We start from the raw sequence: 57,671 nt of genomic DNA, 5'->3' as shown, positions 1-57,671 counted from the left end.
TCTGATAGCATGATTTCATCGATTATCTTGTTAGCCGCCTGCATCGAGTACCCGACATCCTTTTGTTGTTGAGCCATCTTTTTTCCTCAAGTCTTCATGACTGGCTTGATTAACTGGGATCCCGTTTATTACCTCTCTTTTGTGAAGGGTATAGGGACAAAAAACGCCCCATACATATGTCTGGTGGCGCTTGGCAAATTAACTTCGCCATAAAAAATTTAAATTCTTAGTAGTTTGTATCGTCATACGTTTTTCCCTTGTGTTTTTCATAACAATCAACCGGCCCCAAAAGGGCTAAGCTGAATTTCAGGTATAAAAAAACCCCGGTGTTTCAAGCCGAGGTTTCTGTCTATCGACTTGATGATTAACTAATGCCTAATCACCAAATCTATTTAGAGTGTGATTAGACGGTCATTGCCATAAGGTTGTCGAAGTTGTTATTAACATCATAATTTCCAATTGTAGTTAAACCACATTCTCATATTTCAAAATGCCTCACTTGAGGCGATTGATGCGAACTATACGCCTGAAAAATCAAAGACGCAATAACCAAGAAAAATATATCGTTTATTAACAGTACGTTATGAAGCTAGTGGCTTCATAATAAATTTTTTGCAAAGCGTGAAGTCGAAATATAGACAACACTTGAATAGATAAGGTAAATTCTATGATTTAACTTAGTTTTCAAAGGATGAAGACATGCTATTGCTTACAAGGAAGGTAGGACAAAAAATCGTTATATCAGACAAGATTGTAATTAAAATCTTAAATGTAAATTCTGCTGGGCATGTTTCGATTGGTGTTGATGCGCCTAAAGAGATTGCTGTTCATCGAGAGGAGATTTATAAGAAGATGAGTAGATAATTTTTGCCAATAGCTCTCATCGTCATAAAGAGTCTTTTTCGGGTACTCACAGGTTCAGTGATGCCAAATACAGTAAACCATAAGCAAGCAAATAGTATAGCCAAGGTTACAATGCATAAATACACAACTCCGCCCAAGCTACTATAGACTTAGTACCCGATCACTAGTGTATGAGCCAATATTGAAAAAAAATACTAAAGTTGCCGCACAAATACACCCAACAATGTACTCGACAGGCGATCATAACTTACTCTTGCTGTTTTTCATGATCAGGTCTGTTTATGCGGTTCCGCAAAAGAAATACAAATTTACTGTGGCACAGAATACGCCATTTTTTGAAAGATCCAAGCGAAGTTAAGATCTTTTCTGTCCAAGTCGCTAGTTACTATCAAAAGAAATATGTTTAGGCTTTTAATTACTTAAACAGGCTCTCTTATAGATCAGCATGTCATTCTGATAATTGATCAAGTTGCATTGCTGACAATGCATCAATTATTGAGCTCAAGTCTGGCTGACCATTAGCTTCTGCTTTCTCGTACCAATATAATGCGAGCTTAAGTCTCTCTACTTCATCTAGATTTAGATATTCCTGTTCCATGTCTACTGACTTCAGATAATACTGAGCTAAATTAAATTGTGCTGTCACATCTCCCTGTTCAGCCGCAAGCTTAGTAAAAATTTCAAAGTTTTTTCTAGCAAGAACCAGCATGTTTTGATCACTTCGTGAGCTATATTCATTCTTTTGAATAAATGCAAGCGACATCTGTGACAAAAACTTTTGACAGTCAAAATTACCTTGACGAGCAAGTTCTCTAATTTTGCTTAGATTCTCCTTATCTTGCTTGATAATTGCGTCAAATGATGCAGTATCAAATCGTGTATTTGTGTCTGCAGTATCTAGCAGTGTCATAGTTGTTTTTTTAAATCTTGAAAAAATGCTCATTCCATTCCCTTTGTGAATAATGATTAAGTCATATATTAAGCTTTCAAGGATGATGTGTCCTTAGTAGTGTTCTAGACTTTTTCAGTGTGTCGACATTGGTCATCCTTAATGGCATAACCACTACATCCCCAAAACTGTCCATACTTTCCATCCCTTAACTTCATAGGTCTTCCACACAAAGAGCAGATTTTGATCTCATGCTGGCAGTTAGGGTTATTACAAACTGATCGTCCTCGTTGATCTACAGATGGTGCTTCACACTTCTCACAGATCCTTGGCTTTGCTTGGCATGATACCCCCGATGAACAACTATAAAATTTCCCAAACTCTGAATCCATTAACCTGTAATAGCCTGTCGTACAATGTGGACACTTAAATATCTTTCGATACTGCTCTTTAAATGTCTTAGAACCTATGTGGAGCTGAAACTTCGGACTCAAAAGCTCAATAATGAACTCTGAAGGGGCTGTTGGATCACCCAAGATATAACACTTCTTGCGTGCACGGGTCATAGCGACATATAGCAACCTTCGCTCTTCAGAATGATCAAAGGTATCCAATGCTGGAAGCAATGCCTCAACAACTGACTCTTCCTTATTCTGATTTGGGAACCCGCTTTTCCCTTGAAAAAATCCTATCAACACACAGTAATCAGCCTCTAGACCTTTGGAGCTGTGGAATGTCCAATATTTTATTTCACCCTCTACATGGCTATCGCTAATATGCTGTCTCACATTTTTTAATAAGTAGTTGTACCTTGCTAAAACCGCTATTTTTGCGTCAGGCTCATTCTGAAGAATTTTCTCAATAATTTGGTGAGTTCTGAGCTCAAGTTGATTGGTATTATCAATTTTCGAGTCCAGCAGATATACCTGTGGTGTATCAGAAATAACGGAGGTTACAACGTTCTTTTTGTACTGTTCGGGATTTTCCATAATAAAAGTACCCGCAGTGTGCGCAATGCTACTGTTATATCGAAACGTTTTTTCTAATCTTGTGAGTGAGTGAGAGCCAACCAACTCCTCAAAGCGGGTTGTCAGCTCAAGTTTGCCCCCAGAAAACCTATATATTGACTGCCAATCATCGCCAACAACCGTCAGAATTGGCTCTGGTCCATTATTTACCAGTTGTTGGAGTAATTGCATTCGAGCCATAGATATATCTTGAAACTCATCTACCAAGATATAGCGCCAGGGTGGTTTGAACTCATGTTTATCAACCTGTTCCGTGGCACGGATTATCATATCGTCAAAATCAATTTCTGATTTTGCTAATAACTCTTCTCGATATGCATCGTGTAAATCAGATAACAATTCTTGATATTTACTTGCACCTGGGATGGAGCTAGCTTCAAGTCTGCTCAAAATACTGTCTTGATCCAAACTCTCAACTCTTATTGCACTGAGGCATTTTATATAACGATCCACCACTCCCTCGAAGACCTTTTTTTCTTGCAATTTCTCAAAAATCTTTTCAAGGTCTTTTTCACTAGTCTCGATAGAGCTCTCATGCATCAATTCTGTGAGCCTTGCTTCGAGATTTCCTTCAGTCCAGTCGTGGTGATATGTCTCAAGAAGCAATGTACCATTCTCAAGATGCAGTGAACGTTTGAGCTCTATTTTGTGGTTGTAATCAACTCTGTTAATGAAAGGAGCAGTGCTTCCATCACGAGCGATGCCAAAGTGCTCGATATAAATATCCGTTCCACTTATGTGGAAATCTGGCCTGTAGTCAAACTCGACTTCAATCCTTCTCTTTGTCACATATTGCGCTTCATAACTGTATGGAACACTGTTGAGAAAAAGCCAATTAGCAATCAGTAGTTCCTGATACCCCTTAACTAACTCACCTTGAAGGGTTCTGTATTCGTTATCACTTATATAGCTGTCGTATTCTTCTTTTGTATTGAAATCGAAAACGTTGACAGGAATGTACATCAACCCAATAAAATTTTTCATGAACTCAGGGTCAGAAGTCATTTTTTCTGAAAACCACTCTGAAACCCACAATTTCAGCTCCAACGGATCTTCTGTGAACTTCGATATTGAGGGCTTGATCCCCGAATCAACAAGAACCTTGCGACCAAGGGCATGAAAAGTGAACACATCAGGCAATGATGTTGCATCCATTCCTGCTAAACCTGCACGTTTACACAGCCTTTCTTTGAGTTCTACTGTGGCAGCCTTGTTATAGGCCAGTATTAGTATTTCATTAGGATCTAATTGGCCGGAATCAACCAGATCAAGGGCCTTTGCAACCATGACTGAAGTTTTACCAGTGCCCGCAGCAGCAAGAACAAGATTTCTGTCATTATCACGAATCACAGCCAATCGTTGCTGTTCTGTCAATGGATTAGATTCAATAGAATCAAAGAACATTTTCCTTTTATGGGCTCTGAGTTGCTCGAACCTACTTCGGAGATCCTCTGCCTTTATCTCTATTGGATATGCTTCACATAAGTCAGCAAAATTTTTAGCTGCGGAAGCTGAGAGCCTATCTTTAACTGGTGTGTATAATCTGATTAGAGATGAAATCGCATTACTCAGTGGTATTATATGAGAGTCACGTAAAAAATTATTGATTGCACTCCCGTAAAAAAAGTCATGAATCTCAGAAATATGTTCATCTGATTGACTCAGAATCCTAGCCAATATCGATTCAAATACTCTTCTAGCATCTCGTGATTTTAAAAATCGATACTTAATTCTTCTGTCATTATGAGTTAGGGTAAGACTGCTGCCGAATATGCCTGTGTTAAAGATTGGAGTTTCATTTAAACCTTTGAAAGAAAAGTTCTCAGAAACACTCCGGTCACTAACGCTAATGCCATCATCTGTAACGTCTAATCTGATTACTTTACCAATCAACCTACCACAAAGGCTTACCGAACAGGAGCTGAGGCTACTCACCACCTATACTCACAGGATAATTCGCAAGGCATAGGGACAGACAAAAAGCGCAGCGTTTTGCCTGTCCCAGCGACCAGCGTGAGCAATTGCTGTGGCTTGTTACGTGTTTTTACCGACAACTGTTTGATTGACAATTCTCCAGTTTATTTTTTGCTTCCACACAAGCTGCTTATGTGAGAGTTTACCTTGCGACGAGTTTGCATTAAGAACTTATATTCTTTTTCATAGATGTAGCCAAGTTGGTAAGCATGGAGGATTAAGTCCTCATTTGCGTTAGCGGAGTTGTCCTTGGCAATTTGTTTTAGGCCATCGAAAAGGTTGCCTGTAGAGATGCCAATGAACTGGTTATTACATACATTACCAACAAAGGTCTTGTTGCCATTGAGTTGATTTTGGATATAGCAAAGCTCTTTGATTGCTTGACCACAAGGGCAATGATCCCTGTCTTCCTGAATTTCAATACCAACAAGTTTCCACTCATTTTTAGCTGCGAAGAAATCTTGAGAATTAGAGAGCGGCAATATATGTTCTTTTAGCCTCTCAAAATTATGATCCATAGTTGCTCCTTAGCACGAGTACTCATAACGCTTTGCTAAGGGGACACCGATGCGCAGTGTTGGTTGTCCTGTAGAGGCTGCGCTTTCTGCGGCCATAGTGTGCTTGGGCAAATTGTTATGCATTTTTATGAATGTATGCTTTAGCTTCCGCATCACTAAGCACGACATAGGGCATGTTGTAATGGGAATACAGAAAGGGGGTACCTCCCTCCCGATCTGTGAGCTTGGCTTCAATTAAGAACCTCGTTCCTACTGGGTGGGACTTTCTCATACCTGATGAGCACTCGACATTCATTGAGCTATCGTAGCCTTGTCCTGGCACTGGACGCGCTCGGATACTTTTAGATGAGCCACCCTGTGTATTTCTATAGGTTTCAATAACTACCTTTTTGTAATTACTCATGAGTAGTTTCCTTTCGGTTAAGATGCATAACGCCCACTTAACCGGCGCGACGACAGGAGCGTCCGGCGACCGGAGGGAGCGAAGTTGAAGTGGCTGTTAGGGCTTTTCTTCATAAGCTGATTCCGCTATAAACTCGTGGCACCCTGTCTCATCTAAAAATATTCTGAAATGATGAAGCTCTTTATATGTTTTTACGGATGAAGTGTCTCCAGCTAGGAAACTGGAATGTTTATCTGAGTTTTGTAGTTCACTAAGCATGAAATATGAATTTTCTATCATTTCTGCACTGCAATTCGGAAGCGCAGTAAATTGATGCCACCGAACCTTATTGAAACGAATTGAAAAGCTCGGGTTCTCCGCGATATTCACCTTTAACAATGCTCTACCATTAAGCATTTGCAATTCACATCCCTCATAAAGCCCTGTGTCAAATTCAGGCAGATTAATCATGGTTTACCTTGAGCCCTAACGCCCGACTCACCGAGCAGATTTTTGATGGCGGATTTTGTGCATGTTTTTGCACAAAAGGTGACAACGGAAATTTGTCCGGTGAAGCCTCTTGTTATGCTTAACCTCGCATAGTCTTATAGCCTTCTTCAACCTTATTTAAAGCAGAACGAAGCCACTTTTCAAAAACATCTACTTCAATGTTTGAACCAAACACGATAAAAACCACATTATCTGAAAAGCGAACAATTTGCGGCTTTAGTTCACACTCATATTTTGAGTTTACTCTTTGAAGCCAATCATCGCCCATAACGCAGCGCATTGAAAAATTATTATCATCTCTATCGTAGGATAAGTCAGCCACTTCAAAACTTCGTTCACTACCTTGGTCTTCAAGTGCTGACACTAATACTTTTAACATATTTCCACCAAAGCTAATTTTCTGTAGGAGCATAACACTATGTTGAAGAGACCCTTCGGTCCGTTAAACATTTTTTAAATGTGATTACCGCCATAAAGGCACACCTCTTTTAGAGAACCTGACATAAGATCGCTAATGTCTTTTGCAAACTGTGCTATGTGATGATTTCTAGCCTTTAGTTCACCGGATACTTTTAAAATCCCTTCAGGCCTGCAATCTGAGCCAGGAGGTTCGGCTAATGTAATATGAACGCCAACAGTTCCATTAAGTTTACTTCGGTCTAATGGGTAAACTCGAATGCAAAAACGCTCTAAATATTCCGTACCATCACTTTTACTTTGGATTCCTAATAGTTCGGCGGTACCTTCCATAGATTCGCTCAGCGATAGCAAATCTGAACAGAAATCACTTACTTCACTGTTATTATGCCAGCATTCTCCAAAACCAGAAAAACCATCAATATATAAGTTGCCTCTAAGAGCAACTGTATAGTCTTCTCTATCTGCAGTTATGACTAATTTACTTTCCATACTCATAGTACATTTAACGCTGCCAACAGTGGCCGAGCGTAGCGAGGTCCAGCGCACTCAGTGCGCCATGCTGCTTGGCCTTGTTATGTGTTTTTAAGAATGCCAAATTTTGCATCTGTATCTGGTTTAAATGAAGTAAAGCTACCATCTTTATTTTCAATGTAAATTCTTGCGCACTCGTAGCATTGATAAATAAGACGCTGGAACTTTACTGATGCATCCCAAGGCGACATTCCATTCTCAACTTTCTCGCACATATCTTCCCAACTTTCATCGGGTACGAAATGGGCTTTGTTTTCTTGGTAGTCTGTATTGTCATGAATTACAGCCCCGCACTCACATCGTAACTTCACTGGCCATCCTTAGTCGATTACACATAACAGTATGTTGAACAGACCCTTCGGTCCGTTAAACATTTTTTAGCTCGATGGGGATAAATTGATTTTTCACAAAGATCATAGTGTTGGCCCACTCCTTTGGTCACTAGAAATAACAAAACAGGAATTAGTATCTGTTTATCATCCTTTTTCGATTATTTATAATTACAACTTTTTCACTTTTAATCAATTCTTTAAATAACTGAAAAGGGTATTTTTATGGGGTGATATATGGACTAATAGAAAAAATCCAAATCATCCTCAACATCTGCTGGCAGAGTAAAAATGGCAAAGTCAATGGATTCATCAAAAGTTTGTCTTTCAACCTTTAAAGGTTCAACTGGACTCATGGTGATTGTGAGTTAAGTTACTCAAACCAATTATCATGGAATAATCACCGAATCACTAATCCTCAAAAAGTAAGAGTAAAATAATTACGTATTTATGATCGTATTAGTAGGTTTAATACATTATATTCATTTATTTATGCAATATTATGGTCGTATTTTCATTACAATCCACTGTTATTAAATGGTTATATATTCGTTTTATGGATTGCCCTACAATTTAGCCTTACTTCGCTATACCTCATTTTATTTTCTATCTGGCGGTCATCCATCATCAATTGAACGAGCAACATTATTTTATCGACTTACTGTAAAGCAATTAAATACAGTGGCTGCAATTAGAACTCTGTGTTTATCAGGATTAGATGGAAATGCGCGTTATCAATTGAGGTTATTGCATGAAAATTCGCTTTTGTGGGTTCGTCTACTATACGACAATCAAGCTTTAAGTGAGTATCAAGCAGCAATATCACCTGAGCTCTCGAATGCATTTTGGCATCAGTACATATCAAAAGGCAAAAATGAAAAGTGGCTGAAAAAAGAATTAAACGACAAGAACATTTTCTGGTTGGGTGGATATGAGACAGCAATCAATGAAATGAAACTTAAAATTTCTACCACTGCTCATCCATCTTTCTTTCAATCTTGTCTGGAATCAATTGAAGATATTCAAAGTTTTGAAACTGGGGCTGATAGCTTTATTATGAGTCCGCCCACAAAGGCATCGCATCTGACACTATCAATGACTATATTAAATGCAGCTATCCCTTTTTCAGTTCAACCTTCACCGTCTTATGAACTAAATACAAGCGATTTAAGGACAGGAGTAAATTTATATCCTCCATATAAGGACGTCATAGACTGGGACGCATACAATCAGAAAATGCGTGAAATGTTTTCAAGATTATTTCTTGCATCGATCCTTTTCATAGAAAAGTTGCGATAACAATCAAGTCCATAGGTTAGCCCGTAGGTTGGGTTGAAGCATGAAACCCAACAAACACGCCTCAAATATCTAAACACCTCTCAAAACAAGACAATGTTGGGTTTCGTTATCACTCAACCCAACCTACAATAATGGTTACTTTTTGTTTCACATGGATGGTGAACAATGCAATATCGACGAGCCTTTGTGCCCGGTGGCACATTTTTCTTTACGGTCAATCTATTGGAACGACGTAAAACGTTATTAACGGATAATATCGATCTGTTAAAACAATCTTTCCAACACGTTAAACAAGCTCATCCATTTAATATCGATGCGATTGTTATCTTGCCCGAACATTTGCATACCATCTGGACCTTACCTGAAACTGATACCGGTTTTGCAATGCGGTGGCGATTAATAAAATCGACATTTTCGAGGGGCTTACCCAAGGATGAACATATCAACAAAACTCGTCACTCGAAAAATGAACGCGGTATCTGGCAACGTCGATATTGGGAACACTTAATTCGCGATGAAAAAGATTATATGAACCATGTGGATTATATTCACTACAATCCGGTCAAACATGGTTATGTCGATAAAGCCATTGATTGGCCTTATTCCAGCATTCATAAATTTATTCATAACGGCATGATTGATAAACACTGGGGATATGATGAGAAGATTGGTATGAAAGCTTTTGGTGAGAGAACTTGAGTTTTTATCCCGTCCTAGACATGTTGGGTTTCGCTACCGCTCTACCCAACCTACTAATAAACATTCATATCCTTCGTAGGTTGGGTTGAAGCATGAAACCCAACAAAACACCGCTTAAAACTTCAAAAAGTTGGGTTTCGCTATCGCTCAACCCAACCTATGGAACTCATTGTCTGATTTCTACAGGCACACCTTTGTAGGCTGGCGTCAGAGAATTTTTTTCGTGATAGGACAATGGAACCAGAGGATTGAGTTCAGGATAATAGCCGGCTACTGTGCCATCAGGTAGATCATAGGCCGTAACTTTCAGTCCATCGACCTGACGCAGATTGCCATCTTCTATCTGAGTATACAGGCTGACTATTTGCCCTTCCTGCAAGCCAAGGCGTGCCATTTCTTCGCGATTGATCAATACGATTTCGCGACTACCTTCCAAACCACGCAGCCGATCAGAAAAGCCGTAAATGGTGGTGTTGAACTGATCGTTGGAACGCAATGTAATTAGGGTAAAGCCATTCTCACCGCTGGGATGCTGCCCCAGTGAGGTAAGTGTTGTTGGTGGGGTAAATTGTGCTTTGCCACTTTCGGTTTTCCATTTTCTTTCACGGGCCGGATTGCCACGATAGAAGCCACCAGGCTGCATCATTCTGTTGTTGAAGTCACTAAAATCATCAGGGAAGGTCTCAGCAATCAGATCACGGATCAGATCGTAGTTGGCAACCCAGTCATCCCAGCGGAGTTTGGGGTTGGAAGGTAATGTCGCCTTCGCGATACCTGCCACAATCGCTGTCTCGGAGCGGACTTGATCACTGGGTGGCTCTGCCGCGCCAATCGAGGCATAAATATGACTGAACGTGTCTTCCATAGAAACAGCTTGTGGCCCACTTTGCTGCTGATCAATATCGGTACGCCCCAGACAAGGCAGAATATAACTGACTTTACCCGGTATAAGATGTGATCGATTAGGCTTGGTGGTGATATGTACTGTCAGATCCAGATTTGACCAGCCGTTTTCCAAACGCTCACGATCAGGCAAAGCCCGTAACAGATTTCCCCCCAATGAGACCATAGCCTTGATGCTGCCATCCAACACGCCTTCACTGGCTTCAACAATATTCTTTCCATTTTCCGTCGGTGCATCTATACCGAATAACTCATGTAATTTGTCAGCTGGCATATGTGCAGATTTTTCGCCTATACCGACGGTCCGCTGTCCTTGCACATTGGAATGCCCACGTACAGGCGAAATACCAGCACCGAGGCGACCTATATTGCCCCGCATCAGTAGCAGATTGCAGAACATCCCCAGATTGAGCCAGCCATCAACATGCTGCGTCAGTCCCATACCATAGATACCGATAACCTTTTTTGCCTGACAATATATCTCGGCTGCTTCTTCAATCATGGTACGAGTTAAACCAGATTGTGCTTCGATATCTGACCAATCAAATGCGTTGACCTTTTCTACGGTTTCGTCAAAACCTGTTGTCTCAGCAGCAATAAAATCCTGATCCAGGATGGTGCCAGGGGCAGCTTCTTCACGTGCCAGCATATATTTCATCATGCCTGCGATAACGGCAATGTCACCGCCAGGTTTCACTTGATAGTATTTGTTGGAGATCTCGGTGGGGTTATTGGTGAGCATCTGCACGATATTCTGTGGCTCAACGAATTCAATCAGCCCCCGTTCACGTACAGGGTTGAAGGTAACAATTTTGCAGCCGCGTTCAACAGCATCTTTGAGGATATGCATAAAGCGTGGAGAGTTGGTGCCGGTATTCTGTCCAAAAAAGAAAATGGCATCACAATGTTCGAAGTCTTCCAGTGTACAGGTGCCAACGGGTGTACCGACAAAGCTCTTGAGGTTCACACTGGTCGTTTCGTGACACATATTGGATGACTGTGGCAGATTCTGATGCCCCATTGCCCGCGCAAAAAGGGCATAGAGATAGGACGCTTCCAAGCCGGCATGACCACTAGCATAAAAAACGGCTTGCTTCGGGTTCATCGCAGCAAGCTTTTTACCAATATCCTGTATTGCCTCATCCCAACTGACCGACACATAGCGGTCGCGTTTCGTATCATAGCGAAGCGGTTCAGTTAACCTGCCCGCTTTTTCCAGCTCATGGTCGTGCCAGGTTTTTAATTCAGTAACGCTATATTGCTCAAAGAAGTTTGAATCTGCCTTTTTCTCATCCAACTCCCGTAAGGTTGCTTTGGCACCATTTTCACAAAACTCGAATGTTGACGGATTCGCAGGTTTAGCCCAAGCACATGAACTGCACATCACCCCACCGGGCTTATTAAGCCTGGAAAGAATTTTCGCTGCAACGGTAGAACCATGGACCTCGCCGAAGATTCGAGATACACCACGCAGCGATCCCCACCCACCTGCTGGGCCTTTGTTATAGCTTGTATTGGGGTCCTGTTCTGTAGGGGAATGATCGTTTTTAGTGCTCGAGTTTGTCATGCTTTCTCCTAAGCTGTTTCGCCATCAGAATAATATTGAGCAAGCAGGAAACCGATTTCGAGTGCAGAAAGCCTAATCATCAGACTCCAGAAAATCGTGCTTCCATTATCGGATAATTAGTTTGGTTATTTTGTGAGTTAATAGTTCCAATGGATGTAAAGGCGTCTAGCTCAGGCTGTTGCCCAAAGTTTATTTAAACTTAAAGCCCTTATTCTCAAGAAACGCTTTCATGTGGGGACGCATTGGTTTACTCATCATCGTGGCTATCTGGTGTGTCCAAGTCTCATCACGGGCACCGCTGGAACGATTTTGATAGTAGGCTTTGCACGTCTCGTTGTACTGTTCCAGTTCTGACTTATCTTGCTGGTATGATTCTTCTTTCAAAATGACATCGACAGGTAACCTTGGCTTTTGCTCGGGCGATGCTGACGGATAACCAAGACACATTCCGAACACAGGATAAACTTGCTCAGGAAGTTTAAGTAGCTCAGATACTTGTTCCGGATTATTACGTATACCACCGATAAAAACACCGCCAAGACCGAACGATTCTGCTGCAATCATCGCATTTTGTGCGGCCAAACTGACATCCACAGTGGCGATAATGAATTGTTCAGTATATCCAGACACCATTTCCTGACTTTCATAATCACAAGCCGCCTGACTACGTTTGAGATCGGCACAAAAAACTAAAAATACCGGACTGGTTTCCACCCAACTTTGCGAACCGGCGAGCTCTGCAATTTGCTGACGTGTTTGTTTATTTCTGACACGAATAACGGTGTATGCCTGGATGAAGTTAGATGTGGCGGACCAGCCTGCTGCCTCAATAATCTCACGCACCACATCATCACTTACTGGCTCCGGCGTGAATTCTCGAATTGAACGATGATTTTTCAGCAATGCGATAGTGTCGTTCATATATAAAGGTTTCCCCTAAAGCGTTTTATCAATTGATCAGCGATGGCATGAAGCTCTTAGTTGAGAGAAATGGCGTTTTATTCCATACAACTCGTCTTGAGTTTTGCTCCCTACCGTAAGCAATCTATATGTCAGTCTGATTGAGGCATTTCTTTTTGAATGACTCAGCCCAATTTTTCTTCTTGGTGATAGCGTATTATTCGCTCCACCTCATTTTTAGATCCCAAAATAACAGGCACACGTTGATGTAGATCTGTTGGTTTGATGTCCATAATTCGCTGATAGCCTGTAGTGCTCAGCCCACCGGCTTGCTCAACAATAAAACTCATCGGGTTGGCTTCATACATCAGGCGTAGTTTGCCACTTGAGTTCGCCGATTTAGTATCGAGCGGATATAGAAAAACACCACCACGAATTAAAATTCGATAAACATCTGACACCATGGACGCAACCCAACGCATATTGAAGTTCTTTTCTCTGTCACCATCAACACCTTGAATACATTCATCAATATAGCGTTGAACAGAGCTTTCCCAGAACCGTTGATTAGAAATATTCACCGCAAATTCAGCGGCATCCTCTGGAATAGTCATATCAGGATGAGTCAAAACAAACTCATCAATCTCACTATCCAGGGTAAAACCGTTTACACCATTACCCGTAGTGAGAATCATCATGGTTGTGGGTCCATACACACAAAAACCTGCACAGATTTGTTCTGTACCAGCTTGCAAAAAGTCATCTGACCTTACCTCGCGGCTGGCATCCGTACAGCGTAATATTGAAAAGATAGTCCCTACAGAGATATTAATATCAATATTGGATGAACCATCCAGTGGATCAAAAGCAATAAGATATTTCCCCTTGGGAAGATGTTCGGGAATCTGAATAATATCTTCGATTTCCTCAGATATCATCGCTGCCAGGTGTCCATGATGATTAAGCTGTTCAACCATCACATCATTGGTGATGATGTCGAGTTTTTTCTGGACTTCGCCTTGTACATTTTCAGACGCGCTCGCACCACCTATTCCAGTGATCGCACTGCGATTTACCAGATGAGCAATCTTTTTACAGGCACTGGCTATATCAGCAATAAGACCTGATAAGTCGTCGCTGTTTGAATCAGTCTTATTCTGCTGCTCATTAATAAATTGATTTATCGATTTTCCAATAGATGACATAAATGTCTCCTGTCAATTCGGCTTATATTGATGACGCTACCGCTTCCGACTTGAACCTCTAATCACACACTCACCTGATAGCATAAGGCGACGTAGAGGCGCATTCGGTGATTCAATACGTTGAATAACCGCTGAAACAGCTTCTTTTCCCATCATTTCAACGGGTTGACGAATAACGGTAATCCCCGGATCCACTAATGATGACCACGGCTCATCATCAAAACCGGCAATGGCGATATCATCGGGAATTTGTAATCCTGTCGCTCTTGCAGCCATCAAGGCTGAACGGGTAAAAAGACTGTTACTGAGGATAATGGCATCTGGCCTGTCAGGGGATGCAAACCATGCTTCAAGCTCTTTTTGAGCAACAATAGCGGTGGATGGCAGACTTTTGACTTCAGGCTTGAGACCGAGAGAATGGATAGCGTCTATATATCCCTCTTTTCGTTGCTCACCAGTAATACTTGTAGCGCCAAATAAACCGCCAATACGCTGATATCCTTGGCTGTGCAGATGAGTAACAAGCTCTTTAGCCGCGGTTTGGTTATCCATGACAATCACATCGAATTTTTCTTTATCTCTAGCCCGATCAATCAGCACTAAAGGGAAGTCAAAACTCCATTTGCTCAGCGACTTCAATCCTTGAGCTGTGGGGGCGACAATCAATCCGGAAACGCGTTCTTCTTGCATAAATCTGAGATACATTTCTTCACGTTCAGGATCTTCACCGGTGTTACAAAACATGACTCGCATGCCAGCCTTATAGGCGGCAGATTCTACAGCTTGAGTGATGGCTGTAAAAAAAGGATTGACCAGATCGGCTACGATCAAGCCAATAGTCTCAGTACGGTTTGAACGTAAGCGTCTTGCTGCCATATTAGGACGATATCCTGTGGCCTTGACAGCGTTTAGTACTTTTTCTCGTACTTTATCGCTAACCGAACCTCCTCCTAATACCCTAGAAACTGAAGCTGGTGACACACCAGCTATTTTCGCTACATCTTTAATTCCGACAGCCATATAAGAAAACGTTTCCAATTTAGTTGAAACAACAAAACCAATATATATCAGTACTTGATTAAGACATTACCATATATTAAAAAGCTATTCCATCAAATAATTTGACATTTATTATGAAAACGTTTTCAATGCAACAAAACAGAAATATATGTTCACGTAAACATAAAAAGCGTGGCGTAAATAGAGAGGAGAAAAACGATGCTTGTAACGAAGCAAACGAATGGCGAGCTAGATCTTGTTCAAATAGTCCAGCTCAACGTCAGCGCTACCGACAAAGAAACCGTTATCGAACAAGCAACACAGCTACTGGTGGAGAATAACTGTGTTGATCCCGCTTTCGCACAAAGTATGAAACAACGTGAAACACGCGCTAATACCTTCCTTGGCAGAGGTATCGCCATTCCACATGGTATCGCTGAAGATCGGCATCTGATAAAACAAGATGCCGTCGCGATACTTCAAATTCCTCAGGGTGTGGAATGGAACCCAGGTCAGACAGCTTATATGGTGGTGGCTATTGCCGCTCAAACTGATGGGCATATTACATTACTGCAAACCTTAACCGGCCTGCTACAAAACGACGAACAACTTCAACAATTGTTTAAAACGGATGATGAACAGCTAATCGTCACCTCACTGAATAACTCCAGTGAAGAAACTGAAGAGAACGAAGTCTTGCCGGACTTTGCAAAAAAAATCGAATGGACGCTGGATTACCCTAATGGATTACACGCTCGCCCAGCCACAAAATGGATTGAAACCGCTCGACAATTCCATTCGTCAATTCGCATTCGTCATGCTGATAAAACGGCTGATGCAAAAAATTTAATTGCACTACTTCGCTTGGGAGTGCGGCAAGGTGCCTCACTTATTGTCTCTGCTGAGGGAGCTGATGCTGATAAAGCATTGTCAGTAATGCATACGCTGATGAAAAGCCTCTCCGCTCAAGAAAAAGCGGATGCAGAACTGGCATTAAAACGACAAAAATCAAGTCCCTCCTGGCAAGCAAGAGAAGATTTAGCGGCCATCATTGGTGCCTCGGCAGCCCCTGGCATGGTGGTTGGGCAAGTTTACCGAAAAATAACACACACTCTCGAGGTCCCTGATGAAACAGGATCACTCTCTGATAATGCATCAAGACTTCATAGAGCTCTGAAAGAAACAAAAGCACAGCTACAAATTCTCTCGCAAGAGACTGAGCAACAACTCGGAAAACAAGAAGCTAAAATATTCTTGGCACATATCGAGTTATTAAACGATACCGATCTCATTACGCTTGTCTGTCAGATAATGGCAGATGGTCATGGTGTTGCCTGGGCGTGGAATACCGGTGTTGAGCGTATGGCAAACCGCCTGTCTGCACTTGGTAACCCTGTTTTAGCTGCTAGAGCCACTGATCTCAAAGATGTTGGCAACAGAGTCTTATTTCACATCGCCCCTGAACTATCAAACACCACCGAGACAGCTTGTCCCGATCATCCATACATACTCATTAGTGATGATCTCACCCCCTCAGATACAGCCGCTCTGGACATCACTAAAGTGATTGGTTTAGCGACATCAGAGGGTGGCCCCACCTCTCATACCGCTATCCTGGCAAGAACATTAGGCTTACCTGCTTTGGTTGGTGGTGGTCATGGCTTACTGGATATTGCTAATGGCTCGCAGGTTATTCTTGATGGTACAGCAGGACGTATTTATATCGATCCGAATGATGATGATATAAATTCAGCACAGGAGTGGATAACAAAACTTCAAGCTCAACAGGCAAAAGATGCTGAAACCCGCCAACTGCCTGCGAAAACCACAGATGGTACTCACATTCTCATCGGTGCCAATATCAATCTACCCGATCAAGTAGCAGAAGCGATATCTGAAGGAGCAGAAGGTGTTGGCTTGATGCGTACTGAGTTTTTATATCTTGAACGAAATGATGAGCCCTCTGAAGACGAGCAGTACGAAACTTACCTTGCCATGAGCAAGAATTTAGAAGGCCGGGAGCTGATTGTTCGTACACTTGATATTGGCGGTGATAAACAAGCACCACAACTCGCCTTACCTCAAGAAGATAATCCGTTTTTAGGTGTGCGAGGTTCTCGACTACTGCTTCGACGTGCTGATTTGCTCCAGCCACAACTCCGTGCACTTTACCGTGCACTGAAAGACGGAGCCAAATTATCAATCATGTTTCCAATGGTCACCTCAGTGACTGAGTTTTTAAAGCTACGGGCGATCTGTGAAGATGTACGGGAATCAATGGCTGCGCCAAGCTGCCCGATAGGCGTCATGATTGAAGTACCGGCAGCAGCACTTGAAGCTAAGACATTGGCCAAAAATGCCGACTTCTTCTCTATCGGTACCAATGATTTAACTCAATATTGTCTCGCAATGGATCGACAGAATCCGACATTGGCTGCTGAAGCGGATAGCCTGCACCCTGCCGTTCTCAAACTTATCAAGCTAACGGTTGATGGCGCTAAGGATCACAATTGCTGGGTTGGTGCCTGTGGTGGTATTGCCGGGGATCCGCACGGTGCAGCCATTCTGTCCGGACTGGGTGTGACCGAATTATCCATGTCACCACTTGATATTCCCGCTGTCAAAGCCCGCCTTCGCCAAAGTTCAATGGATGAACTTAAAGCATTAGCACAAAAAGCTCTCGAAGCCGAAACCTCAGAAGCGGTTCGTCAGCTTAAGGGGGGTGAATAATGATACATCCGGTAACGACTGTGACTCTTAATCCTGCTATCGATCAAACCCTGGAAGTCGATCACTTGACAGTTGATCAGGTTAACCGTGTAGATAGCGCTTGTTCGAATGCAGGTGGTAAAGGTATCAATGTTGCCTCATGCCTGGCGGATTGGGGTATTTACGTTTGTGCCTCCGGCCTGCTTGGTAATGATAATTCAGAACTTTTTACCAGGCTTTTTAAACAGAAAAAAATTCGCGATAACTTTGTTCGTTTTGACGGAGAAACCAGAACAAACATCAAGATCGTCAATAAAACGAGCGGTGGAACGACAGATCTGAATATGTCTGGTCAGAACATATCCCAAGTCTATCTGGACAGGCTTTTGCAAAGACTGAGTGCAATCGAAAATGGATCTATCCTGGTGTTATCAGGAAGCCTGCCTCCGGGCTGTCCCGAAGATTTTTACACTCATTTAATGCAGGAACTGGCCCCAAAAAATTTACGTATTATTGTCGATACCAGTGGCCCGGCTCTGTCTTCGATTCTGACAAGTCACGCCCCTGCTCCTTTTATGATTAAACCTAACTTACACGAACTTGAAACCTATGTAGGTAGGGACTTAAAAGAAACCAGTGACATCATTCATGCCGCTCAAGAACTCACTAATCGTGGTATAGAAAAGGTCATTGTCTCCTTAGGTTCTGAGGGATCATTCTTTTTCTCTAATAAAGAAGCGCTTCATGCTCTCCCTCCCAAAATAAGCAGTGCAAGTTCTGTAGGCGCGGGTGATGCAATGGTCGCCGGCCTGGTTGCTGCCGCTCTGGATGATCTTAATGTAGAAGAAATGGCAAAACTAGCAACGGCTTTCGCTGTAGGCAAATTAGAGCTGCACGGCCCCAACCTACCGTCGAAAGAGCGCATTAACGCTTTGGCAAAATCCGTTACAACAAGCCATATAAATAATTAAATCAGAGCCTTACACCAAAAAAGGTTACAGGAGAGATTAAAATGTCAAAACTACTCATCATCGTCGATGATAAACATAAAGAAACACACGCGCTTCTTGCCGCTGAAGTATTAAGAAAAGCGGCTTCAGAACTCAAGCATTCATTTTGTATTGAAGTGCGAACCCCTCAAGGCGTAATCACCGACATAACGCCAGCCATGCTCAATGATGCGGAATCTCTGCTTCTGGTAGGTGATGTTGAAATAGATGACCCAACTCTTGCTAATCTACCAACAATCACAGTGAGTATTAATGAGGTACTGGATACCCCATCTAAGGTACTGGAGCGATTATCAAAAAGCACTGATAGCTCGCCCCAAACAGGGAAAAAAATCGTTGCCATCACCTCTTGTCCAACGGGTATCGCTCATACATTTATGGCTGCTGAGGGCTTACAGCTGGGCGCGAAGAATCTGGGTTATGAGATAAAGGTCGAAACACAAGGTTCTGTAGGTGCCAGAAATGAATTGACTGCTGAAGAAATCGACTCGGCTGACTTAGTTATTATCGCTGCAGATACGACAGTAGACACATCGAGATTTCAAGGCAAACCCCTCTTCAAATCCGGTACAAAACCTGCTATCGCTGATGGTGCCAAGCTGATAGAAAAAGCCTTTAACGAAGCTTCTGCCAGAAGCACAGCAGAAGTCAGTAAAAATGAAACGACGGCAAAGCAAGATAATAAAAAAGGGTTTGCAGGTGCATACAAGCACTTGATGACAGGTGTGTCTTTCATGCTTCCTTTTGTCGTGGCAGGCGGAATACTCATCGCTATCTCGTTTGCCCTAGGCGGTATCTATGCTTATCAAGAGGATAATGCCGGGACCCTCTCCTATGCGCTATACCAAATTGGCGCAAAAGGCGCTTTTGTACTTATGGTGCCAGCGATTGCTGGTTACATATCATTTTCAATTGCAGACCGACCAGGACTCACTCCCGGTATGGTGGGTGGTTTACTGGCCGCTAATCTTGGTGCCGGTTTTCTCGGTGGTATTGTCGCCGGTTATATGGCTGGCTATATCACTGTCGCCCTTAATAAAGGAATCCAACTTCCTAAAAGCCTTGATGGCCTCAAGCCGGTACTCATACTTCCAGTGCTTACAACCATGATCACAGGGCTTTTGATGTATTTCGTTATTGCCGCGCCGGTAGCTGAAATCATGTCTGGTTTGAAAGATTGGCTTCAGGGAATGCAAGCTGGTAGTGCCGTATTTTTAGGATTGCTATTGGGTGGCATGATGGCATTTGATATGGGCGGTCCTGTCAACAAAGCTGCTTATGCCTTCGCCACAGGCCTTGTCACCAGCGATGTATTTGCACCTATGGCTGCCGTGATGGCAGGAGGAATGACACCACCTCTTGGTTTGGCATTAGCAACAAAGTTATTTCCTAAGAAATTTAATAAAGAGGAATATGAGGCTGGCAACGCAGCAGCTGTGCTCGGTGTAGCGTTCGTCACTGAAGGTGCGATTCCCTATGCTGCTCGCGATCCTTTCCGTGTTATTCCTGCTTTGATCCTCGGTTCTGCAACTGCAGGGGCAATATCTATGGCTGTAGGTGTAGAACTTAAAGTGCCTCATGGTGGCATTTTTGTATTAGGTATTCCGAATGCAGTCACCCATGTAGGGATGTATGCATTAGCAATAGCTGTCGGGAGCGTTATTACGACGCTTTGCCTATTTCTTACGAAAAAAAATATCTGAATGATGTAAACCATAGGAAGGCTCATCTCATGCGTATTTATACAGCCTTTATTTCACTCATCTATTTCTGTCTTGTTAGTCCAGTAATGGCAGAATCATTCGATACTAATTTAGTAAAATGGAGCTCATCCTATACTGGCGAAGCTGCCAGCAATATCGATGGCGGTAAAAAAGAAAAAAGCGCTTACGCTGGCCAACTTTATCTGGGTGCTGATATTAACCTTGATAAGGCGTTTGGCTGGACAGACACCACGCTGCATTTAGCAGCAACTAACCGACATGGTAATAATCTTGCCGAAAAAGCCCTTGGTAACAGTACCTCTGTTCAGGAAATTTATGGAGGTCAGGGATCTCGTCTGGTTTTATTCTCTCTGGAAAAACATTTCTTCGATGGCAAACTTGAACTTGAAGCTGGCCGGATGGTGGCCAATATTAACTTCTTAGGATCTGAGCTTTGTCAGTACTTTCAAAATAATGCTGCTTGTGGCAATCCAACATTTGTTTTTCGTACCAGCAGCTTTACCTGGTGGCCAGTATCCAGTTGGGCAGCTCGCTACAAGTATTGGATCACACCAAACGTTTACGCCCATATTGGTGTGTATGAAGACAATAGCGGGCATCAAGATGACGGTGATCATGGCGTGGTATGGAATACTCATGAATCAAACGGCTTTATCGTGCCCTTCACCCTGGGATACAAAACCAGCTGGGACACTGATCGTTACCCTCGTACCTATGAATTTGGTGGCTGGTATGACAAAACAGATTACTCAGATCCTCTAAAAGATAGTGCGGGTAATAATGCGATCGAGACAGGCAATCCATACGCAGAATTAAACGGGCGTTCCGGTATATTTGCTCGCTTTGAACAAGTCGTTTATCGCCCGGATCCTGACTCAAAACGCAGTCTCACCATCTTCGGCGCCGCATTAACAAAAGGCTCCGGAGAGTTAGCCGTAGATTATCAATTACAAGGTGGCTTCGTTAAGCGTGGCACCTTCGATAGCCGAAACGACGATACAGTCGCTTTTGTCGTATCCCAGCAACACTATAGCCGAGACGCGATGAAAGACTTAACACTGGCAAGGAAATTCAATGGTGGTTCAGGGACGCCAGCAAATAATCAAGTCATGATGGAACTGAGTTATGGTTATCAATTAACACCACAAATTCGCGTTCAGCCAAATATTCAGTACATCATCAATCCCGATCAATTCTCTGAGCCTGGACGTAAAAAAGACTTAGATAATATTTTTATTTTGGGTCTCCGGTTCGACTTTAATCTTGCTGATATCGTTACGTCACTAAAATAAAAATTTTGGCTTAGACCTGCTTATATTTAGAAGCCGGTCTAAGCCATCAGTACTTTTTTGCACAAATATGTGCTCCAGCTTATATCTTCTGCAAAAATGTCTGCTTATGCGATAATCAGGGTTAAGACTCAGTAGCACTACACACAAACGATAAATTAACTTCATTCATGACCTCTGATTACAGTCACCTTACCCATATCAAAAGTTTAGATGAGCTTGGTCTTTACGAATTGATTCCTAACATCGTCTGGATTTTTGATCTCGATAGACATGGTTGGTGGTGGGGTAATGCAGCAGCGCTGACGTTTTGGGGACTCAACTCAGTTGATGAACTGATAAATAAAGATCTATCGGGTGATACCCAAGGTGCAAAAGATAGAATGCACCAAACCTTTGAATTAGCCGCTAAAAATGGTCTTAGCATTGACCCATGGACAACCTACCCAAACGGCAAAGCCAAAACACTGTATATGTTACATCGCGCGGTTTTAGTGGGTCCTGAACGTCATCGTGCCATCATTGCTTATATCAACGAACAAGTCGAACTCGGTGAAACGCCTGAAAATTTACTGCTTGTTGAAGCCATGCGCTATACCACTGTATTAGTGAGTACCTTTACCTTCTCCGGTGATATCGTCATCGAAAACCCAGCAGCCACAGAAGCCTATAAACACATCATTCCACAACAACTTGATAGAGATAGAAATGCCTTCACTGCCCGCTTTGATAAGCTCGAAGAAGGGATTGAACGTTTAAACGATGCCACTGCAAAACGGGTTGGACGTTGGACGCATATGATGAAAACCAGTGCAGGGCTTCGCCAACATACGCTGGATATTCGCATCACACGCCACCCATTAACGGCCGAATTTTTAATGTTGGTCACTGAATATGATGTCACTGAACTTCATCAAGCGTTAGAAGCTGCCCATCATGCGCAAATCGAATTAGAGAAGCAGGCGCATTTTGATGCTATTACCGGCCTGCCATCTCTGCATTATTTGCAACAACATGCTGATAATTATTTAGCTAAAGCTAAGCGACAAAATCAACAAATCGCTGTGATGTTTTTAGACCTGGATGGCTTTAAATCGGTCAATGACACGTGGGGTCACGATGCGGGCGATCAGGTGTTGCGGCAAGTGGCTAGGCGGTTTACTGGTATCCTGCGTCAAGCAGATCAGTTGGCAAGAATCGGTGGCGATGAGTTCGTGATGATGATTGATGATCTAACGGATAGCGATGACGTGGAAATCATTGCCCAAAAGCTTATCAATGAACTGAAAACACCCATCGAATTCACTTATTCAGAAAAAGAAACAAGGCAAGTCAGCATTGGTGTCAGTATTGGTATCGCCTTTTTTCCTGAACATGGCACTACCCTTGATGAACTGGTCAAAGTCGCAGATAGAGCAATGTATGATGTTAAACGTCAGGGTAAGAACAATTATTGTCTGGCTGTGCTTGGTTGAGCTCGTTTTATTCTGATTCAATAAGTCAGTGTATTTGACCTTTTTATTACCGCAAAACAAGACGATGTCAGTTTATTTTCTCTTGCGTTTCTTTGCCGACTGCATGGCTGAGTATATCTGGTAAAGCAGATAAGGCAGCAAAGCCAGTATCAGCGCTTCTATACCACTTAGCTTTTCACCGACCAGAATAAGTACAATAATGAGCAATAATCCTACAGCCACAAGCTTGAGAAACTTCATTGATTCTTTCGCTAACACCTTCTGCATTTTGCTTCCTTTTTTTAAACAGAAATACTATTCATGAAAAGCCAGTTAACAGTAAAAAACTATGTCCATTTATGGCTTTTCACGCTTAAATAGTCAAGCGAGTAGCTGATGAAAACTCAGAGTCGGTTATCAGAGAAACAAAAAGCAGAAAACAAGGCAATCACTATGTCGGCACTAAAATATTTATCAGGCTACCCTGCCCCTGTTCTCGATCAAGTCAGCGCCGCTATTTCAGCAAAAACACTCGGCCAGTTTCTGTTAAAAAAATATCCAGACACACATGACATTAAAACTAATAAAACGTTGTATGCCTATGTGATGGATATGAAGAACCAGAATCTGCGCCAATCCAGCCCACTCAGCAAAGTGATTTACGATGACAAGCTTGATGTGCTGCATAATGCTTTGGGTTTACACAGTTATGTCTCACGCGTTCAGGGCAGTAAATTAAAAGCCAAAAATGAAATGCGAATTGGCTCTGTGTTTAAAACTGCACCGATAGAATTTTTAAATATGATTGTGGTGCACGAACTGGCGCATTTAAAAGAGAAAGACCATAACAAGGCCTTTTATAAACTCTGCACCCACATGCAACCTGACTACCATCAGCTTGAGTTTGATGTGCGGCTTTACCTTACCCACTTAGAGATATTTGGTGATCTATATTAGTCTTTTATAATGCGCTAATGTATCGGTTTTAGTCTGGGTAATAAACAAGTATTCTGACAAACAGCACATAATCTGAATTACATGATTCCACTGGATTATTCGCATATATATATCATTGTTCAACTCTCTCCAAGCACTGTAAAAATGTTCATTGACAACCTTGTTAAATATATGGTTATTTAACCTTATAACTAACATGTGAATTTAATCAAAAAATAACATTTTTCTGCATAGCTGATTGGGATATAGAGACAGTGCCAACGAACAACCAAACCATACAGAATAAACATTCTTTTGTTGTTTTAAAGCATGGTTTATTAAAAACCGACCCAACCTATCTCACTCCAAACAATGACAAATGTTTAGATTTATTATTGTTTGTAATGAGGTCATTAACTAACAGCCAGAAAGAGTATTAGTCAATGACATCGACGATATCAAGAACCTCGTCAGAGGCAAAACTGAGTGTTCTTTATCTGGGCAAAGATAAATACTCAGAAAATAAAATTAGCACTTTACTTGGCTCTCACATAAGTAATTATCTGACTGCTGATAATTGCGATAATGCATTAGCTTTATTTAAACAATATGCCATTGACACCATCGTTGCTGAGACTTTTTTTCTTAGGGACATGCCAGACTGCACTATTCATAAACTTCGTCACATTAATAACAATATCAACGTCATTTTAATTAATGAAAATTATGAAGTGATATCTTCACCTTTCGATTTGCCTTGCCTGGCAAAGGAACAATGTCCTTTAAAACCTACCAGTCTGGATAATCTATTCAACGCAATATCAGATAGCCGTAAAGAATCTGATAAAAATGATCTGATTCACATCACTTCATCAGCTTTTTTTCACAGTTCTGTGGCAATGACAATAACTAGTCATGACAATAAAATCATCGCCGTTAACACTGCATTCACTCAAATTACAGGCTTTAAGCAACATGAAATTCTTGGTAAAAATCCGAGAATACTGAGTTCGGGTAAGCACGATAAACAGTTTTATGGAGAGATGTGGACGGCCCTTTCTCGAGAAAAGAAATGGAGCGGTGAAATTTGGAACAAACGCAAAAATGGTGAATTATTTCTCGAATGGATAACCATTAATGCCATCACGAACAGTACTGGTGAAATCACACATTATTGTTCAATCTTTGCTGATATCACCGAACGTAGGGCGGCAGAGGAAGCCATCTGCAGGCTGACATATAACGATCCTCTAACAGACTTACCTAATCGACGTGCGTTTATGGAGCGCCTGGAAGACTCGCTTGTTATTTCCAGAAAAAATAATCAACTCTGCGCCATTTTGTTTCTTGATCTTGATAACTTTAAAGATATCAATGACACCTTGGGCCATGATATCGGAGATGCCGTTATCAAAGAAACGGCATCACGTTTGAAAATGTGTATCCGTGAAGATGATCTGATCGCCAGATTAGGCGGTGATGAATTTACCGTGTGTCTGACAGACATGTGCTCAGCAGAAGATGCAAGTACGGTTGCTCAGAAACTGCTGGATGCCATGTCATCCCCATTTACTTTGGGCGACGAAAGACTCTATTTTTCATTTAGTATTGGTATTGCTCTATTTCCTGAGCATGGTGAATCAACTCAAGAACTACTCAAGCATGCTGATCAGGCGATGTATCATGCAAAATTCTCTGGTCGTAACAAATTTTCTTTTTTTGATGTTTCCATGGCGCAGCATGCCCTTAACAAAACGGAGATCGTAAAACATCTTCGAAACTCGATGGGTTCAGACCAGTTTTCAATACATTATCAGCCCATAGTTAACCTTGAAACTGGCATGATTGATAAAGCGGAGTCGCTACTGAGATGGACACATCCAGAACTCGGCTGCATTAGCCCAGATGAATTCATCCCCATAGCCGAAGATATCGGACTGATATGTGAGCTTGGCGATTGGGTATTTCGGCAAAGTGCATCTCAAGTGAAATTCTGGCAGGAAAAGTATAAGGAAAACTTTCAGCTCAGCATCAATATATCGCCTAAACAGTTTCAAAACGAATCTTGCGATCTAGAAGAGTGGACTGATTTTTTATCACAAAAGGCACTTAGCAATAAGGCGATTTCCCTCGAAATTACTGAGGGAGTGATGATGAATGAAGGACCGATGACCGAGCAACGATTAAGCATGTTAAAACACGCGGGGATTGAAATCTCACTTGATGATTTTGGCACTGGATATTCTTCATTAGCTTACTTAAAAAAGCTGAATGTGGATTACCTAAAAATTGATCGGACGTTTATTCAGAATATCCATATCAATCTAGATGATCAGGCTATGTGTGAAGCTATTGTCGTGATGGCACACAAACTCAATATCAGAGTCATTGCTGAAGGCGTTGAAAACGAAGCACAGTTAAACTTCCTAAAATCGATTGGCTGCGATTACGCGCAAGGCTATTGGTTTTCTAAACCCGTCCCTGGTCATGATTTCGAATTGTTATTGTCGAAAAATGGAGCTCAAATTCACTAACAATAGCTAATAAACCATGTTGAATAACGGCTGCGTTTGTTAATTTGTACGTGCTTCAACAGTAAGTGCAAGTTTAAACACTGCAAGGCCTGACAAACTTAAAAATAAGCCCACCCAGACCGGTGCTACCCAGCCCATTTGCTGACTAATCACAACCCCACCTAAAAAGGCACCGAGGGCGTTCGCTGCATTAAATGCAGAATGGTTAAGCGAAGCGGCCAGAGCTTGTGCCTCCCCTGCTACATCAATTAAGCGAATCTGCAAGACGCCCGCTAAACCTGTGACAGTAAAACCAATCAAAAACAAGGCTGTCATCGCTGAATAAAGTTGCGTCATACTGAATGCGGCTATCACAAAAGCAATGGCAGAACTGACGAGCACCGCAACGATGGTTTTATTCAAATGTTTATCTGCTAACCAGCCAGCAACAAGGCCACCAATCACCATACCAGTACCGAATACGGCTAAGGCCATGGGAACCACTTTAATGCTGGCACCAGTATATTCCGTCAAAATGGGTGAGGCGTAACTGTAAACAGAAAACATACCGCCAAAGCCAATCGCACCGATAGCCAAGGTCAACCACATATTGATGTTTTTAAAGCCTGCCAGTTCAGATCGGTAACTGGCTGAAGCATGTGGTGCAATGCGTGGTACAAAAAAGCTAATCGCCAAAATGGTCGCCAATGCAATCATCGCTGAAAACTCAAAGCCCGTTCTCCAGCCAAAAGATTGACCTAACCAGGTAGCAAAAGGCACGCCGATGACATTGGCAATCGTGAGCCCCATCATCACTTGTGCAATGGCTGTGGCGCGGCGATGTTGTCCGGCCAGATCAGCGGCGACCAGTGAAGCAATACCAAAATAAGCACCATGCGGTAGCCCAGCGATAAATCGACTAAGCAACATGGTTGTTGAGCTGTCTGCAAACGCCGTCATCGCATTAGCCAAGCCATAAAACAACATCAAGCCCAACAGTAAAGTCTTACGTGGCAACTTAGTCCCGAGAATGGCTAGGGCTGGCGCACCGACCGTCACACCTAAGGCATAAGCAGTAATGAAATGACCTGCTGAAGGAATGGATACCTTAAGATCGGCTGCGATTTCCTGAATTAGCCCCATTGCGACAAATTCCGTGGTGCCAATGCAGAAACCACCGATAGCCAGGGCAAAAATAACCCAGGGTAAAGAATAAGAATGTGATGCTGTGTCTTGCGAAGTCATGTGCTCAAATGGCTTATTTGGAAGGCGCGCAATGTAACACAGACAGCGTTAAACCAACATTAAGATTTACCTTATCTCGCTATCATCATGCTGATAATGAGTCAGTTATTCACTGCCTTTGTAAGGTAGCCATGATGCTGGTAGCCGCTAGACTACCAGCATCATAAGAAGAGCTGTAATCCGCTTACCCTGTATTAAAATTGATAACTCATATTGGCGTAATACGTTCTACCTGCTTCAGGGAAGCCTTCATCATAGCTGTAATATTTATCAAAGATATTTTCCACACCCAGTCTTGTGGTCAATCCAGATGACATTTTATACGTTGTTCTTAAGCCAGAGACAGTAAAGCCAGCGGATTGAAGAGAAGCATCTGTCGCATTGTAACGTTCGCTTTCATACTGCGTGGTGACACCAAGACTCAAAGCTTGCGATATTTTCCAGTTGGCATACATGAACAGTTTATGTCGAGGCGTATCCAGTAAACGTGCATCTGAACTTCTATTATTACGGTCTAAATAGCTATAACTGCCGCCTAACTCCCAGTTTGTAAACCAAAAATCAGCTGCTATTTCGAGACCTTTTGCATCCACTTTCCCGATATTACGGTTTTGTGTCGCATCATCATCAAGATCCGGATGAGCTGCTAACTCAACAGCAGTGAGTGCTTCAGATTGAATTAAATCTTTAATATGGCTATAGAAAACACTGGATTTAATACGTCCAAAATCCTCCAGTTTATGATTCCAGCCTAACTCCATAGTAGTGGCACGTTCCGGCTTTAAATCCGGGTTAGGTAAACGTGAGCCAAAGCTGCCACTGTAACGATCTTTAATCGTAGCAAAACGCGATTTCTGAGAGAGTGTCAGTCTTGCATCATTTTTCTCATCCAGTTTGGCAAACAAACCAATCTGTGGATTAAACGCGTGATTTTTATCATGCTCAAAATATTCAAGCCCGCTCAAACCACTATCGTATTTGTAGGCTTCAATAATTTTTCGTGTGTCATAACTGCCACCAACCACAAGATTCAAATTGTCAGTCAGCATAATGGTATCTTCGATGCCATAAGATGTGGTTCGGTCCTGAAACTTACCTTCTGGTTCCCCTTTATCATGCTCTTTATGTTCATCCAGTTTGTAATGAGCGGCAACTTTTAACTGATGACGGCCAAACGTTTTTCCATATTCGATACTGCCACCGTAAGTTGTATCGTCATAGATGCTGTTAAAGGTATAACCTTTGGTTTGTGTTCTGTAGGTATCGTCATCATAGCTTGATAACAGGTTTTTAAAGGTGTCGCGATACACGCGGGTTTTGATATAACTTGATTCAGATAAGGCAGTATTACTCAGAAAATAGATGCTGTCTTTATCCCAGTACGGCCATTGCCAATAACGTGGCTTTGAATTTGTCGTTGATGGTGGCGTACCTTTTTCGCCATCCTGATTAATATAACCAATGGCATATTCATCCGTCTCATTTGGCGTGAGCCCCAGCTTGATGTTAACTTTGGTATCTTTTCGGTAGGAGTTGTCACGCACACCGGAACCCTGCCCTGAATTATTTTCAACACCATCAAAATCATCGGGCAGAGAAAAAGCATCCTGTTGCAAATAGCTGGCACTTAACTGACCGTACCAAAGCCCCTGATTGGTTCCCATATTAAGCCACGTACGTTTACCTTCACTATTGGTGTGATCGCCCGTGTTATATCCCGCTCCGATGTCCCCTTCAAGCTCTTTGACAGGACGACGACTGACAAGGTTAATCGCACCACCTAAAGCATTAGCGCCCAGTAACGGTGAACTAAAACTTTTTGAAACACTGACTTCAGACAAATCAAATGTGGTAAACCGAGCTAAATCTACATAACCATCGTAAGGTACATAGACTGGTATGCCGTCGACCAGAACGGGTACCTGACGAAGGTCAAAACCTCTTACATTCACCATCGCTTCATTGCGAGGACCATTACGCGAAATAGTCACCCCTGGCATACGGTCCAAGGCTTCATCTACCGTTTCACGATTTTCTTCACGCATCACATCTGCATCAACTATGTCTTCAGCAAAACCAGGTAATTCAGCTTCTGAGACAACTTCAATTTTTCCTAATGCGAAACTTCCAGCTAAGGCTGGAGTGACGGTCAATAATGTCAACAAACTGCATGCCGACAATGGTAACAACTTGTTCATTCCCTTTCTCCGATATACATATAAAAACATATCGATAAACGTAAAGACTGTCGTATGTATAAATGATGGATTTGACAAACAGACGAACGTTTAACGAATAGCTGGAAATAATATCAGATATATTTTTTCAAATATATCGAAATATTCTGTAAAACTTAATAAAGGAGTGCTAATTGGCAAGAAATGTCGAGAGCATCTTTAGCTGTTCTGCTGTGGCAGCATCAGCCGCCTTCTCTGCTTCACGATATTGGTTCAAGACTTTTTCACCCATGCTTGTTACCACTGCTCCCCCCTTTTGACTGCCACCTTTTGATGTGGTAACTATGGGTTGCTTAAAACTCTGATTCATTGTTTGAACGAGATCCCAGGCACGTTTATACGACATTCCCATACTGCGTCCAGCAGCAGAAATGGATCCATATTGTTTTATGGCATCAAGCAAGTCAGCCTTACCCGGCCCGAATGCGATATTGTCATGATGATGGAGACGGATTTTGATAGATGTATTACTCATGAATTTTATTTCGCATAGTTGTATAAATATTCAAGCAGATTAGGCTTGCTAAGTATTTTACACACAAAAACACTGTTCCTAGTGGTGGTTTTCTTACTTATGTAGGGTATATCGATGCTTTAGTAAATTTAAGTCTGTTGCAATCAATGTTAACGTGAGTATTCATAGACAAGGTATTCACCTAATAACAGGAAATTGCCATGCAGATAAAAAATTCGACACCTCATACTGATAACACTCAGGATAGTGAGTTAGTGGAGGAACAGAGGGATTTGATATTAACGCACCAGGAAGCATTGGCAGGAAGTCCTGACGATATGGCTGCGTGTGGTGAGGAAGATATCGGAGCCGGCCTAGAGTTTTTGGTAACACGACATGAGCATCACTAAGCTGATGGCTAATACAACAGAAACTATCGATTAGCTTAAATGTCACTTCCTATAACTTTGTTTCAGTTTTTAATGGAGGTAAGTCATGGCTCAAGGCAGTAAAGAAAAATATACCGACAAACAAAAACGTAAAGCAGAACATATAGAAGAAAGCTATAAAGAACAAGGCGTTTCAGAAGAAGAAGCTGAAAGAATTGCCTGGGCTACAGTCAATAAAGAGTCCGGCGGTGGCAATAAATCAGGCTCAGGACGCGGTAAAAAAGACAACCACAGCGCTAGTCGAAATGGTGGTAAGAAAAGTCACTAATAATCAAACCAGTCAGTGACTTTTACTCACAATGTATCCCTGCTCTTTCTGTGTATTCGCTAAGGTGGCCATCATTAATCAGAGGTCACTGTGATTCTGTTTTTGCTGTGAAGGTAGATTTCAGAATAATGACAGCACCTTTACCAAAGCCGTAACTGGTCATCAATAAACTGGCATACAAATAGACATTAAATAAGCCTGCTCCGGTTACATCAGGGTTAAATGCATCATGCAAAGGATCTAAAACCGGGAAAAGCGCATACATCAAAAATAAGCTTGAGTTAGTAAAAGCCCCTATGACCATTGCCCAACGGACATGCCAGGGTAAAGCGACTTTGACAGCATAATAGCCTAATATCAACGCCGTCATAATCAGAAAATCCAGATGCGCCTGTAACACACGTTTAGGCGACCCTGGTATAAGCGCTTGAAGAAATTCAAGCTGGTTGTATAAACCCACCAAACACCAGGCCAAGATTAATGCCATAAGAATCCATAAACAGGCGCCTCTAAGCATCACAACATTAACGTTATTATCTGTTCTATTCTGCATATTTCTCTCCTCAAATTTCTCATTTTTTTCTGTGTTATTATCCACTTATAAAAACCGACGTCTTGACTCAAAAGGCGCAATAACATGACCGATAAAGCGATGGTCAATATGAGAGAGAGAAACATGAATACTAGCCTTTCCCAATTACATGGGCAGCGCTTATGTACTGATGATCAGCCACATTCACACCGACTGGATTGGTTAAAAGAAGTGATTGGACGTGAGTACGCGAATGTCGATGTTAATCCGTTTAATGATGAACCGGTATTTAACGAAATGGCGATATATCCATGGCAAAATGGTGTGCGTCTATCGCCCATTAAATCTCATTCACTGCAAATAGAGCGTTTATCAAGAGAACCGACGGATATCAGCCAGGATTGTTATTTTGCTGTTTTAATTACTGAGGGAAAATATAAACTCGAACAAGATGGTCGTGAAGTCTTTTTAGAAAAAGGTGATATGACCTTATACGATGCAACACAATGGCACCGCATTACCATGCCACAGGCTGTATCGAAAGTAATTATCTCACTCCCGAGAGACTACCTGAGACAACGGATCAGTCATATAGGTAATCTGACAGCAAAGAAAATAACAACTCAATCCGGCACTGCAGCCATCGCAGCATCCTGTATCCAGTCTCTGACGCAACAACTGGATATACTGGATAGCAACGCCTTTCATTCCTTGCAAGATCCTCTTGTTGATTTACTGACCTTATCACTCAATCAACTGGAACCTAAGTCAGTTCAACTATCCAACACTCAAAGCTCAACACTATTTCATGTGAAACGGTATGTTAATCAACACTGCCACTACCATGAATTAACACCCAAAATGATATCTGAAGCCGTGGGTCTGTCCGTGCGTTACATCAATAACCTTCTTCAAGCTGAGCAGACATCGTTAATGCGTTACGTCACACAACAACGACTCAACAGCGTCTATCGAAAATTAAATAGCCGGCAGTTTATGCATCGCACCATTACCGAGATCGCTATGGAATCCGGATTTAACAATATGGCTCACTTTAGTCGGGCGTTTAAAACACAATTTGGTGTATCCCCTCGTCGTTTTCGACAAGAAGCTAAAAATAAACTGCTCCTTTTTGACGCCTAATCATCAATTTAAATTGATAAAGTAGGACGTTGCTTTACTTTTTTATGATCATCGTAGTGATGACTTTTCACCCAGAGAGAGAAATAAAATGATAAAAAAACAATCCGGTAATGCCGCTTCACAATTCTTATTGTGGCTACTCGTGTTAGTGAATACCGCAGGAATTGCTTATTACTATTACCAAACTGAGATAAAAGCGAAACAGATTCCTAATCTGGTTGGCACCTGGAGTGGTATTAATCTCACGGTATCAGATGAAAAAGGTTATAAAACCTGGGATGATAAAACCGTCACTATTACAGAACAGCAAGATCGTCGTTTTCGCGGCACTTTTACTTATGCTGATGGTACTAAAAACTTTTTCGGTGTGATTTATCCTGATAATAAATCTTTCACCTGGGTATCAACACCAAGCCATGGTTATGTCCATGGTCGTATTCTTAATGACAATACGATAGGCACCTGTTATGTGGAAACTTGGGAGCATGCGACTGCAGGTTGTGCCACATTAGAGCGACAAAAATAGTCATTCATAAAAGTGTTAGAAACAAAAAAGCCACCGTTTAAGGTGGCTTTTTATTTTTAGCTGGAATCAAATTATTACTAAGCAGCTTTTTGTAGATTTGCTCTACGACGCAGACCTAAGAAGCCAAGTAATGCCGGAGCAAACAAAAAGGCTGCTGCCGGAACAGGCACTGCTGATGGAGGAATAAAACCAGATGGCTGTGAATGAATTTCTGCATTTTGATTCAAGCTTCTGGCCACTAATGTGCCTTCAATATTGCCATAAGTAGTGACATCCGTACCCAGCGCTAAAATGCTACCGCCAAATTGTGCTGTGATATGAAGACTATCTGCATCAACAAAATTCCATAACAGCATATCGGCTAAATCAACAGCTGAGTTTGCCAGGAAATTCACGCTGATATCGTATTCAGAAAGTGCGTCATCAAAGACATTGAATAAAATACTGGTAGCACTACCGAGGTTAAATGCAAACTCATTGACGCTCTCGAAAAAGCTCTGACCGTCGTTAATGTTAAATACAGCCAGTCCATCAGTATTTGGTGTGGCATTAAAAGTCACTTTGCCACCGGTAATGGTGTAGTTACTATTGAAATCAGTGCCTGCTAACTGGTTCGAAAACTGGCCTAATGTATTCACCGCATTTGCCGCTGCAGCAGCCGGGTCAAACGGTGCTGATACAGGTTGATTGATAACCGTACCACTACCGTTAGCGCCAGCAAAACCTGTATTAGTGCCGCCATAGATGGTATTACCACCGTTGGTATTGACACTACCAGAAATATCGCCGATGACTGAGGTCGAACCATTACCGTTGGCATTATTTTGCACCCAGCCTGAGACTGAGTTCATATATGCATCGCCACCGTCATTAATGTTCAGTGAGCCCGACACATTACCACCGATATTAACGCCCTTACCTTTTGTTTGCACACTGCCGTTAAGGTCACCGCCAACAGTCAGAGAAGGAACGACTGCATTGGAGGTTGAATGCATGTTATACATGCCTCCAGTGACATTGCCACCGATTAATGCGTTACCATCTATTTCAGAGGTACTGATTACATTACCGCTGGTAATAAGATTGTATTGATTAAGAAGAGACATTGCGTCTATTTCAACAGCATCAGCATAAGCTAGCTGATTAATACTTAGAGTGACTATTCCGACCATGGCAAGTTTAGATAAACGCATTTTGAATATTCCTTATAGGTGATTACCTAAATCTTATTAGACCTGCAAGTAAAAAACTATTGTACTAAAGTACTATTTTTTCTCCTTCTTTAAATTTTCAATAAAAAATATATGACAAAAACAAAAATCGGTGGCTGGAGACAAAAATCACAGCAGATAGTCTATGACAATCCGTGGATTCAAATTCGCCATGAAGAAGTCATCAGACCTAATGGCACCGAAGGTATCTATGGTGTAGTTCATTTCAAATCCCGGGCTATTGGTGTCATCGCCATTGATGATGACGATAACACCTGGCTGGTTAAACAAAGCCGCTATCCAAATAATGAAACCACCATCGAAATTCCAGAAGGTGGCGGCCCACTTGATGAGCATCCCCTGGAAGCGGCAAAAAGAGAACTCAAAGAAGAAACAGGGTTTACTGCTAAAGACTGGCAACCACTGATGGAGTTACGCACCTCCAACTCAGTGACTGACGAAAAAGCCTATATTTTTCTGGCTACTGGACTGATAGCCGGTGAGCAAGAACTTGAAGAGACTGAAGATATCGAATTGATAAAAGTCTCCGTGCAAACAGCTATTGAGATGGCAATGAATGGGGATATCATTGACGCCATATCAGTAGCAGCTTTGCTGAAACTTGCTGTGATGAGGCAAACTCAATAAATAAGGTTTATTAGTACGTCTCCTTGATTTCAAGCACGGCACTATCAATCGCTCTTTGCCAGGCTTTCTCAGTATTGCCTCTATAGTCACGCACAACACGAAGAACGGTGTTTTGCGTTTTTACATCACGGACTTCTATATAAAGTGTCTGAATCAACACACTCATACGAAATACCCATGGCACCACCACATATCTGGCATCGACTTTTTTAGCAAGATCAAACTCGCAACCATTACATCTTTCAAGATTAAACTTCTGCCGTGCTTCAGCCAATAATGCCTGTGATTCTGGCGTATCAATGACCTCAAACGAAGTGTCATTATTCAGTGTTTGTTGTAAATACTGATCAGATGCCTCGATTACCTCAGCATCATGTTCTTGTAATGACTGAACCGTATCATCACCACGTAACTCGAAGCCTAGTAAGAGCACGTCTGATTTTTCATCTGCCTGTGCATGCGCCACCGCGTTGAAGCCAAAAAGCAGAAATAAACAAGCGACAAACGATAACTTTTCAATTCTCATACTTTCTCCTCTTTTAACTTTAGCCAACGCTGAATGGAGAAAGTTTCAATTCAGAAAAGATCAATTGATCACTTATAGACTGACGGACTCATAATGAAACAGTCGATAGCTTAACTGTCTCACTTTGTTATCCATTTCAGCTATTTAGTCAACGCGTTTCCAACCTGATTTCTGATAGCGCTCAAAGGTATTGTCATCAGACCAATGCACAATAAATAACCAGCCATTGCCGACAAGGTCACGTACTGTTTGATGCTTGGCGATCACATTTTCTATCGCTTGTTTTGGCGCGGCGATATACACACTGAGTCTAAGCGGATGGTGACGCCAGTTCTCACCGTCATGGATGGATTGCATCGCAAGACCAATTCGTAAATCGCCACCATTACCCTCAAACACGCCGACATGCTGACCAACGGCATTGTGTAACAGCTTATTGCCACTGCCGAAAAACGTATTATCCGTCACTGATAGGTTGTACTGCATATTAATCCACTGCGTGACGATCATCGGTGCCGTCATAATTTGCTCCAGTAATGCAAACTCAGAATCTGACTGCCAGTCATAATCATGCAAAAAGGAACGTCCTTGTAAATCCAGTCCACGAGTACGTTGACGAGGTGCCACAATAAATGAAGCATTATTGGCCAAGCCCCATTCAGGACGTACTTCTGACCAATCTTTCCCTCTGTCTTTGAGTGATTTTTCTAATGAAACATCATCCAGATCTTTTAATGCTGCATCCATTATCTGAACGCGTTCACGACGAGTTTCTATTGAAGCCTGTTTCAACCAGGCTTCAATATCATCATTATTCAATCTCTCAAAACACACAATCTCATCGGTTGTGGTGTTGTGTAATCCTGCTATGAAACGCGTTTGTTCTGGAATATGGATGTCCGCTTTTTGCAGCTCCGTTCTGACAGCTGGATCATTTAACAGGCTGGTTAAAACACGAACATTCACTTCACCGCTCTGACCACAGCAAGCACCACAATCCAGGCCTGAGGCATGCAAGTTATTGCGATTTTCGCTACCGTGACCTAACAGTAAAATAGTCGATGCAAAAGTGTTGGTCAGGCCCATGCCTTTGAGTACACCCGTGACCATATTGACTTTCTCAGACAAGCTTAACTCAGCATGGTTATGGCTTATGTGCCAGTGGTGATGGTGAGTAAACTCATCAATTAGTTTTTCTTTTTTCTTGCTAAAGAAATTATCTTTTATCAGTTTATAGGCGTAGGTCCAGCCCATGGTCTCTACCATGGTGAATGACGATACCGGTGAACTGGCCCAGTTTTTCCAGGTACTTGCATTACTGACCTTGGTCAACTTTTTATGGTTCGGTGTTTGCTCACTCACTTTCACTGACGGTGCAATCAGTCCTGGCAGTTGTGGACGCTTAACCTGTGTCTTGGCGGGTTGATAGGTGATGGGTAAACCAAAGAAACCTGCAAAGCCAATGGTTTGAATAGCATCATTCCGTAATTCAAGATTGCGTCTAATACGTTCAGAGCGTACATCAATACAAAATGCGGCTTGTAAGACCGGTCTTGAATCAAGCGGCTTGGGTGTTTGGGTTAGCGTTTTCTGTAGCTGTTGCTGGTAAGTCAGTTCTGCAGCATAAGCCCAAACCCAATAATGACAGGCATATTCATGATGGGCGGCTATACGCGCCATCAGGGATTCTTTTTGATGCACCCACTGTTGTTTTAATGCCTTAAATTCAACCTGCCCAGGCTTACTTTTCAACTGACGCCAGATAATTAAATCCCAAGCGATTCTGATGGCAAGCAGTGCTTCTACACAGGCGGTCTGTTGATTATTGAGACGGTTTTCCCAACGTTGCCATGCAAAATAGCTGGCCCAGCCATTAATACACATCAATAACTTATGGGCATACAACTCTAGTTGTTGTGGTGACAATGCCAACTCAGCAACAGCCTGAGCAAACAAGCTATCTGGGTTATCGGGCAGCTGAGTGAAAGCATGGCGCAGTTTTTTCTCGCCCATCAGCAATGACATGCCGTAATCATGCCGCGTGAAATCCTGCCAGGCAGAGTAAAGATGATCGAAAGTCTCGGGCTCCTGATTTACAAACTCACCACAAAACTGACTTACCTGGTGAACGATTTCATCCTGCCAACGCATTTTGTGATGATCACGGCTTAAATCGGCAATTTCAGCAATGCTCAAAGCCGCATCCGGCTGCGGCTGTTCAAGTGTTGCCTTGAGTTCCTCAACTGTCACCGTGGTGGCATCATAAGCCTTAGCAGATTCAATTAATGCCGACTCACTAATGTCGCCTTGTTCGAATAAATCCAGGTAATAGTCAGCTGACATTGTGGTTTTCAAACCTTGTAATGCCCCTACTCTGGCTGAAGCAGACTCGATGGTTTGCTCACGAAACTCCCAGAGGGCATTCACCGCAATAAAACGATCCAGAGGCCAGCTCGGGGCAATCAATGAACTCGCTTGATTGATGGCAGTAGCATGCTCAACAGTGAGTTTGGTCAAGGACTTATTGACACTGTTCATGAAGTGGGCTCCTTAGTAAGCGACTGATCGTTCTGTTTGATAGCTGTCTCTGGTCTTAACGTGATTGGCCAGAGAAACAAGGTCAGACGGGTCATGAGTTCATCTAAATACAAACCAGAAAACAACCAGCGATATAAGGTTCTGGTCGCTTTAGCCTGAGGAAATACTCGCACCTGTACGGCGAGTAAAAATAAGGCAACAAAAAGTGCAGACAGCCAGATGTCCATCGCGTCAAACATCGTACTCGCAGGCAATGGTGGCATGACCCAAGTCAAAATGGTTTTCCCGCCCATGTAAAAGCCAACCAGTAACGCCACTGTCAGGCAAGAAGTTAAAAATTGAAGTACGGTGCCATTTCTGACAGCGGAGACCAGATATAGAGCCAACGCTGTATTCACTAATAACCAGACACTCAATGGCCCGGAATAAGAAGTGAAATACACAATCCCATAGGTGCTGATGACGACCAATAATAAACTCGACATGGCAGAAATAAACGTAACATTTTTCTGCGGCGCTAATTGCTTCAAGCTATATTCCTGCAGCACATCACCGGCACTGAGGAACATATAAGCCTTATAGAGTGAATGAGAAATTAAATGGAGTAATGCCAGTTCGTGCAAACCTAAAGCACATTCAATCAGCATCAGGCCCATCTGAGCACAGGTAGACCAGGCCAGTTTTACCTTAATACTGATACGCGTCATCATCACTAAGGCACTAATCAATGTGCTCAGCCCCGCAATAATCAATATCAACCATTGTGCATCTGAGCTGAATGCAATTAATGGGGCAAAACTCAGTAATAAAAAACCACCCAGATTGATAATACCCGCATGTAATAAGGCACTGATTGGCGTAGGCGCTTCTACAACCTGAATCAACCAGCCATGTAAGGGTAACTGCGCACACTTAATCAAGGCGGTTAAGGCAAGCATAATGGCCGCACATTTTTCTGCCAGACTCAGTTCAACCGGAATAGATGCACTCAGATAATGATTGGTCATTTCAGCCAGATAAAACGTCCCCAGCTGTGAGTACAACAACACAATCGCGCTGAGTAAAAAAATCTCGGCCACTCTCGCCAAAATAAATTTTTTATGTGCAGCCAGGACGGCGCGTGGTCTGTCGGGATAAAACAATAACAAACGATGAAAACATAAACTAATAGACACCCAGCCCAACCAGAACAGTAATAAATGGTTGCTGACAATGACGACGGAGACGGACGTTAAACTGAGGAATAACCAACGCCAGTAACGATGAGTGTTTTTCTCAGCAAACAGATAACGCTGTGAGAATTTAATTAACACTATCGCCATAAAACACACCAGCAATAACACCAGCAGATTCACATTATTCATTGCCAGTAATGCTTGTGGCTTGTCTGTTTTTTCGATGTGTCCCACAGTAATGACGATAGCGGAGACCATAATGGCTGCCGAAATCCATTTGAGCATTATCTGACGGGTTTTATCAGTTATTCGACTCAGCCCGGTTAACAAGCCGGCTACTGACAATGTCAGCGGAATAAGAACGGGCAAAACTGCTGTCAGATCAAGATTCACAAACACACCTCCTTAAGTTGAAGAAAGTATGGCAAATGCTTTAACATAAATAAAATAGATATTTATTAACAAAAAGATAAGTTTTACTTAACCATGGCTAAAATCAACTATCATCATCTCTATTATTTCTGGCGTGTTGCTCTGTCAGGAAGTATCACAAAAACAGCTGATGAATGCCACGTTTCACAGTCAGCTTTATCACAACAGATCAAACAACTCGAAACATCAATGGATGCCAGATTATTTGAACGCGCTGGCAGACAACTGTTATTAACGGATGTGGGCAGAAAAGTTCTAAGCTATGCTGATGAGATATTTACCACTGGTGAAGAATTACAATCCTTTATTAATAAAGGAGGAACAGTCACACAAAAACACATCAATATTGGTGTGCTGACCACCTTATCCCGAAACTTTACCGAAAGCTTTATCAGCCCATTACTTCAACAGCCCAACGTCAGCTTCACACTGACCACGCGTGGCATGACTAATTTACTCAATGGTCTGACCAGCCATGAACTGGATCTTGTGCTCACCAACCGTTCTGTCAGCCAGCAAAATGATGATGCGATCTGGCAAAGCCAGTTAGTATCGAGGCAATCTGTATCGATTATTGGCCCAGCAGCACACAACCCCGGAAAAACCTTTCCACAAGGTTATGAAAAACTGAAATGGGTTTTGCCTACCAAGATTACAGAAATACGTTCAGCGTTTGATGCCTACTGTGCAACGCTGGGTTACGAGCCCGATATTATTGCCGAGGCTGATGATATGGCGATGTTACGACTTTTGGTACGCGATACCGGCGCCATCACCGCCCTGCCCGCCGTGGTCGTCAAAGATGAAATATCCAGTGGCAACTTGTCAGAGTACCAAGTGTTAGCCAACGTCTATGAACACTTCTATGCCATCACCATTAAACGGACTTTTGTGCCTGAAATTGTTACTGACCTGCTTCAAAAGAATATTGTCGACTAACAGTCTTTACCTATCTTAACCATGACTTAACTTCCTGATTGTTATAACTCATCATGACAGCACGGTTTCCTAAGCTGTTAATAGATAACCGTGCTGTCTAGCTTCTTTTTCACTTTCACAAAAGTGGATACCAATAATCAGGAGGTAGATATGAAGCGATTAATACCTATTATTTTGGCATCATCAATGATGTCGGGTGTCGCAGTCGCCGACAATAATACCGTTAACGCCGCCATTGGTGGTGGTATCGGAGGCGCGGTAGGTGCGGCTGTAGGCCATGAAATGGGTGGTCAAAATGGCGCTATTTTAGGTGCAGCAATTGGTGGCGCTGTTGGTTCAGCCGTCACTACTCAGGTCTCATCAAACCGTTACCGTGTTGATGACCATCACCACCATCGTAACGATCACTACGATAAAAAATACTGGAAATACAAACAAAAAATGGCACGTTTAGATGCCAAATATCACAAAGATAAAGCACGTGAATATCGGAAATATCGCAAAGCTGTAGAGCATCAACATAGAAAATACCAACATCACCATGACTATTATCACGGTCGTTATTAATTACTCTGTAGAAAGAAACAAAAAAGCCCCGTTAATCGGGGCTTTTTTATTAACATCAAACCAGATTAGTTAAGTCGAGCCAGAATCGTATTAAAGGTGTTACTTGGACGCATAATGCTATTCATCCTATCATCATCAGGCATATAGTAACCGCCCATATCGACGGCTTTACCTTGTTGAGTATTCAATTCGTCCACAATCTTAGCTTCGTTTTCTATCAGTGCCTGAGCAATAGGTGTAAATACCGTTTTTAACTCTGCATTAGCTGTTTGCTCAGCAAGTGCTTCAGCCCAGTACATCGCTAAATAGAAATGACTGCCACGGTTATCTAATTCACCGGTTTTCTCTTTTGGTGATTTATTTTCCTGTAGCAATTTACCTGTCGCAGCATCCAGCGTATCGGCTAAGACTTTGGCTTTGGCATTATCTTGGGTATTGGCAAGATGTTCCAGTGAGGCGGCCAGTGCCATTAATTCGCCTAAGGAATCCCAGCTCAGATGATTTTCATCAATCAACTGATCTAATAGCTTCGGTGCAGTACCGCCGGCACCGGTTTCAAATAAACCACCACCTTGCATGAGTGGCACGACCGATAACATCTTCGCCGATGTTCCTAATTCCAGAATCGGGAATAAATCGGTATTGTAGTCACGTAACACATTGCCAGTCACAGAAATGGTGTCTTTACCTGCACGAATTCTATCTAAAGAGAGTTGTGTGGCCACCACCGGATTCAGGATTCGAATATCTAATCCAGCCGTATCATGCTCAGGCAAATAGTCATTTACCTTTTTAATCAATTCAGCATCATGTGCACGGTTTTCATCCAACCAGAAGATCGCAGGCGTATCCGATAAACGGGCGCGACTCACAGCTAATTTCACCCAGTCACGAATCGGCTCATCTTTGGTCTGACACATACGGAAGATGTCGCCTGCTTCCACATCAAATTCAAATACGGTCTCAGCCTGTTGGTTGGTGACAATAATTTTGCCATCGGCTTTCGCCTGGAAGGTTTTATCATGAGAGCCATATTCTTCAGCTTTTTGTGCCATCAGGCCCACATTAGGCACGGTGCCCATGGTCACCGGATCCAAAGCCCCTTTTTGTTTGCAGTCATCAACGACTGTTTTGTAGACACCGGCATAACAACGATCCGGAATCATCGCTAAGGTATCTTGCTGCTGGCCTTGTTTATTCCACATTTTGCCGCCGGCACGGATCATCGCTGGAATAGACGCATCCACAATGACATCAGATGGCACATGGAAATTAGTAATGCCTTTATTCGAGTCCACCATCGCCACATCAGGCTGGCTGGCATAGACCGCTTCAATATCCGCTTCCACCGCTTTTCTGGTTTCGTCATCAACATTGGCCAGGCGGCTGTATAAATCACCTAAACCATTATTGAAGTCCACGCCCAGCTCATCAAACAGATCACTGTGTTTTTCAATGAGGTCTTTGAAAAAGACTTTGACGGCAAAACCAAACATCAACGGATCAGAGACCTTCATCATGGTGGCTTTTAAATGCAGCGACAGCAGTACGTTTTCTTGTTTTGCTTTAGCAATAGCATCGGCATAAAACGCTTGTAGACTTTTTGCACGCATCCGCGTGGCGTCAACGACTTCACCAGCCAACACTGGAATCGATTTTTTTAGAACCGTTTCATTACCTGCTTTATCAATAAAGCTCACTTTGAAGTCGTCGGCCTGTGCAGAGGTGACTGATAATTCACTGCCATAAAAATCATCCGCATCCATATGTGCAATGTCTGTGGCTGAATCCGACTTCCACTCCCCCATGCTATGCGGATTTTTACGCGCATAGTTTTTGACTGCCGCGGGTGCACGACGATCAGAGTTACCTTCACGTAATACCGGGTTTACTGCTGAACCTAATACTTTGGCATAACGATCTTTAATGGCTTGTTCTTCTGGGTTTTTAGGCGCTTCAGGGTAATCAGGCAGGTCATAACCCTTAGATTTTAACTCTGCAATCGCATTTTTTAATTGGGGTACAGAAGCAGAGATATTAGGCAACTTGATAATGTTAGTGGCCGGGTCCTGAGTTAAGGCCCCTAATTGTGACAAGTGGTCTGGAATGCGTTGTTCGTCGGTTAGATTATCTGGAAAGTTAGCAATGATACGTCCTGCAAGTGAAATATCCCGGCTTTCGATATCAATATTCGCATCGGCAGTAAAAGCACGAATAATCGGCAACAATGAATAGGTTGCTGATGCAGGTGATTCATCTACTTTGGTATAAATAATTTTCGACATTCTAAACCCTTAAAAATACGTGATTTTGAATTGCAAGCTCATGCACTGATGAGCTCGCATACCCGCGTAAAGCTGGCGACAATAGCTAGTTTGAAATATGAGTGACATTTCGACTACTGCGTTAATCAACCACCCTCAATGGCAAGGTTGATTAAGAGACTGTGTAACGCAGGGTTTCCATAATTTGGATGACACACTTTATCATATCTTTATTCGCGCTATACATCACTATAGCCATGATAAAAACTGTCAAACGGGTTTAATCTGTTAAACGAAAGTTAACCGGCACCACGACGCTGAATGATTTGCCTGATAAGTTACCACGCACAGGCAAAGCGTTGACTGCCTTTTCCACCATCTCATGTGCCGCCTTGTCCAGTACAGTATGCCCGCTGCCTTGTCCGACAACGGAAATGCCAACCATCCGACCTTTTTCAAAACGCACGCTGACCATCACCGTGCCTTCAAGATGACGACGAATCGCTAATTGTGGATAGTTTTTATTTTTGGACACCATGGCATACAGCAGTTGCCCATAGCCTTTCCATGACGTATTTCTGTCTACATCAGCCGTGCCCCCCTGATTTTTCTCATCAGGATTGCTGCCGCTACCGGTGACATTGGTATTCGAGCTATTCTCACTGCTTGCCACAGAACTTGTCGAGGGTTGTGCTGACGCATCCGTGCTGGGAGCTTCTACTACCTCTGTCGGTGTCTCAAGCTGTTCAACCTTTTCAGCGACCTCTGGTTTTACCACTGGTTTCTCTTGCTTCGGTTTCTCTACCTTTTTAGGTTTCTCTGGTATGGGCTTAGGTTTTTCAACCTTTTTTGGTTCCGGTTTTGGTTTGGGCTTTTCGACTTTCTTAGGTTCGGGTTTCGGCTCCACTTTTTTGGGCTCAGGTATCACTTCTTCGACTGGCTCAACTTCGGGGGGCTGTTCAATCACCACCATATCATCCGGTTCAGGTGGCGTATCATCCTTAGCGATAAGAATCTTTTTTTTAGTTTCCGGTGGTTTTACCGGGGCTACAGGCTCAGGCGGTGGTTCCGGTTCAACCACCTCCTCTTCAATCATCGGTTCCAGCTGACTGACTTGCACGGTAATACGCACAGGCGCTGCCGGCGGCGAATGTTCAATGGTCGGCATAAATAACAAAATCAAAACGAGATGAATCAATACTGCCCATAAAAAACCAGGCAGCCATCGCTCTGAACCGACAGACTGGTTTGATGAAAAATCGGTCACCCAGGTCGTCATATTACGGCTTCACACGGCTAGTTTTGACTGACATTAACTATCAGACTCCGGCTGCATCACGAAGGTGAACTTACTGATGCCAGCACGCTGGATCGCTGCCATAACTTTAGCTACTGTGCCGTATTCTGCTTTTTCATCAGCAAAAATCTCAACGCTGGTATCCACGTTTTGTGCGGCTTCGTTCAGAGCGACATCCAGTTGTTCCGGACTGACCGGATCATCACTAAAATACATGGTGCCGTCGGCTGTTATGCTGATATTAATCGACTCAGGCTGAGTCAGGGTTAAATCAGAGCTCGCTTTGGGTAGATTCACCGGCACCGAGTTCATCAATAAAGGGGCTGTCACAATAAAAACAGTGAGTAACACCAACATCACGTCCACTAGAGGCGTCACATTAATTTCACTCATCATATTGTCATCACCGCCAGTATTCATCGCCATAGCAGAGTTCCTCTATTAGTCATGGGTATCGTTTTCGTACCTGACAAAACAGGCAGCACAGAAACATGACTGTTAATCGTGTTTGATACGGGATTTAAGCACCAAAAGATGAAATGCTGAGGCAAAGTTATCCATGGTGGCAGCAGATAATCTGACTTTTCGTAAAAAGTAGTTATAGGCGAGGACGGCAGGCACAGCCGTAGCAATACCAATCGCCGTGGCGATCAGGGCTTCCCCTATCGGACCGGCTACGACATCCAGACTGGCAGACCCCATTGCCGTAATGCTTTTTAATGCATTCATAATGCCCCAGACCGTGCCAAATAAACCGATAAAGGGAGCTGTGGAGCCGACACTGGCCAGAATAGATAAGCCATTTTCCATACGGGTTTGTTCAGCATGAGCCTGTTGTTTCAAGGAATGCATCAACATTTCACGTTTATCATCAGGCGCAACTGAATTCGCCAGATATTGCCATGAAACCAGTTCATCCAAACCGGCCTGACAGACTCTGGCAAGACGGCCTTTTGTTGAAGACATCACCGCCAGTAGATCCTGAATATCACGAGCCTTAGAGAAAATAGCCAAAAACTCTCGATCAAATCGGCTATTACGATAAAACGCCAGGTATTTGCTAATCCCTACTGACCAGATAATCACAGACAAAATAACAAGAAAGATAAGTACCGCATCAACAATATCTGGAACTGCATCCATAAAAACCACTTTCCTTAAAATTCAATATTACAAGCAATGACGTACTAAAAACTTCAGCAAATCATTCGCGAAAGAGCATCCTTTTGTTGTGCTCTTACTCTCTATGCCAATCGAAAATAAAAAAGTGACAATTTATTTACACTTTTTTGCAAAAATACGTCTTTAACACGCACCTGGTGAAGAGCTATCTTGATATTTAATATGAGCGGAAACGAGATGCCACCTGTTCAAGATCATCAAAAACCAGCGTGCCTGCCGCTTTTTTAAAGTTGAGGTAACTCTGAAGATAGTTATAACGGGCCAGCAATAAATCCGCTTTGGCTTCAAATAACTGACTTTCCGCATTAAGCACATCTACATTGGTACGGGTGCCGCCTTTTATGCTTTTTTTGGTTGCGTGTACCAACATTTCAGCCGAGTTGACCGCCGTTCTGTAGGCCTTTAATTTGCGTTTGGCATTGGACACCAGATTAAACTGCTGCTGTAATTCCAGTGTGACTTTGTTTGCCGTCTCATCAAACTGCTCTTTGGCTTTATATAAATTAGCTTGTGACTGACGCACCCGAGCCGATGTCGCCCCGCCCGAAAAAATCGGTACTGTCACTTGCAAGCCAACAGAACGGATGGTGGATTCCTGGTTATAGGTATTGGTGGTATCAGAGGTATTGTTATTCCAGCTAGCAACCGCATCCAGCTTTGGCAAATGTCCGGCCTGACTGCGTTTTAGCTCCTGCTGTGCCACCTCAACGGCATAACGTTGAATGCTCAATTCGATATTATTTTGTAACGCTATCGCTTCCCATTCGGCTAAAGCATCAGTTTGCAGTGGCAGCAGCGTAAAGTTATCCAATAAGGGATCAATGCTTTCTGTTGTTCTGCCCAGAATTTGATCCAAGGCAGCCTGAGCATCACTAACGTTATCCCTGGCTTCTACAATATCCGCGTCAGCCAGATCGTATCGGGCTTGTGATTCCAGAATATCGGTCTTGGTGCCTTCACCGTGTTTATACATATACAGATTGGCTTGCATCTGTTCTTCATAGGCGGCTTTTTTGCGTTCAGCCAGTGACAACATATCTTTGGCATACAAAACGGCTGCATAACGGTTGAATACCCGTAAAATCAGTTCCTGATCACGTATGGCAAACTCTTGCTCACTCATTGATGTTTGCGCCAGACCTTGTTTATAACGGGCATAAGCATCGAAGTTAATTAATAGCTGCCGCAACTGAACCGAAGCAGATTCACTGGCATATTCACGTTTTTCAGTTCGACTGAACAAGCTGTTCTGATACTCAATATCTGCATGATTACGAAAACGCGAATAACTGGCTGTGACCATCGGTAATAAATTGGCCCGACCTAATGTTTTGTATTCCTTACCTGCCTGATAGGCCTGATACGCCGCCTTAAAGGTCGGATCATTAGCTCGTGCCAACGTATACGCTTCAACTAAATCTATTGCCTGCGCCTGTGTGATATATAACGCGCCGATGACAGCGACAGAAACCGCTTTACTCCATAAGCTCATCGTTTTTACTCTTCGGTCATGGACAGTTTCAGACGATCAATAAACGGCTTGAGCAGATAATTCATCATGGTTCGCTCACCGGTTTTAACAAACATTTCTACCGGCATACCCGGTTTCACAGTGAGATCCGGCATCATCTCTATGCCTTCCGGCGAGACCTTGGCAATCAACTGGTAATAGGGCTCACCGGTTATTTCATCAATCAAACGATCAGCCGATATCTGGGTGACTTCACCCGGTACATGCGGCGTCAGGTTTCGATTAAAGGCGGTAAACATTAACTCTACCGGCAAACCGGCACGGACTTTATCAATTAAATGCACGGGCAATTGCCCTTCGACAACCAGGGAATCTTCGCTGGGCACGATGTCCATCATTTTAAATCCGGGAGAGACCACAGCCCCTTCAGTGAATACCTTGAGTCCTACCACAATGCCAGAGGCCGGTGCTCGCACCAGCACCTTATCCAAATCATAATCCAAGCCTGTTAACTGGCTGCCTAACGCATCCACTTGTTTTTGTACGTCTGAAAGCTGCTCCCTGACTTGCTCTTTATATTCCTGCTCGCGACGTAAGCGGCTTAGTTTCAGTTCACTGACCTGACTTTGAGCACGGGCAATATTGCCAATATCTTCTGAAATGGTGGCATTGATTTGTGCCGCGGTTTGCTCCAGTTCCAATAGTCGATTACGGGCCACATAACCTTCTTTTTCCAACTCGCGGATGCCTTCCAGCTGCTCATTAATATAGGTCAGTTGCTCTTCTTTATTTTTACGTGAGGCTTGCAGGCCTTTGGTTTGCGAGATTAAGCCATTAATGTTTTCACTGATGGCAGATAACTCACTTTTTAAGGTGTTGCGACGTGAGAAAAACACTTCTTTTTGCGTTTCCAGATAGCTCGTCACCCGTGGGTTATCTGATATTTCGGCTAGCATTGCTGGAAATTCAATCTTGTCCTTATCATCTCGCTCGGCAATCAAACGGGCCTCAGTGGCTTTTGCGATGTAATATTGCACCCGGTTGGTTTCGGCATTGGCTTTTGCTTGAACATTGTTCATTCTGACCAAGACATCGCCTGCTTTCACCACCGAGCCCTCTTTGACCAGAATGGCATCGACCGTTCCCCCATCCTGATACTGCACCGCCTTTTTATTGGTAGCGACAGAGACTTTGCCATTTAACGGCACCCCTTTATCTAAGGGAGCCAGTAAAGCCCAGACTAAAAAGCCACCAAATCCAGCCAGCACGATTAACCACCCCATCCGGGTGTATTTTTGGATATCGGTACTAATGGTTTGACTTACGGCCTCAGGCTGTTGATGACGAGGTTCAGACTGTGTTGTACTCATAGATTCGCTCATAGTTAGGCTGCCGATGTTGCTTTTGCCGGGGTACTTTTATTTTTCTGTTTATTAGCCAGTGCCGCCATCACCTCTTTGGTCGGACCAAATAGTTGTGCGGTGCCCTCGACTAACAGCAGTAACTTGCTGGTTGCCGCTAAAGCATTAGAACGATGGGTAATCATCACAATGGTTTTGCCACGTTGTTGCAGACGTTTTATCGTATTAATCAGCGCCTGCTCACCGGTTTCATCCAGATTAGAATTCGGTTCATCCAGCACCAATAAGGAAGGATCGTCATAAATTGCACGTGCCAGCCCCAGACGCTGCTTTTGACCACCTGAAAGTCCGGCACCATCGTCGCCGAGTCGGGTGTCATAGCCCTCTGGCAATCGTAAAATCATGTCGTGAACACCCGCCTGCTGGGCTGCTGAAATCACCTTACTGGGATTCACTTCACCAAAACGGGCAATATTTTCACTGACAGTGCCAGCAAACAGTTCGATGTTTTGTGGTAAATAACCGATATATGGGCCAAGCTCATGTTTATTCCACTGAAAAATATCAGCCGAATCGAGACGTACATGTCCCGCTGCCGTGGATGCAATGCCAACCAATGCTCGTGCCAATGTCGACTTACCTGCACCACTGGGACCGATAATGCCAAGCACATCCCCGGGGGCGATAGAAAAGCTGACATTTCTCAACGTTGGCACTGTTCCACCCGCCGGAATTACCGTGATGGCTTCTACCGTCACCAGACCTTTGGGTTTGGGCAAAGGCATATTCACCTCACGGGCAGGGTTTGCCGTCAGTAGTTCATTAATCCGGCCATAGGCACTTTTCGCCCCGCTCCAGGTTTTCCAGACACTCATCAATTGCTCGACGGGGGTTAGTGCACGGCCCATTAAGATCGAGGCCACAATCATCATGCCTGGGGTGATTTTATCTTCCAGCACCAATAAACCACCGAGCCCGAGAATAAGTGACTGCAATGACAATCTGACAAAACGGCTGATGGCAGATATGACCCCTGACTTTTCACTGGCATCGCCCTGTAATAATAAAAATCGACATTGCAGTTTGTACCAACGCGACATCAGGTTGGGCAGCATGCCCATCGCTTCAATCACTTCTGCATTACGTAAATTATTGGTCGCTAAATTATTCGCTGCGATGGACGCTTCATTCGCTTCTGATAAAGGTTTTTTAGATAAACGTTCATTGGCAATAGCCAAGGCAATCAATGTCAATGAACCAAACAAGGCAAAGAAGCCCAGTGAGGTATCAAACAGAAAGATGATAAACAGATAAATAGGAAACCACGGCGCATCAAAAAATGCGAATAAGGCATTGCCGCTCATAAACTGGCGGATACTGGTCAGGTCTTGCAGAAACTGGCCGGCATTGACACCGGCTCTTTTCAAACTCTGTTCAAATGCAGCGGTGTAAACACGTTTATTCAGCATCATATCGAGCTTGGCAGAGACCCGGATCAACACAAAACTACGTACAAACTCCAGACCACCCAGTACCAGATAAGCACCGACCACCATCACGGTCAGCATTAATAAAGTCGACTCATTACGACTGGTCAGCACCCGATCATAGACCTGCAACATATACAGCGATGGCGTCAGCATCAGAATATTCAAAATAGCACTGAAAATCCCCACCGTAACAAACACGGATTTAAAGGTGAGCAACGACTCGGCGATTTCATTCTTTGTAGTTTTAAGCGGCTTCTTCACCATGGTCACCTTCGTTTTTGTTGCGTGTTATCAGAGGAGTTGCCTCTTATGAGCGATAGTCTTCTACGTAGACAAAAAACCATTCCGCGTAATAATCCTTATCCTCAAACTCCTGGTAGATAGGCCGGAAATTCTTCTGTTTGAACGGTTTATCACCGGACAGACTATTAATACCCATCACCCCGCCACTGGGAGCGACAACAATGCCCCAGCCTTCGCGTTGTGTCATAGGATCGATATACAATTTTCTGAGATAACGTTGTGGTGTCGGAAACCTATCGTCATATAACAAGGCTTCCAGATTGGGCGGGTATTGCTTCACGACACCCGGTGTGGCGTTGTAATAACGACCAATGGCTTTGCGAATAGTGTCACCCACTTTTAATAATTCCTGTTCGCGCTGACGCTGAACAACATCACTCCAACGGGCACTTGCCTGGGTTAACACGTAACCGGCAATCACCAGCAAACACAGCATGCCAAGCAAGATAAAACCTTGTTGCTTACCACTCGGCATACGGGGTTCCTTCCGAGGAGATCAACTCCGAGCCGCTATAAACATTGGCAATATCACCTTCGTAATAACTGTCTTTGGGTGGTGTAAATACCCAGGTGTCACGTCGATCGGTAATGGGGTCTACCGGCACTTCACGTAAATAACGCCCATCAACTAACTGCTCAAGAGTGTCCGGATAGGCGTTTTTGTCTGCAAAATATTGGTCAATCGCACTGCGCATCACAATCAAGTCATGACGCAGTACTTTTTCTTTTGAACGGTCTATAGAGGCGAAATAGCGTGGCGCCACCAGACTCAATAAAATGGCGATAATGGTTAATACCACTAATATTTCCACTAAGGTAAAGCCTTTACTCGTCTTCATTACCATTCCTTGTATGGCTGTTGATTAATACCCATTCCATTGGATAGTGAATACACGTCGTACACATCATCACCGGCAGATTTATCCTCAAACGAACTTTCGTAACTACGTAATCCCCAGGTTTCGGCATTACTTAAGCTGGGGTCACTGGCAAATGGATCACGCGGAATACGTCTAAGGAAATAGATCTTTTTGTGTTCCGGATCTTGTGCATCTTCGACACCATCCACCAGCATTTGCAGGCTTTCCGGATAGCCCGAGGCGTCATCAGAAAGTTCAATTCGTCCGTCATCCACTGCTTGTTTATAATCATCAATCGCATCACGGATCTGCCATAAAGCACGTTTCAGTTCCTGTTCTTTATTACGCTGTGCACTGAGTTGTACTAATGGTGCTGCCGAACTGACAATCAGCGCCAATAAAGTGAGCGCCACTAACAACTCAATTAATGTAAATCCCCGCTGTTTCCTGATCCAAGGCATCGTGTTTACATGCCTCCATAGCTATCTTTTTGCAGGATTTGATCAGCAAACTCCTGAGCTGTTTTGGCGTTATCGCGTTGTTTTTCGTCATCAGTGGGCACCACCGGCGGTGGCGCTGAAGAGTAAGCAGGTTGATACGCAGGCTGAGGCTGTGGCATACCGCCGTACTGACCCTGCCCATTTTTCGGAGAATGGTTAATTCCTGATGGGAAAGCGGTATACACCGAGTTTGCCGGTACGATGTTATGCAGAATGCGTGGGGTAATTAATAAGACAATCTCGTTTTTCTGTCTGTCTTTATTCTTATCGGTGAAGAAACGACCAATAAAGGGTAAGCCTGATAAACCTGGTACTTTGTAGTCGGTATTGGTCTCATCATCTTTAAATAAACCCGCCAGAATCTGCGTTTCACCATCTTTTAACGACAAGGTGGTATCAGCATTACGGCTACCAATGGAATAGGCCACCACGCCACTACTGGAGGTGATTTGGTCAATGATATTACTGACTTCCAGTTTGACCTTAATCGACACCTGATTCTGAATCAGGATGGTCGGTTCCACTTCCAGCTTGATACCCACTTCAATGTAACTGACCGACTGGGAAACAAAGCCCGTTGAATTCGACACACTCGTTAATACCGGTACTTTATCGCCAACATGGATCTTGGCTTTATCGCGGTTTTTCACTCGTATTTTCGGGTTAGCTAATAGATTGGTATCGGTGTCTTTTTGCATGAGGTTTAATGCCAGCACCGGATCGGTCACCGTGAACACCCCCATGCCGGAATTGAACTCTTTCAGCTCGGCTAAGGTCAGTCGCCCATCGACATCATCTTCACCACGCACACCCAGCGCGGCCGAGGTAGGATAACGAATGCCAATCTCTTCCAGATTACGGCGATTGACTTCCATTACCTCCACTTCCAGCATCACTTCTGGTTCAACCAGATCCTGAGAAGCAATGAGTTTTTCAGCGGTTTTTATCGACTCCAGACTGTCTCGCATCACCAGTGTATTCAGCTTCTCATCGACGTAGACATCTTCCACTTTCAAAACAGTTTGCAACAAGGCCAGGGCTTGTTTGGCATCCATATTGTTCAGGTAAAAGCTGCGTACATATAACTCTTCGTATTCCTGACTACGGCTTAAGGGATAAATCAGAATGGTGTTTTCATTAAGGATTTTTTTACCCAGCTGATTTGTCGTCAGAATGGTGTCAATCGCTTCTTTGATAGGTGTATCACGCAGCATAATACTGGTTTGCATGGCATCACTGAGTTCACGGTCAAAGGTAAAATTTAAATCCCCTGCCTTGCCGATATACTCAAACACCGACTTGATAGGGGCATTGTTAAATTCCAGACTGACTGACTTTTTAAATGCCGATTTGATATGTGGCACCGTAGTGACTTTCTCAATGGCCTGCTCATCAAGCTTCTCAAATAACTGTCTGGCTGCTTCATTGGTTGAGTCTTCCGCCAGCACCATACGCACTAAGCTACGAGCAGTATCAAAGTCCTGTTTGGCAAATGCCTGTTCAGCACTTTGTATGATGGTTTCGTGCTTTTGGGCACTCGCCACTTTTTTCAATCCATTTAGGGCGCGTTGATTTTCCGGTGCCAGTGCCAGCACCTGATTAAAGGTTTTCTCAGCCACTAATGGTTGATGATTATCCAGTGCCGTGTGAGCGGACTGTAATAGTCCGGCGATTTTCATCTCCTGCTGGAGCTTTAAGGTGTTGCGATATTCCGGATTAAGGGGGTATTGCGTGGTTAACTGTTTTAATTTGGCAATGCCTTCATCCACCTGCCCATAAGCAATCAATCGTTTTGCAGCGATAAACTCGGCATCGGTGTATTGCTGCTGTTGCGTCTCCTGCATGCTGCTACAGCTTTGCAAACACGCTAAAGCCACCAGCAATGCCGAACGTCTTATTATCCGTAACCTTTTTTGATCCCTAGCTATTCTCAAAGTACTGCTCCAATTTCAACACGAATCTGTGTCTGTGTTGGTAAGTTGAGTAAAATCATTTCTGTTGAATGAATCGCTTTCACCTGCCACACCTCTTCCAGCGTATCGCCTGCCTGCACGACGTAGTTTTCACGTCCATTGGTCAGAAATACACGCATTTCTCCATCTTCAATCAGCTTGCCTACATAGGTGTATGGGTTTACAGGGGGTACCGGTGGTCTCGGTGCCACGGCAATGGGCTGGCTTTCCTGCTTTGCCTGAGGCAATGCAAATAAATCAACCGGCACATCAATGATTTTTTTTCGTAAGCTAAAACGGCTGTTGTTATCAGACTGGGCAACAACGAATGTCTCTTGCGTCTGAACGGCTTGTTTCTGAATCTGTTGTGTCTGTTTCTGTTCGCTTTGTGTTTGTACATGATCAGGTGCTACCACAACGACTTCGGTCGTATCGTTATCTGGCTCATCCTGCAGTTCCACAAACACCACCAAAAGCAATGTCAGTGCTAAACCTATCCACACCAAATTATCTTTCAACTTCTGCATCAGTGTTTACCATCCGCTTTGGTGTACAGCACAAACTCGATATTGGCTTTCACCTGCTCGCTACGCATATTGTCACGTTTAAAATTAATATGGCTTAACGCTATGCTTTGCTGACGGTTCATGATTTCCGTCACCACATTTCTAATCGCTGGATAGGCACCTTCCAAAGGAAATTTGATGTGATAAAGCACCATGCTTGATTGCGGGACTTCGCGTGTTGAGTAATCAGAACGGTTCAGTTTTAAGCCATGCTTTTCAATCACGGTTAATACATCAGCGATATTTTGATTGGCCTGTTTTTGCTCAGGCAAGGCCTGATAAAAACGTTGTGTGATCTGAGTAGACCGTGGTTCAGGTTGAATATCGACGGGAGTGTGTTGAGCCAAATCATCAATCGTTAATCGCAGTTTTTCTGCCTGCTCATTATTTGCCTGAATCATCATTGAAATCACGATACTGACCAGCAATAACCCTACTGCCAGATTTCCTTGCCAACCCCACTGACGAAACTGGTAGAGCAGCCATTGTCCGTAATGTTCCATCATGACTTTTTGCATCAGTGCTCTACCCACGTCACTAATAATTCAAACTGTGTGGCCTCTTTGCCATCGAGACGAACTGATTCAGTCGATAACAAACTTACTGAACTCACAATGGCCTGCTGTTTTAGTTTGCCGATATAGGCCAGAATCTCATCCACCGGTGAGGTGATAGCAATAATCTGCACGGTTTTATTTTTTACATTCGGCTCAATAGCCACCAGTTGAATGCTGTCCAGACGTGACTCTTCCAATGCAAAAAACAGTTGCGGCCACGGGCGGATGATTTCATTAATCGCTACATTCACTGCATCCAGTTCCGCCTGTTCACGTTCCGATAAAGGCTGTGCTGTCGCTTTAGATTCTGTGGTTCGGGTATAGCGGGCTTTTTCCTGTTTTAATTCCGCCAGTCGGGCATTACTCTGCTGTAAAAAGAACAGACTCAACAACACCGCTAATACCGCCACACATAATAAAAATGATGCCAGCGGCTTGGGTGACGATGTATGCAGACGGTGATTAAGGTGAATCGTTTTCATGAGGCAATTAACCTCGCTACCTGAGTATCAGGCTGTTCCTTGGCAAATAACTTTGACGATGGCAGGCGAATAATGCGGTAACTGCCGATTTTTATGGCACTTGATACAGAGATATCCGGCCAGTGTAATAACATGACTTGTTCATAACGTTGCTGCACGGCTTTATCAAAGACGCTATTGATCAGGCGTTCACGTTGAATCAACAGCTCAATCTGACCGATCACATCACTTTCCTGCTGTACGTTTTTAAGCCATAACCACTGACCTTCTGACATCACCCCCAGACATAAACGTCCATCACTAATCACTGTCAACCAACACAAACTTTGTAGCTGCTGTGATTTGATCACCGCAATCGCGTCATTCATTACCGACATCAGATACGGCTGGATGCTAAGGAGTTGGATGGCTAATGAGGTAAATATTTCATCAATCGTCTGAATGAGCGGTGTCGGTATCGCACTGGCGACAGCAGGCTGACCGAAGCCTGACGGACTGATGGTTTTATTCCAGCTTTTCACCACATCGCCATAGAGACTGACAAACAGATGTTGCAGATACCCCTGCTTTTCTTCATCAGTCTTAATGACAGGATTCCAGGGCAGAACGGCATAACGTACAAAACTGTTGGCTAAAACAACGCGAGCCGTTTTTGCCTGCCAACGCGCTTGACTGAGTGTGGTATGAAGCACCTTGGCAAGATAAGCCACCTCCACATCCCTGTGGTCGACAGCCTTTTTCATCATAATTTTCTGTTGATCGATACAACGTGTTTTACCGGCGACACCTTTAAAGCGTCTGATAACAAGACTATTAGGCCGAATACACACATTCAGCTCATCGGTCATGATGCTAAGCCAATGTGGTAACACGATTAATCTCCTCTAGTGTCGTCTCACCATTTTTCACCAGTAACAATGCCGCTTCACGCATTGTTCTGGTGCCATTGGCATAGGCTGCCTCTTTAATTTTTCTCACCGGTTGACGCGTAACAATCAGTTCGCGGATTTCATCGTTAAAGCACAATAATTCGGCAATCGCTTTCCGGCCTTTGAATCCTAATCCGTGGCACTGGCCGCAACCTTGTCCTTTTTTAAAGCGAAAGTCGCTTATCTGCTCGGCGTTTAAGCCTGACTTTTCTACCAGTGCTGCATCAGGCTTATCCTCTGTCAGGCAATGTGGACAGTTCACCCTTACCAGTCGCTGTGCCAGGATGCCATTCATCGCTGACACAAAGTTATACGGATCCACCCCCATATTGGTGAAACGGCCAATCACATCAAAGACATTGTTAGCGTGCACAGTGGTTAACACCAAGTGACCGGTCAGCGCTGATTGCACGGCGATTTGTGCGGTTTCATTATCACGAATCTCACCGACCATGATTTTGTCTGGGTCATGACGCAGAATAGAACGTAAACCTTTGGCGAAGGTCAGTCCTTTTTTCTCATTGACGGGGATTTGCAATACACCGGGTAACTGATATTCGACGGGATCTTCAATGGTGATGATTTTGTCAGTGCCGTGATTAATCTCAGAAATAATGCCATACAGCGTGGTGGTTTTACCGCTGCCGGTTGGCCCTGTCACCAACAACATGCCGTAAGGTTCTTCAGCTAATAATCGAAACCGGGCCATAATATCGGGAGCAAAACCCAATATTTCTAAACTCAGTCCCTGAGCTTCTTCACTTAATGCTTGTCTGTCTAACACCCGTAAAACCGCATCTTCACCCAACACACTGGGCATAATCGACACACGTAAATCAATTTCTCGCCCCAATGCCATGACTTTAAAGCGGCCATCCTGGGGGATGCGACGCTCAGCGATATCCAGATCAGACA

55 protein-coding genes (2 of these 55 running past the window's edge) are annotated in these 57,671 nt (G+C 43.3%); 17 read left to right on the top strand and 38 right to left on the bottom strand.

Features of this window, described 5'->3' with window-relative positions; translation table 11 throughout:
* Positions 1–77: the start of an AAA family ATPase gene (locus tag B2248_RS01580; RefSeq protein WP_273181366.1), read on the bottom strand. 1,048 nt of this gene lie to the left of the window's left edge; 77 of the gene's 1,125 nt are visible here — the first part of the coding sequence; the start codon lies at positions 75–77; its stop codon lies off the left edge, out of view.
* A gap of 622 nt (positions 78–699) precedes the next feature.
* Between B2248_RS01580 and B2248_RS01575 the strand changes: the two genes are divergently transcribed.
* Positions 700–864 (top strand): carbon storage regulator, encoded by a 165-nt coding sequence (locus B2248_RS01575; protein ID WP_273181367.1) that lies wholly within the window; start codon positions 700–702, stop codon positions 862–864.
* A gap of 448 nt (positions 865–1,312) precedes the next feature.
* Here B2248_RS01575 and B2248_RS01570 read toward each other — a convergent pair whose 3' ends face one another.
* From B2248_RS01570 to B2248_RS01535, 8 genes are all read right to left on the bottom strand, one after another.
* Positions 1,313–1,807, bottom strand: a complete 495-nt coding sequence (locus tag B2248_RS01570; RefSeq protein WP_273181369.1) for a hypothetical protein — start codon at positions 1,805–1,807, stop codon at positions 1,313–1,315.
* Between the two features lie 71 nt (positions 1,808–1,878).
* Complete coding sequence (locus B2248_RS01565) at positions 1,879–4,674, bottom strand: UvrD-helicase domain-containing protein (RefSeq protein ID WP_273181371.1); 2,796 nt, start codon at positions 4,672–4,674, stop codon at positions 1,879–1,881.
* Positions 4,675–4,859: 185 nt separating this feature from the next.
* Entirely contained in the window at positions 4,860–5,273 is a 414-nt protein-coding gene (locus tag B2248_RS01560) for a hypothetical protein (protein ID WP_273181373.1), read from the bottom strand.
* 115 nt (positions 5,274–5,388) lie between these two features.
* Positions 5,389–5,676, bottom strand: coding sequence for a hypothetical protein (locus tag B2248_RS01555; RefSeq protein ID WP_273181375.1), 288 nt, complete (start codon positions 5,674–5,676; stop codon positions 5,389–5,391).
* Positions 5,677–5,772: 96 nt separating this feature from the next.
* Positions 5,773–6,126 carry a hypothetical protein gene (locus B2248_RS01550; RefSeq protein ID WP_273181377.1) on the bottom strand — a complete coding sequence of 118 codons (354 nt, stop codon included), beginning with the start codon at positions 6,124–6,126 and terminating at the stop codon, positions 5,773–5,775.
* A 118-nt stretch (positions 6,127–6,244) separates the two neighbouring features.
* Positions 6,245–6,544: a hypothetical protein gene (locus B2248_RS01545; protein ID WP_273181379.1), complete on the bottom strand. Its 300-nt coding sequence runs from the start codon at positions 6,542–6,544 to the stop codon at positions 6,245–6,247.
* A 74-nt stretch (positions 6,545–6,618) separates the two neighbouring features.
* Positions 6,619–7,074, bottom strand: a complete 456-nt coding sequence (locus B2248_RS01540; protein ID WP_273181381.1) for a hypothetical protein — start codon at positions 7,072–7,074, stop codon at positions 6,619–6,621.
* Between the two features lie 83 nt (positions 7,075–7,157).
* Positions 7,158–7,427, bottom strand: coding sequence for a hypothetical protein (locus B2248_RS01535; RefSeq protein ID WP_273181383.1), 270 nt, complete (start codon positions 7,425–7,427; stop codon positions 7,158–7,160).
* Between the two features lie 555 nt (positions 7,428–7,982).
* Here B2248_RS01535 and B2248_RS01530 point away from each other — a divergent pair.
* Together B2248_RS01530 and B2248_RS01525 are read left to right on the top strand one after the other, a co-directional pair.
* Positions 7,983–8,744 carry a hypothetical protein gene (locus B2248_RS01530; protein ID WP_273181385.1) on the top strand — a complete coding sequence of 254 codons (762 nt, stop codon included), beginning with the start codon at positions 7,983–7,985 and terminating at the stop codon, positions 8,742–8,744.
* 165 nt (positions 8,745–8,909) lie between these two features.
* Entirely contained in the window at positions 8,910–9,443 is a 534-nt protein-coding gene (locus B2248_RS01525) for an REP-associated tyrosine transposase (RefSeq protein WP_273181387.1), read from the top strand.
* A 166-nt stretch (positions 9,444–9,609) separates the two neighbouring features.
* Here the strand turns inward: B2248_RS01525 and B2248_RS01520 are convergent, their stop codons facing one another.
* The 4 genes from B2248_RS01520 to B2248_RS01505 form a co-directional block, all read right to left on the bottom strand.
* Complete coding sequence (locus tag B2248_RS01520; protein WP_273181390.1) at positions 9,610–11,913, bottom strand: FdhF/YdeP family oxidoreductase; 2,304 nt, start codon at positions 11,911–11,913, stop codon at positions 9,610–9,612.
* Positions 11,914–12,102: 189 nt separating this feature from the next.
* Positions 12,103–12,834, bottom strand: a complete 732-nt coding sequence (gene nfsA / locus B2248_RS01515) for an oxygen-insensitive NADPH nitroreductase (RefSeq protein WP_273181392.1) — start codon at positions 12,832–12,834, stop codon at positions 12,103–12,105.
* 164 nt (positions 12,835–12,998) lie between these two features.
* The gene (locus B2248_RS01510) at positions 12,999–14,018 is read right to left on the bottom strand and encodes a class 1 fructose-bisphosphatase (RefSeq protein ID WP_273181394.1); all 1,020 of its coding nucleotides are present in this window, start codon (positions 14,016–14,018) and stop codon (positions 12,999–13,001) included.
* Between the two features lie 36 nt (positions 14,019–14,054).
* A complete protein-coding gene (locus B2248_RS01505) occupies positions 14,055–15,038 on the bottom strand; it encodes a LacI family DNA-binding transcriptional regulator (RefSeq protein WP_273181395.1) in 984 nt (327 codons plus the stop codon).
* Positions 15,039–15,236: 198 nt separating this feature from the next.
* Between B2248_RS01505 and ptsP the strand changes: the two genes are divergently transcribed.
* The 5 genes from ptsP to B2248_RS01475 all read left to right on the top strand — a co-directional run bounded on the left by ptsP (position 15,237) and on the right by B2248_RS01475 (position 23,224).
* The gene (gene ptsP / locus B2248_RS01500; protein ID WP_273181396.1) at positions 15,237–17,747 is read left to right on the top strand and encodes a phosphoenolpyruvate--protein phosphotransferase; all 2,511 of its coding nucleotides are present in this window, start codon (positions 15,237–15,239) and stop codon (positions 17,745–17,747) included.
* Entirely contained in the window at positions 17,747–18,697 is a 951-nt protein-coding gene (gene pfkB, locus B2248_RS01495; RefSeq protein ID WP_273181398.1) for a 1-phosphofructokinase, read from the top strand. The genes ptsP and pfkB overlap by 1 nt, the downstream gene beginning before the upstream one ends.
* A gap of 41 nt (positions 18,698–18,738) precedes the next feature.
* Positions 18,739–20,439, top strand: a complete 1,701-nt coding sequence (locus B2248_RS01485; RefSeq protein ID WP_349676125.1) for a fructose-specific PTS transporter subunit EIIC — start codon at positions 18,739–18,741, stop codon at positions 20,437–20,439.
* A gap of 29 nt (positions 20,440–20,468) precedes the next feature.
* Positions 20,469–21,752, top strand: a complete 1,284-nt coding sequence (locus tag B2248_RS01480; protein ID WP_273181400.1) for a carbohydrate porin — start codon at positions 20,469–20,471, stop codon at positions 21,750–21,752.
* A 167-nt stretch (positions 21,753–21,919) separates the two neighbouring features.
* The gene (locus tag B2248_RS01475; RefSeq protein ID WP_273181402.1) at positions 21,920–23,224 is read left to right on the top strand and encodes a GGDEF domain-containing protein; all 1,305 of its coding nucleotides are present in this window, start codon (positions 21,920–21,922) and stop codon (positions 23,222–23,224) included.
* 72 nt (positions 23,225–23,296) lie between these two features.
* Here B2248_RS01475 and B2248_RS01470 read toward each other — a convergent pair whose 3' ends face one another.
* Complete coding sequence (locus tag B2248_RS01470) at positions 23,297–23,491, bottom strand: hypothetical protein (RefSeq protein ID WP_273181403.1); 195 nt, start codon at positions 23,489–23,491, stop codon at positions 23,297–23,299.
* Between the two features lie 165 nt (positions 23,492–23,656).
* On the opposite strand from B2248_RS01470, the gene B2248_RS01465 reads away from it, so the two are divergent.
* Entirely contained in the window at positions 23,657–24,160 is a 504-nt protein-coding gene (locus tag B2248_RS01465; protein WP_414673460.1) for a YgjP-like metallopeptidase domain-containing protein, read from the top strand.
* A gap of 422 nt (positions 24,161–24,582) precedes the next feature.
* Positions 24,583–26,673 (top strand): putative bifunctional diguanylate cyclase/phosphodiesterase, encoded by a 2,091-nt coding sequence (locus tag B2248_RS01460; RefSeq protein WP_273181405.1) that lies wholly within the window; start codon positions 24,583–24,585, stop codon positions 26,671–26,673.
* Between the two features lie 39 nt (positions 26,674–26,712).
* Here B2248_RS01460 and B2248_RS01455 read toward each other — a convergent pair whose 3' ends face one another.
* The 3 genes from B2248_RS01455 to B2248_RS01445 all read right to left on the bottom strand — a co-directional run bounded on the left by B2248_RS01455 (position 26,713) and on the right by B2248_RS01445 (position 30,609).
* Complete coding sequence (locus B2248_RS01455) at positions 26,713–27,897, bottom strand: MFS transporter (protein WP_273181406.1); 1,185 nt, start codon at positions 27,895–27,897, stop codon at positions 26,713–26,715.
* Between the two features lie 194 nt (positions 27,898–28,091).
* The gene (locus B2248_RS01450; protein WP_273181407.1) at positions 28,092–30,095 is read right to left on the bottom strand and encodes a TonB-dependent receptor plug domain-containing protein; all 2,004 of its coding nucleotides are present in this window, start codon (positions 30,093–30,095) and stop codon (positions 28,092–28,094) included.
* 169 nt (positions 30,096–30,264) lie between these two features.
* Positions 30,265–30,609, bottom strand: coding sequence for a winged helix-turn-helix domain-containing protein (locus B2248_RS01445; protein WP_273181408.1), 345 nt, complete (start codon positions 30,607–30,609; stop codon positions 30,265–30,267).
* Between the two features lie 200 nt (positions 30,610–30,809).
* Between B2248_RS01445 and B2248_RS01440 the strand changes: the two genes are divergently transcribed.
* The gene (locus tag B2248_RS01440) at positions 30,810–30,998 is read left to right on the top strand and encodes a hypothetical protein (RefSeq protein ID WP_273181409.1); all 189 of its coding nucleotides are present in this window, start codon (positions 30,810–30,812) and stop codon (positions 30,996–30,998) included.
* 85 nt (positions 30,999–31,083) lie between these two features.
* Positions 31,084–31,305, top strand: a complete 222-nt coding sequence (locus tag B2248_RS01435) for a plasmid stabilization protein (protein WP_273181411.1) — start codon at positions 31,084–31,086, stop codon at positions 31,303–31,305.
* Between the two features lie 85 nt (positions 31,306–31,390).
* Here the strand turns inward: B2248_RS01435 and B2248_RS01430 are convergent, their stop codons facing one another.
* A complete protein-coding gene (locus tag B2248_RS01430) occupies positions 31,391–31,858 on the bottom strand; it encodes a hypothetical protein (protein ID WP_273181412.1) in 468 nt (155 codons plus the stop codon).
* An 84-nt stretch (positions 31,859–31,942) separates the two neighbouring features.
* Here B2248_RS01430 and B2248_RS01425 point away from each other — a divergent pair, with 84 nt between their 5' ends.
* Both B2248_RS01425 and B2248_RS01420 read left to right on the top strand, forming a co-directional pair.
* Positions 31,943–32,980: a helix-turn-helix domain-containing protein gene (locus B2248_RS01425; RefSeq protein WP_273181414.1), complete on the top strand. Its 1,038-nt coding sequence runs from the start codon at positions 31,943–31,945 to the stop codon at positions 32,978–32,980.
* A gap of 88 nt (positions 32,981–33,068) precedes the next feature.
* Entirely contained in the window at positions 33,069–33,506 is a 438-nt protein-coding gene (locus B2248_RS01420) for a hypothetical protein (RefSeq protein WP_273181416.1), read from the top strand.
* 77 nt (positions 33,507–33,583) lie between these two features.
* Here the strand turns inward: B2248_RS01420 and B2248_RS01415 are convergent, their stop codons facing one another.
* Entirely contained in the window at positions 33,584–34,699 is a 1,116-nt protein-coding gene (locus tag B2248_RS01415) for a choice-of-anchor A family protein (protein WP_273181417.1), read from the bottom strand.
* Positions 34,700–34,810: 111 nt separating this feature from the next.
* Between B2248_RS01415 and B2248_RS01410 the strand changes: the two genes are divergently transcribed.
* A complete protein-coding gene (locus B2248_RS01410; protein ID WP_273181419.1) occupies positions 34,811–35,365 on the top strand; it encodes an NUDIX domain-containing protein in 555 nt (184 codons plus the stop codon).
* Positions 35,366–35,375: 10 nt separating this feature from the next.
* Here the strand turns inward: B2248_RS01410 and B2248_RS01405 are convergent, their stop codons facing one another.
* From B2248_RS01405 to B2248_RS01395, 3 genes are all read right to left on the bottom strand, one after another.
* A complete protein-coding gene (locus B2248_RS01405) occupies positions 35,376–35,891 on the bottom strand; it encodes a DUF2380 domain-containing protein (protein ID WP_273181420.1) in 516 nt (171 codons plus the stop codon).
* 144 nt (positions 35,892–36,035) lie between these two features.
* A complete protein-coding gene (locus B2248_RS01400; protein WP_273181422.1) occupies positions 36,036–38,429 on the bottom strand; it encodes a YbcC family protein in 2,394 nt (797 codons plus the stop codon).
* On the bottom strand, positions 38,426–39,997 hold the full coding sequence (locus B2248_RS01395; RefSeq protein ID WP_273181424.1) for an NADH-quinone oxidoreductase subunit L: 1,572 nt from the start codon (positions 39,995–39,997) through the stop codon (positions 38,426–38,428). Before B2248_RS01395 ends, B2248_RS01400 begins: the two co-directional genes overlap by 4 nt.
* Before the next feature lie 93 nt (positions 39,998–40,090).
* On the opposite strand from B2248_RS01395, the gene B2248_RS01390 reads away from it, so the two are divergent.
* Positions 40,091–40,975: a LysR family transcriptional regulator gene (locus tag B2248_RS01390; RefSeq protein ID WP_273181426.1), complete on the top strand. Its 885-nt coding sequence runs from the start codon at positions 40,091–40,093 to the stop codon at positions 40,973–40,975.
* A 150-nt stretch (positions 40,976–41,125) separates the two neighbouring features.
* Entirely contained in the window at positions 41,126–41,542 is a 417-nt protein-coding gene (locus B2248_RS01385) for a glycine zipper 2TM domain-containing protein (RefSeq protein ID WP_273181428.1), read from the top strand.
* Positions 41,543–41,607: 65 nt separating this feature from the next.
* Here B2248_RS01385 and B2248_RS01380 read toward each other — a convergent pair whose 3' ends face one another.
* The 16 genes from B2248_RS01380 to B2248_RS01305 all read right to left on the bottom strand — a co-directional run.
* Positions 41,608–43,827, bottom strand: coding sequence for an NADP-dependent isocitrate dehydrogenase (locus B2248_RS01380; protein WP_273181429.1), 2,220 nt, complete (start codon positions 43,825–43,827; stop codon positions 41,608–41,610).
* A gap of 259 nt (positions 43,828–44,086) precedes the next feature.
* Complete coding sequence (locus B2248_RS01375) at positions 44,087–45,085, bottom strand: energy transducer TonB (RefSeq protein WP_273181430.1); 999 nt, start codon at positions 45,083–45,085, stop codon at positions 44,087–44,089.
* Positions 45,086–45,118: 33 nt separating this feature from the next.
* Positions 45,119–45,529, bottom strand: coding sequence for an ExbD/TolR family protein (locus B2248_RS01370; RefSeq protein ID WP_273181432.1), 411 nt, complete (start codon positions 45,527–45,529; stop codon positions 45,119–45,121).
* Between the two features lie 72 nt (positions 45,530–45,601).
* Positions 45,602–46,246 (bottom strand): MotA/TolQ/ExbB proton channel family protein, encoded by a 645-nt coding sequence (locus B2248_RS01365; RefSeq protein WP_273181433.1) that lies wholly within the window; start codon positions 46,244–46,246, stop codon positions 45,602–45,604.
* Between the two features lie 196 nt (positions 46,247–46,442).
* A complete protein-coding gene (locus B2248_RS01360) occupies positions 46,443–47,777 on the bottom strand; it encodes a TolC family outer membrane protein (protein WP_273181434.1) in 1,335 nt (444 codons plus the stop codon).
* A gap of 5 nt (positions 47,778–47,782) precedes the next feature.
* Positions 47,783–49,126 carry an HlyD family type I secretion periplasmic adaptor subunit gene (locus B2248_RS01355; RefSeq protein WP_273181436.1) on the bottom strand — a complete coding sequence of 448 codons (1,344 nt, stop codon included), beginning with the start codon at positions 49,124–49,126 and terminating at the stop codon, positions 47,783–47,785.
* 14 nt (positions 49,127–49,140) lie between these two features.
* Positions 49,141–50,871 carry a type I secretion system permease/ATPase gene (locus B2248_RS01350; RefSeq protein ID WP_273181438.1) on the bottom strand — a complete coding sequence of 577 codons (1,731 nt, stop codon included), beginning with the start codon at positions 50,869–50,871 and terminating at the stop codon, positions 49,141–49,143.
* Positions 50,872–50,914: 43 nt separating this feature from the next.
* Positions 50,915–51,385 carry a type II secretion system protein gene (locus B2248_RS01345; protein WP_273181439.1) on the bottom strand — a complete coding sequence of 157 codons (471 nt, stop codon included), beginning with the start codon at positions 51,383–51,385 and terminating at the stop codon, positions 50,915–50,917.
* Positions 51,372–51,749, bottom strand: a complete 378-nt coding sequence (locus B2248_RS01340; RefSeq protein WP_273181441.1) for a type II secretion system protein — start codon at positions 51,747–51,749, stop codon at positions 51,372–51,374. The genes B2248_RS01345 and B2248_RS01340 overlap by 14 nt, the downstream gene beginning before the upstream one ends.
* Entirely contained in the window at positions 51,749–52,231 is a 483-nt protein-coding gene (locus tag B2248_RS01335; protein ID WP_273181443.1) for a type II secretion system protein, read from the bottom strand. The genes B2248_RS01340 and B2248_RS01335 overlap by 1 nt, the downstream gene beginning before the upstream one ends.
* 5 nt (positions 52,232–52,236) lie before the next feature.
* Positions 52,237–54,114 (bottom strand): type II and III secretion system protein, encoded by a 1,878-nt coding sequence (locus B2248_RS01330; RefSeq protein ID WP_273181444.1) that lies wholly within the window; start codon positions 54,112–54,114, stop codon positions 52,237–52,239.
* Positions 54,115–54,200: 86 nt separating this feature from the next.
* Positions 54,201–54,749: a hypothetical protein gene (locus B2248_RS01325; RefSeq protein WP_273181446.1), complete on the bottom strand. Its 549-nt coding sequence runs from the start codon at positions 54,747–54,749 to the stop codon at positions 54,201–54,203.
* Positions 54,749–55,306, bottom strand: coding sequence for a hypothetical protein (locus B2248_RS01320; RefSeq protein WP_273181448.1), 558 nt, complete (start codon positions 55,304–55,306; stop codon positions 54,749–54,751). Before B2248_RS01320 ends, B2248_RS01325 begins: the two co-directional genes overlap by 1 nt.
* A complete protein-coding gene (locus tag B2248_RS01315) occupies positions 55,306–55,827 on the bottom strand; it encodes a hypothetical protein (RefSeq protein ID WP_273181450.1) in 522 nt (173 codons plus the stop codon). Before B2248_RS01315 ends, B2248_RS01320 begins: the two co-directional genes overlap by 1 nt.
* Positions 55,824–56,699 carry a hypothetical protein gene (locus B2248_RS01310; protein WP_273181452.1) on the bottom strand — a complete coding sequence of 292 codons (876 nt, stop codon included), beginning with the start codon at positions 56,697–56,699 and terminating at the stop codon, positions 55,824–55,826. The genes B2248_RS01315 and B2248_RS01310 overlap by 4 nt, the downstream gene beginning before the upstream one ends.
* Positions 56,680–57,671 carry the 3' portion of a GspE/PulE family protein gene (locus B2248_RS01305; RefSeq protein WP_273181454.1) on the bottom strand. 727 nt of this gene lie beyond the right edge of the window, so only the last 992 of its 1,719 coding nucleotides appear in the window; its start codon lies off the right edge, out of view; the stop codon is at positions 56,680–56,682. The genes B2248_RS01310 and B2248_RS01305 overlap by 20 nt, the downstream gene beginning before the upstream one ends.

The sequence above is a fragment of the Methylophaga sp. UBA2012 genome (assembly GCF_002335235.1).
Lineage (GTDB): Bacteria > Pseudomonadota > Gammaproteobacteria > Nitrosococcales > Methylophagaceae > Methylophaga > Methylophaga thalassica.
This window is presented reverse-complemented; position numbering and strand designations above follow the sequence as displayed.

Coding starts and splice junctions, on each gene's coding strand:
- B2248_RS01480 (WP_273181400.1), top strand. CDS start 20,469: ATGCGTATTTATACAGCCTTTATTTCACTCATCTATTTCTGTCTTGTT.
- B2248_RS01325 (WP_273181446.1), bottom strand. CDS start 54,749: ATGCAGAAGTTGAAAGATAATTTGGTGTGGATAGGTTTAGCACTGACA.
- B2248_RS01545 (WP_273181379.1), bottom strand. CDS start 6,544: ATGTTAAAAGTATTAGTGTCAGCACTTGAAGACCAAGGTAGTGAACGA.
- B2248_RS01440 (WP_273181409.1), top strand. CDS start 30,810: ATGCAGATAAAAAATTCGACACCTCATACTGATAACACTCAGGATAGT.
- B2248_RS01510 (WP_273181394.1), bottom strand. CDS start 14,018: ATGTCATCTATTGGAAAATCGATAAATCAATTTATTAATGAGCAGCAG.
- B2248_RS01525 (WP_273181387.1), top strand. CDS start 8,910: ATGCAATATCGACGAGCCTTTGTGCCCGGTGGCACATTTTTCTTTACG.
- B2248_RS01315 (WP_273181450.1), bottom strand. CDS start 55,827: ATGAAAACGATTCACCTTAATCACCGTCTGCATACATCGTCACCCAAG.
- B2248_RS01360 (WP_273181434.1), bottom strand. CDS start 47,777: ATGAGCTTATGGAGTAAAGCGGTTTCTGTCGCTGTCATCGGCGCGTTA.
- B2248_RS01465 (WP_414673460.1), top strand. CDS start 23,657: ATGTCGGCACTAAAATATTTATCAGGCTACCCTGCCCCTGTTCTCGAT.
- B2248_RS01380 (WP_273181429.1), bottom strand. CDS start 43,827: ATGTCGAAAATTATTTATACCAAAGTAGATGAATCACCTGCATCAGCA.
- B2248_RS01385 (WP_273181428.1), top strand. CDS start 41,126: ATGAAGCGATTAATACCTATTATTTTGGCATCATCAATGATGTCGGGT.
- B2248_RS01355 (WP_273181436.1), bottom strand. CDS start 49,126: ATGAGTACAACACAGTCTGAACCTCGTCATCAACAGCCTGAGGCCGTA.
- B2248_RS01350 (WP_273181438.1), bottom strand. CDS start 50,871: ATGGTGAAGAAGCCGCTTAAAACTACAAAGAATGAAATCGCCGAGTCG.
- B2248_RS01340 (WP_273181441.1), bottom strand. CDS start 51,749: ATGAAGACGAGTAAAGGCTTTACCTTAGTGGAAATATTAGTGGTATTA.
- B2248_RS01560 (WP_273181373.1), bottom strand. CDS start 5,273: ATGGATCATAATTTTGAGAGGCTAAAAGAACATATATTGCCGCTCTCT.
- B2248_RS01550 (WP_273181377.1), bottom strand. CDS start 6,126: ATGATTAATCTGCCTGAATTTGACACAGGGCTTTATGAGGGATGTGAA.
- B2248_RS01530 (WP_273181385.1), top strand. CDS start 7,983: ATGGTTATATATTCGTTTTATGGATTGCCCTACAATTTAGCCTTACTT.
- B2248_RS01365 (WP_273181433.1), bottom strand. CDS start 46,246: ATGGATGCAGTTCCAGATATTGTTGATGCGGTACTTATCTTTCTTGTT.
- B2248_RS01330 (WP_273181444.1), bottom strand. CDS start 54,114: ATGCAGGAGACGCAACAGCAGCAATACACCGATGCCGAGTTTATCGCT.
- B2248_RS01435 (WP_273181411.1), top strand. CDS start 31,084: ATGGCTCAAGGCAGTAAAGAAAAATATACCGACAAACAAAAACGTAAA.
- B2248_RS01345 (WP_273181439.1), bottom strand. CDS start 51,385: ATGCCGAGTGGTAAGCAACAAGGTTTTATCTTGCTTGGCATGCTGTGT.
- B2248_RS01390 (WP_273181426.1), top strand. CDS start 40,091: ATGGCTAAAATCAACTATCATCATCTCTATTATTTCTGGCGTGTTGCT.
- B2248_RS01375 (WP_273181430.1), bottom strand. CDS start 45,085: ATGACGACCTGGGTGACCGATTTTTCATCAAACCAGTCTGTCGGTTCA.
- nfsA (WP_273181392.1), bottom strand. CDS start 12,834: ATGAACGACACTATCGCATTGCTGAAAAATCATCGTTCAATTCGAGAA.
- B2248_RS01570 (WP_273181369.1), bottom strand. CDS start 1,807: ATGAGCATTTTTTCAAGATTTAAAAAAACAACTATGACACTGCTAGAT.
- B2248_RS01450 (WP_273181407.1), bottom strand. CDS start 30,095: ATGAACAAGTTGTTACCATTGTCGGCATGCAGTTTGTTGACATTATTG.
- B2248_RS01410 (WP_273181419.1), top strand. CDS start 34,811: ATGACAAAAACAAAAATCGGTGGCTGGAGACAAAAATCACAGCAGATA.
- B2248_RS01485 (WP_349676125.1), top strand. CDS start 18,739: ATGTCAAAACTACTCATCATCGTCGATGATAAACATAAAGAAACACAC.
- B2248_RS01505 (WP_273181395.1), bottom strand. CDS start 15,038: ATGGCTGTCGGAATTAAAGATGTAGCGAAAATAGCTGGTGTGTCACCA.
- pfkB (WP_273181398.1), top strand. CDS start 17,747: ATGATACATCCGGTAACGACTGTGACTCTTAATCCTGCTATCGATCAA.
- B2248_RS01460 (WP_273181405.1), top strand. CDS start 24,583: ATGACATCGACGATATCAAGAACCTCGTCAGAGGCAAAACTGAGTGTT.
- B2248_RS01425 (WP_273181414.1), top strand. CDS start 31,943: ATGACCGATAAAGCGATGGTCAATATGAGAGAGAGAAACATGAATACT.
- ptsP (WP_273181396.1), top strand. CDS start 15,237: ATGCTTGTAACGAAGCAAACGAATGGCGAGCTAGATCTTGTTCAAATA.
- B2248_RS01370 (WP_273181432.1), bottom strand. CDS start 45,529: ATGGCGATGAATACTGGCGGTGATGACAATATGATGAGTGAAATTAAT.
- B2248_RS01335 (WP_273181443.1), bottom strand. CDS start 52,231: ATGCCTTGGATCAGGAAACAGCGGGGATTTACATTAATTGAGTTGTTA.
- B2248_RS01400 (WP_273181422.1), bottom strand. CDS start 38,429: ATGAACAGTGTCAATAAGTCCTTGACCAAACTCACTGTTGAGCATGCT.
- B2248_RS01405 (WP_273181420.1), bottom strand. CDS start 35,891: ATGAGAATTGAAAAGTTATCGTTTGTCGCTTGTTTATTTCTGCTTTTT.
- B2248_RS01430 (WP_273181412.1), bottom strand. CDS start 31,858: ATGCAGAATAGAACAGATAATAACGTTAATGTTGTGATGCTTAGAGGC.
- B2248_RS01445 (WP_273181408.1), bottom strand. CDS start 30,609: ATGAGTAATACATCTATCAAAATCCGTCTCCATCATCATGACAATATC.
- B2248_RS01320 (WP_273181448.1), bottom strand. CDS start 55,306: ATGCAAAAAGTCATGATGGAACATTACGGACAATGGCTGCTCTACCAG.
- B2248_RS01540 (WP_273181381.1), bottom strand. CDS start 7,074: ATGGAAAGTAAATTAGTCATAACTGCAGATAGAGAAGACTATACAGTT.
- B2248_RS01470 (WP_273181403.1), bottom strand. CDS start 23,491: ATGCAGAAGGTGTTAGCGAAAGAATCAATGAAGTTTCTCAAGCTTGTG.
- B2248_RS01455 (WP_273181406.1), bottom strand. CDS start 27,897: ATGACTTCGCAAGACACAGCATCACATTCTTATTCTTTACCCTGGGTT.
- B2248_RS01520 (WP_273181390.1), bottom strand. CDS start 11,913: ATGACAAACTCGAGCACTAAAAACGATCATTCCCCTACAGAACAGGAC.
- B2248_RS01420 (WP_273181416.1), top strand. CDS start 33,069: ATGATAAAAAAACAATCCGGTAATGCCGCTTCACAATTCTTATTGTGG.
- B2248_RS01575 (WP_273181367.1), top strand. CDS start 700: ATGCTATTGCTTACAAGGAAGGTAGGACAAAAAATCGTTATATCAGAC.
- B2248_RS01475 (WP_273181402.1), top strand. CDS start 21,920: ATGACCTCTGATTACAGTCACCTTACCCATATCAAAAGTTTAGATGAG.
- B2248_RS01415 (WP_273181417.1), bottom strand. CDS start 34,699: ATGCGTTTATCTAAACTTGCCATGGTCGGAATAGTCACTCTAAGTATT.
- B2248_RS01555 (WP_273181375.1), bottom strand. CDS start 5,676: ATGAGTAATTACAAAAAGGTAGTTATTGAAACCTATAGAAATACACAG.